50 protein-coding genes, 1 tRNA gene and 2 pseudogenes (1 of these 53 running past the window's edge) are annotated in these 57671 nt (G+C 35.0%); 5 read left to right on the top strand and 48 right to left on the bottom strand.

The genetic code is table 11. The annotated features are described in order from the left end of the window. The 5 genes from F5ESL0259_RS00275 to F5ESL0259_RS00255 all read right to left on the bottom strand — a co-directional run. Window positions 1–1284: the 5' portion of a DUF4874 domain-containing protein gene (locus F5ESL0259_RS00275; RefSeq protein ID WP_122037073.1), read on the bottom strand. Its footprint begins 147 nt before the window's first position; 1284 of the gene's 1431 nt are visible here — the first part of the coding sequence; it begins with the start codon at window positions 1282–1284; the stop codon falls past the left edge of the window. 12 nt (window positions 1285–1296) lie between these two features. Then, window positions 1297–2307 carry a substrate-binding domain-containing protein gene (locus F5ESL0259_RS00270; RefSeq protein ID WP_122037072.1) on the bottom strand — a complete coding sequence of 337 codons (1011 nt, stop codon included), beginning with the start codon at window positions 2305–2307 and terminating at the stop codon, window positions 1297–1299. Between the two features lie 282 nt (window positions 2308–2589). Then, window positions 2590–3423 carry a PTS system mannose/fructose/sorbose family transporter subunit IID gene (locus F5ESL0259_RS00265; RefSeq protein ID WP_110445352.1) on the bottom strand — a complete coding sequence of 278 codons (834 nt, stop codon included), beginning with the start codon at window positions 3421–3423 and terminating at the stop codon, window positions 2590–2592. Beyond that, window positions 3413–4246, bottom strand: coding sequence for a PTS sugar transporter subunit IIC (locus tag F5ESL0259_RS00260; protein WP_046324038.1), 834 nt, complete (start codon window positions 4244–4246; stop codon window positions 3413–3415). Before F5ESL0259_RS00260 ends, F5ESL0259_RS00265 begins: the two co-directional genes overlap by 11 nt. 1 nt (window position 4247) lies before the next feature. Beyond that, window positions 4248–4739 carry a PTS sugar transporter subunit IIB gene (locus F5ESL0259_RS00255; protein ID WP_046324037.1) on the bottom strand — a complete coding sequence of 164 codons (492 nt, stop codon included), beginning with the start codon at window positions 4737–4739 and terminating at the stop codon, window positions 4248–4250. 166 nt (window positions 4740–4905) lie between these two features. Here F5ESL0259_RS00255 and F5ESL0259_RS00250 point away from each other — a divergent pair, with 166 nt between their 5' ends. Further along, a complete protein-coding gene (locus F5ESL0259_RS00250; RefSeq protein ID WP_122025434.1) occupies window positions 4906–5298 on the top strand; it encodes a hypothetical protein in 393 nt (130 codons plus the stop codon). A gap of 151 nt (window positions 5299–5449) precedes the next feature. Here F5ESL0259_RS00250 and F5ESL0259_RS00245 read toward each other — a convergent pair whose 3' ends face one another. The 11 genes from F5ESL0259_RS00245 to F5ESL0259_RS00195 all read right to left on the bottom strand — a co-directional run bounded on the left by F5ESL0259_RS00245 (window position 5450) and on the right by F5ESL0259_RS00195 (window position 16506). Then, window positions 5450–6937, bottom strand: coding sequence for a glycoside hydrolase family 1 protein (locus F5ESL0259_RS00245; protein WP_122025433.1), 1488 nt, complete (start codon window positions 6935–6937; stop codon window positions 5450–5452). A 65-nt stretch (window positions 6938–7002) separates the two neighbouring features. Further along, window positions 7003–7713 carry an SDR family NAD(P)-dependent oxidoreductase gene (locus F5ESL0259_RS00240; protein WP_122025432.1) on the bottom strand — a complete coding sequence of 237 codons (711 nt, stop codon included), beginning with the start codon at window positions 7711–7713 and terminating at the stop codon, window positions 7003–7005. 179 nt (window positions 7714–7892) lie between these two features. After that, window positions 7893–9473, bottom strand: coding sequence for an ABC transporter ATP-binding protein (locus F5ESL0259_RS00235; RefSeq protein ID WP_122037071.1), 1581 nt, complete (start codon window positions 9471–9473; stop codon window positions 7893–7895). 186 nt (window positions 9474–9659) lie between these two features. Beyond that, window positions 9660–10118 carry a hypothetical protein gene (locus F5ESL0259_RS00230; RefSeq protein WP_122037070.1) on the bottom strand — a complete coding sequence of 153 codons (459 nt, stop codon included), beginning with the start codon at window positions 10116–10118 and terminating at the stop codon, window positions 9660–9662. Continuing rightward, window positions 10105–10320 carry a helix-turn-helix transcriptional regulator gene (locus F5ESL0259_RS00225; RefSeq protein WP_122037069.1) on the bottom strand — a complete coding sequence of 72 codons (216 nt, stop codon included), beginning with the start codon at window positions 10318–10320 and terminating at the stop codon, window positions 10105–10107. Before F5ESL0259_RS00225 ends, F5ESL0259_RS00230 begins: the two co-directional genes overlap by 14 nt. 114 nt (window positions 10321–10434) lie before the next feature. Then, window positions 10435–11388 carry an NAD(P)-dependent oxidoreductase gene (locus tag F5ESL0259_RS00220; RefSeq protein WP_122037068.1) on the bottom strand — a complete coding sequence of 318 codons (954 nt, stop codon included), beginning with the start codon at window positions 11386–11388 and terminating at the stop codon, window positions 10435–10437. A gap of 16 nt (window positions 11389–11404) precedes the next feature. Further along, on the bottom strand, window positions 11405–12373 hold the full coding sequence (locus tag F5ESL0259_RS00215) for an amidohydrolase family protein (RefSeq protein WP_110445344.1): 969 nt from the start codon (window positions 12371–12373) through the stop codon (window positions 11405–11407). 399 nt (window positions 12374–12772) lie between these two features. Then, window positions 12773–12988 (bottom strand): hypothetical protein, encoded by a 216-nt coding sequence (locus F5ESL0259_RS00210; protein WP_046324024.1) that lies wholly within the window; start codon window positions 12986–12988, stop codon window positions 12773–12775. Window positions 12989–13116: 128 nt separating this feature from the next. Beyond that, window positions 13117–15063 (bottom strand): M13-type metalloendopeptidase, encoded by a 1947-nt coding sequence (locus F5ESL0259_RS00205; protein WP_122037067.1) that lies wholly within the window; start codon window positions 15061–15063, stop codon window positions 13117–13119. Window positions 15064–15304: 241 nt separating this feature from the next. Next, window positions 15305–16030 (bottom strand): GntR family transcriptional regulator, encoded by a 726-nt coding sequence (locus tag F5ESL0259_RS00200; RefSeq protein ID WP_046324022.1) that lies wholly within the window; start codon window positions 16028–16030, stop codon window positions 15305–15307. Window positions 16031–16032: 2 nt separating this feature from the next. Then, a complete protein-coding gene (locus tag F5ESL0259_RS00195; protein WP_122037066.1) occupies window positions 16033–16506 on the bottom strand; it encodes a hypothetical protein in 474 nt (157 codons plus the stop codon). Between the two features lie 359 nt (window positions 16507–16865). Between F5ESL0259_RS00195 and F5ESL0259_RS00190 the strand changes: the two genes are divergently transcribed. After that, window positions 16866–17939, top strand: coding sequence for an SIS domain-containing protein (locus F5ESL0259_RS00190; protein WP_122037065.1), 1074 nt, complete (start codon window positions 16866–16868; stop codon window positions 17937–17939). Window positions 17940–18256: 317 nt separating this feature from the next. Here the strand turns inward: F5ESL0259_RS00190 and F5ESL0259_RS00185 are convergent, their stop codons facing one another. The 15 genes and pseudogenes from F5ESL0259_RS00185 to F5ESL0259_RS00120 form a co-directional block, all read right to left on the bottom strand. After that, window positions 18257–19027 (bottom strand): hypothetical protein, encoded by a 771-nt coding sequence (locus tag F5ESL0259_RS00185; RefSeq protein WP_122037064.1) that lies wholly within the window; start codon window positions 19025–19027, stop codon window positions 18257–18259. A gap of 1 nt (window position 19028) precedes the next feature. Then, on the bottom strand, window positions 19029–19856 hold the full coding sequence (locus F5ESL0259_RS00180) for a PTS system mannose/fructose/sorbose family transporter subunit IID (protein ID WP_110445339.1): 828 nt from the start codon (window positions 19854–19856) through the stop codon (window positions 19029–19031). Further along, on the bottom strand, window positions 19843–20625 hold the full coding sequence (locus tag F5ESL0259_RS00175) for a PTS sugar transporter subunit IIC (RefSeq protein WP_046324017.1): 783 nt from the start codon (window positions 20623–20625) through the stop codon (window positions 19843–19845). The genes F5ESL0259_RS00180 and F5ESL0259_RS00175 overlap by 14 nt, the downstream gene beginning before the upstream one ends. Window positions 20626–20640: 15 nt before the next feature. Beyond that, window positions 20641–21111, bottom strand: coding sequence for a PTS sugar transporter subunit IIB (locus F5ESL0259_RS00170; protein WP_122037063.1), 471 nt, complete (start codon window positions 21109–21111; stop codon window positions 20641–20643). A gap of 15 nt (window positions 21112–21126) precedes the next feature. Then, entirely contained in the window at window positions 21127–21543 is a 417-nt protein-coding gene (locus F5ESL0259_RS00165; protein WP_052724603.1) for a PTS sugar transporter subunit IIA, read from the bottom strand. A 273-nt stretch (window positions 21544–21816) separates the two neighbouring features. Beyond that, window positions 21817–23307 (bottom strand): family 1 glycosylhydrolase, encoded by a 1491-nt coding sequence (locus tag F5ESL0259_RS00160; protein WP_122037062.1) that lies wholly within the window; start codon window positions 23305–23307, stop codon window positions 21817–21819. A gap of 454 nt (window positions 23308–23761) precedes the next feature. After that, complete coding sequence (locus F5ESL0259_RS00155; protein ID WP_122037061.1) at window positions 23762–24604, bottom strand: helix-turn-helix domain-containing protein; 843 nt, start codon at window positions 24602–24604, stop codon at window positions 23762–23764. 200 nt (window positions 24605–24804) lie between these two features. Then, window positions 24805–25143: pseudogene (locus F5ESL0259_RS00150) on the bottom strand (IS30 family transposase); the annotation flags it as partial. A 480-nt stretch (window positions 25144–25623) separates the two neighbouring features. Next, the gene (locus tag F5ESL0259_RS08995) at window positions 25624–25896 is read right to left on the bottom strand and encodes a hypothetical protein (protein ID WP_122037060.1); all 273 of its coding nucleotides are present in this window, start codon (window positions 25894–25896) and stop codon (window positions 25624–25626) included. An 86-nt stretch (window positions 25897–25982) separates the two neighbouring features. Beyond that, window positions 25983–26114: a hypothetical protein gene (locus tag F5ESL0259_RS09025; RefSeq protein WP_255409574.1), complete on the bottom strand. Its 132-nt coding sequence runs from the start codon at window positions 26112–26114 to the stop codon at window positions 25983–25985. Window positions 26115–26746: 632 nt separating this feature from the next. Then, window positions 26747–27973: an MFS transporter gene (locus F5ESL0259_RS00135; protein ID WP_122037059.1), complete on the bottom strand. Its 1227-nt coding sequence runs from the start codon at window positions 27971–27973 to the stop codon at window positions 26747–26749. Between the two features lie 103 nt (window positions 27974–28076). Continuing rightward, window positions 28077–28922 carry a helix-turn-helix domain-containing protein gene (locus F5ESL0259_RS00130; RefSeq protein ID WP_122037058.1) on the bottom strand — a complete coding sequence of 282 codons (846 nt, stop codon included), beginning with the start codon at window positions 28920–28922 and terminating at the stop codon, window positions 28077–28079. Window positions 28923–28942: 20 nt separating this feature from the next. Next, a pseudogene (locus tag F5ESL0259_RS09050) lies at window positions 28943–29218 on the bottom strand (hypothetical protein); the annotation flags it as partial. 126 nt (window positions 29219–29344) lie between these two features. Continuing rightward, on the bottom strand, window positions 29345–29596 hold the full coding sequence (locus tag F5ESL0259_RS00125; protein ID WP_122037057.1) for a hypothetical protein: 252 nt from the start codon (window positions 29594–29596) through the stop codon (window positions 29345–29347). Window positions 29597–29991: 395 nt separating this feature from the next. Then, window positions 29992–31044, bottom strand: coding sequence for a Fic family protein (locus tag F5ESL0259_RS00120; RefSeq protein ID WP_233558029.1), 1053 nt, complete (start codon window positions 31042–31044; stop codon window positions 29992–29994). Window positions 31045–32437: 1393 nt separating this feature from the next. Between F5ESL0259_RS00120 and F5ESL0259_RS00110 the strand changes: the two genes are divergently transcribed. Beyond that, a complete protein-coding gene (locus F5ESL0259_RS00110) occupies window positions 32438–33718 on the top strand; it encodes a HEPN domain-containing protein (RefSeq protein WP_122037056.1) in 1281 nt (426 codons plus the stop codon). 909 nt (window positions 33719–34627) lie between these two features. On the opposite strand, the gene F5ESL0259_RS00095 is transcribed toward F5ESL0259_RS00110, so the two are convergent. From F5ESL0259_RS00095 to F5ESL0259_RS00080, 4 genes are all read right to left on the bottom strand, one after another. Then, window positions 34628–35881, bottom strand: coding sequence for a restriction endonuclease subunit S (locus F5ESL0259_RS00095; protein ID WP_122037053.1), 1254 nt, complete (start codon window positions 35879–35881; stop codon window positions 34628–34630). Next, window positions 35859–37478 carry a class I SAM-dependent DNA methyltransferase gene (locus F5ESL0259_RS00090; protein ID WP_122037112.1) on the bottom strand — a complete coding sequence of 540 codons (1620 nt, stop codon included), beginning with the start codon at window positions 37476–37478 and terminating at the stop codon, window positions 35859–35861. The genes F5ESL0259_RS00095 and F5ESL0259_RS00090 overlap by 23 nt, the downstream gene beginning before the upstream one ends. A gap of 5 nt (window positions 37479–37483) precedes the next feature. Beyond that, the gene (locus tag F5ESL0259_RS00085; protein WP_122037052.1) at window positions 37484–40552 is read right to left on the bottom strand and encodes a type I restriction endonuclease; all 3069 of its coding nucleotides are present in this window, start codon (window positions 40550–40552) and stop codon (window positions 37484–37486) included. 250 nt (window positions 40553–40802) lie between these two features. After that, window positions 40803–40875, bottom strand: a tRNA-Thr gene (locus F5ESL0259_RS00080). A gap of 152 nt (window positions 40876–41027) precedes the next feature. Between F5ESL0259_RS00080 and F5ESL0259_RS00075 the strand changes: the two genes are divergently transcribed. After that, entirely contained in the window at window positions 41028–41729 is a 702-nt protein-coding gene (locus F5ESL0259_RS00075) for an MgtC/SapB family protein (RefSeq protein WP_046323985.1), read from the top strand. Window positions 41730–41845: 116 nt separating this feature from the next. Then, window positions 41846–43045, top strand: coding sequence for a DUF2974 domain-containing protein (locus F5ESL0259_RS00070; RefSeq protein WP_110445324.1), 1200 nt, complete (start codon window positions 41846–41848; stop codon window positions 43043–43045). A gap of 81 nt (window positions 43046–43126) precedes the next feature. Here the strand turns inward: F5ESL0259_RS00070 and F5ESL0259_RS00065 are convergent, their stop codons facing one another. From F5ESL0259_RS00065 to dnaA, 13 genes are all read right to left on the bottom strand, one after another. Continuing rightward, complete coding sequence (locus tag F5ESL0259_RS00065) at window positions 43127–43285, bottom strand: CsbD family protein (RefSeq protein ID WP_110445323.1); 159 nt, start codon at window positions 43283–43285, stop codon at window positions 43127–43129. Between the two features lie 168 nt (window positions 43286–43453). Continuing rightward, window positions 43454–44833 carry a replicative DNA helicase gene (dnaB, locus tag F5ESL0259_RS00060; RefSeq protein WP_046323983.1) on the bottom strand — a complete coding sequence of 460 codons (1380 nt, stop codon included), beginning with the start codon at window positions 44831–44833 and terminating at the stop codon, window positions 43454–43456. 36 nt (window positions 44834–44869) lie between these two features. Further along, entirely contained in the window at window positions 44870–45325 is a 456-nt protein-coding gene (gene rplI, locus F5ESL0259_RS00055) for a 50S ribosomal protein L9 (protein ID WP_122037051.1), read from the bottom strand. A 12-nt stretch (window positions 45326–45337) separates the two neighbouring features. After that, a complete protein-coding gene (locus tag F5ESL0259_RS00050; protein ID WP_122037050.1) occupies window positions 45338–47359 on the bottom strand; it encodes a DHH family phosphoesterase in 2022 nt (673 codons plus the stop codon). Between the two features lie 268 nt (window positions 47360–47627). Next, window positions 47628–47870 carry a 30S ribosomal protein S18 gene (rpsR, locus tag F5ESL0259_RS00045; protein ID WP_034978630.1) on the bottom strand — a complete coding sequence of 81 codons (243 nt, stop codon included), beginning with the start codon at window positions 47868–47870 and terminating at the stop codon, window positions 47628–47630. 22 nt (window positions 47871–47892) lie between these two features. Beyond that, window positions 47893–48414, bottom strand: a complete 522-nt coding sequence (gene ssb / locus F5ESL0259_RS00040) for a single-stranded DNA-binding protein (RefSeq protein ID WP_046323980.1) — start codon at window positions 48412–48414, stop codon at window positions 47893–47895. A 54-nt stretch (window positions 48415–48468) separates the two neighbouring features. Then, entirely contained in the window at window positions 48469–48762 is a 294-nt protein-coding gene (gene rpsF / locus F5ESL0259_RS00035) for a 30S ribosomal protein S6 (RefSeq protein WP_046323979.1), read from the bottom strand. A 206-nt stretch (window positions 48763–48968) separates the two neighbouring features. Next, window positions 48969–51455 carry a DNA gyrase subunit A gene (gyrA, locus tag F5ESL0259_RS00030; protein ID WP_122037049.1) on the bottom strand — a complete coding sequence of 829 codons (2487 nt, stop codon included), beginning with the start codon at window positions 51453–51455 and terminating at the stop codon, window positions 48969–48971. Between the two features lie 9 nt (window positions 51456–51464). Next, window positions 51465–53429 carry a DNA topoisomerase (ATP-hydrolyzing) subunit B gene (gene gyrB / locus F5ESL0259_RS00025; RefSeq protein WP_046323977.1) on the bottom strand — a complete coding sequence of 655 codons (1965 nt, stop codon included), beginning with the start codon at window positions 53427–53429 and terminating at the stop codon, window positions 51465–51467. Then, on the bottom strand, window positions 53419–54558 hold the full coding sequence (gene recF, locus F5ESL0259_RS00020; protein WP_110445321.1) for a DNA replication/repair protein RecF: 1140 nt from the start codon (window positions 54556–54558) through the stop codon (window positions 53419–53421). Before recF ends, gyrB begins: the two co-directional genes overlap by 11 nt. Before the next feature lie 6 nt (window positions 54559–54564). Further along, a complete protein-coding gene (gene yaaA, locus F5ESL0259_RS00015) occupies window positions 54565–54774 on the bottom strand; it encodes a S4 domain-containing protein YaaA (protein WP_122037048.1) in 210 nt (69 codons plus the stop codon). A 225-nt stretch (window positions 54775–54999) separates the two neighbouring features. Further along, complete coding sequence (gene dnaN / locus F5ESL0259_RS00010; RefSeq protein ID WP_122037047.1) at window positions 55000–56130, bottom strand: DNA polymerase III subunit beta; 1131 nt, start codon at window positions 56128–56130, stop codon at window positions 55000–55002. A 173-nt stretch (window positions 56131–56303) separates the two neighbouring features. Next, window positions 56304–57671: chromosomal replication initiator protein DnaA (gene dnaA, locus F5ESL0259_RS00005; RefSeq protein ID WP_233558028.1), on the bottom strand; the 1368-nt coding region annotated here is incomplete at its 5' end.

Here is a 57671-nt window from a genome sequence, read left to right as displayed (position 1 = left end):
AGTTTGTAAAGTGCTTTTTTCTACTAAAGCTTTACCAATAACATCCTGCTGCTTATTCACAGCCAGCAATTCTATTTTCGCCAAAGCTAAAGGTGCAGCAAAACCTGTATTTTTCAGTGTAAGGTAAACTGCAGCATTTAAAGCAGAATTATAGCTAATTTGTGTAGTCTCTAGGCGATAGCCTAAATAATCACGTAAATATTCAAAATAATTTCGTTTAATTGGCTGCTTTTTCTGATCCCAAAACCATGAAGATTGATATGGCCAATGCTTTTCATCTAATAAATCCGGTGTAACAGGAACATGCTTCCAATATTCAAATGAACCTGTTTGAGGGAATTTAAGCCCTTCTGGTTTGCCAGTTCTCTTTAATTCATTTTCTAGCGTCACGTTAAAATATGAATTAGTTTCTATTTCATGGTAATTATGCGCAATACTCAAAGTAGTGAAATGATTCTCAACCATTCTTTGCGTCATCAATTCAGGAGCGACATATTTTGTTTCTAAATACATAGGATTGGCAAATAACCAAATGCTTTCCCCATCAACAACTGTATTTTTTGATTCTCTTAATAGTTGCTGGTATTCATTAGATTCATGATTTTTACCAGCCGTATTCCATTCGTGGTCAATTCCAATTAGAAAATCATCATGAAAGCCAATTCGCTGTTCATTCCATTTTTCAGTGACATTTATATTACGGTTTTTAATATTTAAGTAGCGTACTTGAACCGTCAAATCTTGGGGAGAATTTAACAACAAACTATGAAGAATAGTTGATTCATCAGTAGTATCACGAGCATGTTGCGACCATTCACCCCAAGGGCCAATGATTCCTGCTTGTAAAGCGTGAATCTGCCTGCGGTGTTCCTGCAGCCAACCTGATAACTGCTCCAAATGCTGCTGTACCCTGTGCACACTGGGGGCTTGTCTATAAGGCATTTTATCTTCAGAAATATATGCAAAACGCAGCAGTGCCTTTAAGTTTAACTTAGCCAGTTCGTCAAAAAAGGCATTCATGTGGTTAAAAGCCTGTGCATCCAGCGGTTTATGTTGATAACCTGTTAAGTAAAAATAAACCTGCACTATTCGCGGCTGATCATCGGTATACAGTGATGCTTCTCTTTTCAAAGCAGCGATAGCATCTTGATCAGCATATTCATAAATGCTCTTACCTGTTTTTACATCTAAATAAACTTCAAAGCGAAAGCCACGATCAGGATTTATTAATAAAGTCTTAGTCTGATCTCCACTTAACTGCTTGGGATAATAATTTGACATCATTGGCCTCCAATATTAATTGCCAGTACTTTCTCGCAAAATTAGTTTAACTTCTAATAACGTTGTAGCGGCGCGCGTCTTTTTTTCTATTATGTCTTCTCTAATTAAATGGACAGCAGTTATACCCAGGTCTTTTTCCGGAACAGAAACTGATGACAATCTGGGAATATAATATTGCGCCATTTGAATATTATCGAACCCAATAATATGGTAATCGGCAGGAGCATGAAAACCTTTTGTATGCAATTCCTGCATTATTCCAATTGCCAATTGATCATTTCCAGCTAAAATTCCTTTGGGTAAAGTAGGTAATTGTGCAATTTCTTTACCCGCCTGGACGCCATCTTCAATGCTCCAACCCGGAGTAAGAATTGAACACTCATCTTGATCATGCAACTTCATCCACTCCCGGTAGCAATTTAAACGAACCTCACCTTTTGCTTGAGTTTTTTCTCCTTGCAAATTAGTCATATAACGGGGGCCACCAACATATACGATATTGGTTTGAGCAAATTTTTCTAGTTGTGTTAAAGCTTCTTTTACTCCGGCAGTTAAATTAGCATTAACCAGCTTGACGGAATTATTTTTATATCTTGCTTCAATAATGACGATATTAGAGTTCAATTTTTTTAGTTCGCTAATGGCTGATTCGGACAAGCTGCCGATAACAATCACGCCGTCCCAATAATACAGTCCATCCCAAAATGAACTATCCAAAGAGTTATTTAAATAATAGATAGAACTCAATGTCATTTTTTCTCTTTTGAGTTCTTCAATGATTCCCTGTTTTATTTGTTGGTAATACGTATATTCTGCTACTTGATCTAAGTCTATAGTTGTTAATACGCCAACAACTGGACATTTTTTGCTTTTACTTTTGATATGATAATTTAATTTTTTTGTAGCCGCTAAAACTTTGATCCGTGTTTGATCAGTAACATTCAAAGAAGTGTCTTCATTTAATATTCGTGAGACTGTACTTGCTGAAACACCTGCTAACTTAGCTACCTGTCTGATATTAGCCATCTTATCTTCTCGTCTTTCATATTTGGGTGTTATAACAGGTGCTATTAATATAAATTTCTTAAAAATATAAACTTTTAGAACCTGATATTCTACACATAATTGTTGCTATTACGGCATTTTTGCAATTATGATAACAAATATTTTTTGCAGTTCAAAGAAAAGACGGTTGTATTATTATTGAAAAATACATCCGTTTTTTCTTACTTTACCTGCTTAAATTTAGTAATATGCTTTTTCTCAGCAGATAATCTGATTACTTATTAATTTCTATATTTCATGCTATTAGGCAACAACTTTCAAGTTGAACAAAACAATAGCCAAGATTAGAACAAACCAAGTTGCTCTAGTTGAGTTCATATGTTTGCGATCCAGTAGCCAATAAATAAAGGCAACTAGTAAAACTGGCATAAGCGATGGCATAATCTGATTAAAGATATCCTGCAATTTCATCGAAACTTTCCCAGCTCTAAAGATGAACGGAATCTTTAACGTAATAACAGTTGGAATCAAAGCTCCTACAACCGTTACCCCTAGCAAAGTTGCTGAGTCAGTCAGTGCATTAAGCTTAGAACTCATTGAAGTAACTAAGTTGACACCTTGCTTGTAAGCAAACGGCATCCAAGTATACGCCCAAATGTAGAGAACGCCTAGTGCAACCATCCATAAAATAGCACCAAACGGATTACCTTTAAGGGCCATGTATGATGCAATGGCACCAAAAATAGTGGATTGAACGGTACCTAATAAAGTATCACCTACGGCAGCAAATGGTCCCATAAGACCAGTTTTAATACCTCTTACACCGTCAACTGACTTAATCCCCTCTTTTTCTTCAAGAGCAATATCGACACCTTGGATAATAGAACCCATATGCGGACTAGTGTTAAAGTATTCAGACTGCACCCGCATCATTTTCTTCATATCTTCAGGCTTGTCACCATACAACTTACGTAAGATTGGCATTTGTGAACCAACATAACCTGGAGCCATCATAGTTTCGTAGTTCCAGCTTAATGCAGAGGTAAAAATCCAGCGTAAGTTAGCACTACGAATATCTTTTTTAGTTAACTTATGACTTTGCTCCGTCGTAGTCTTTTCTGTAGTATTATTCTTCATCACCGGTAATTACTCCTTTATCATCAATACCCATTTCAGCAGCTTTTTGTGTATCTAAGCCATTACTGTCGCCACCAGATTGGTTCTTATTATGAATGATAGAATTATAATGATTAATGGCAAAGCCTACTCCGATCAGCGCTACACCAAGCATTGGCACATTTAAGTAAGCAGCAGCTACAAAGCCAAAAATCATGTACGCACCAAATTTCTTAATAGGCAGATAATGCATTAAGATGGCAATACCAACAGCTGGTAACATAGTTCCGGCAGATTTTAATCCACCCATTAACCATTGTGGCATGTAATTCAGCACATTTTTGACAAATGCTTCACCAAAAATTAGCACCAATAATACGGGCACTGACCGTGAAAGCCCCCACGGAATAGCCCCATAAAGACTATTTCGTACAACAGCTTTATCATCGTTACGATCGATTGCCTTATCAATTCTGTGTGCAAAGTAGGTATTAGCAAAACGAGCCAAAATATCAAGTTGCACCATCAATAGGCCAACAGGAATAGCAACACCAATACCGTAGTTAATTCCTTTTCCTGAAATATGTGCAATTGCAGTACCTATGATTGCTCCAGTGGCATAATCAGGAATCGAAGCACCACCAAAAGTACCGACTCCCAATATCATTAACTGTAATGTTGCTCCTACGGCCAAACCTAATTTCATATCGCCGACAATTAGTCCTGCAATTAATCCAGCATTAACTGGGTTACCAAAACCAATACCAACTGTGATAATTTCATTGATTTGGAAGAAAGCGAACAAAGACAGCAAAATTATTTGAACTACACTCAATGAATTCATATTATTTCTCCATCCGTTTATTTAATTCAGACATAAAGTCTTCTCTAGAATCGTTCGGGACCATCTGGTGGTAAAGCTTTACTCCCCGAGCATCAAGTTCTTTAAAAGCCTTTATTTCTTCGTCATTTACTCCCACGCTCTTGAACAGTTGCAGTCTGCCTTCACCACTTGGCAAGTTACCAACGTTAACTTCTTTAATTGGTACTCCTGCATCAACCATCTGAACCAGAGCTTCCGGTTCACGTGTAATAATAAATATTTTTTGGTCGGCATAGCGGCCCTGAACAATATTGTTACTTGCACGATCCGGTGGCAAAATACTTAAAGCTGCCTGGGTAGGACGAGCTAATTTCAAAGCAGTTTTTTCCAAGTCATCTTTAGATACTTTATCGCCAACAACCATTAGTCGTTCTGCTCCTAATTGCCCAGTCCACACACGAGCTACTTGACCATGAATTAGACGGCTATCAACTCTGACATTTACTAACTGCACAATTCATTACCTCCTTCTTGTTATCGCTTACATCAACTTACACTAAAATTATAGTTTATATATTTTGTTTTGTAAACATAATTTTTTTTAGTAAACAACATTGACATTGATTTGTTTTATTAATAAGCTAATCTTAAACAACTATTATTAAAGAAAGCGTGCCGGTATGATTACAGTTCAACGATCAAAAAATAATATTTCAATGGGTAAACCTACAACTGTAATAGTCAATGGTTTAAGGGTAGGCAGTATCGCTGCAGGTTATGCTTTAAAACTAAACTTAAAAAAAGGAGACACACTGCAACTCACCCAAGGCGGATTAAATCGCTCGCCCAAAATGATTATTAATAAGACTGACGCTCATTATAAAGTAATTCCTAATCCCAAGTCCTCTGTCTTAATAGCCGTCATGGTCGCAGCCTTATTATTAATCCCGCCTATGATTAAAAGCTATGTTCCTTTTTCACAAAATGTTTCAGCAATTATTATTTTTTTAATCTTTTTACTTATTGAATTAGTTTTCAATTTCCGCTGTGGTTTACTTATCGAAGAAATTTAATAAAAGTGCAGCAAATGTTGCAGTTTTAACTTTTATATGCAAAAAAGCTGATAATTGTCGCTTTACCCGACATTTATCAGCTTTCTTACATTAGTATTGGTAAACAAAACAATTAAGAGCTAACACAAAACTAATTTTCCTGAATTAAATTTTATTTAAGTGATTGGCCATTCGTTTCTATTACATTTTTATACCAATATGCCGATTTTTTAAGCATCCGTTTATATGTTCCTTTTCCATCATTATGCTTATCTACATAAATTAAGCCATATCGCTTATCCATTTCACCAGTACCTGCAGAAACTAGGTCTATACAACCCCACATTGTATAACCCATTAAATCAACACCATCTTTTTCAACTGCGTCAAGCATCGATTTTAAGTTCATTTTTAAATATTTAATTCTATAATCATCTTCAATTTTTCCATTTTCATTTATTTTATCAATAGCACCTAAACCATTTTCAACAATCCATAATGGTTTATGGTACCTATCATATAATGTATTTAAAGCTATTCTGAGCGAGTTGGGATCTAAAGCCCAGCCCCAGTCATTTGTTTCAAGATATGGATTTTTCACACCAGCTTGTAAATTAGCTGAAAAGTCTGTCTCTCCATTATGAGTAGTAACTGTATTTGAAGTGTAACAAGAAAAGCTTAAGAAATCGGCTCTAAAATGATTAATTAACTCGTAATCTTTAGGAGTATCATTTAATTTAATATGCTCTCTCTTATATTCTTGAAGCTTATAATCAGAGTAAAAGCCTCCAGTTTGGACATCAGCATAGAACAATGTATCTTGCATCATTTTCATTGCTGCTAACTGGTCGTTAGGATCTGAAGTTAATGCATATACTGGACTATATGCTACCATTTCTCCGACCTTCAATTCTGGATCAATTTCATGAGCCATTTTGACAGTCATAGCACTAGCAACAAATTGATTATGTGCAGCTTGAGCTCTTTTCTCTTTTGAACCATCAATTAATCCACCTGCTAAGAATGGATTTACATCCATACAATTAATTTCGTTGAATGTTAGCCAATATTTGACTCTATCATGATATCTATTAATTACTAACTCAGCATATCTCATAAATAGTTCAATTAGCTTTCTACTTTCCCAACCATTATATTTAATTGCTAAGTGTAATGGTGTTTCATAATGAGAAAGAGTTACCAAAGGCTCTATATTATATTTTTTTAGTTCATTAAATACTTTATCATAAAATTCAAGTCCTTTTTGATTCGGCTTTTTTTCCTCTCCGGTAGGAAATATTCTTGACCAATTGATACTCATGCGGAAAGTTTTAAAACCTATTTCAGCAAAAAGCTTTATATCTTCCTGGTAGTGATGATAAAAGTCTGATGCTTCATGACTTGGATAGTAATATTTTTGATCAATAACAGCTGGTACTGTTCCCTCAGGTACAACTCTTTGTCCTGAACCAAATAAGAAGTCTTTAGCGCCTGTTGCACCTGTTTTCAAATTTTTCCAAGTTACCTTTCTAGGCTTTCCATAAGAGCCATTAGTCATTACATCCGCAGTACTTAAACCTTTACCATCTTCTAAATATGCTCCTTCATATTGGTTGGCAGCCGTTGCACCACCCCATAAAAAGTTTTGATTAAATCCCATAATAGTCTCCTTAATTATTAAGAATTAAATAAAGTATTATTTTTTATAGTAACACTTTTTGAAAGCTAGATTTTTAGTTTAGTTATTTGATACATCTTTGCTAAAAACTTATTTTGTAAGTCAATATTATCAACTCTAGCGTCATAATTAGTTTCTTTTAAATGATAAAAGTACTTGCCTGAAACCGCATTATTATCTAATGTTGCCAAATATACTTGCGTTGAATAACCCTGAATTAAGCTGTCCGTTGCTTGTGATCCTCCCATTCTTGTTGGTACCCAACCCGGATCTACAGTAGTCACAATGGTATTTTTATAAAGCCTTGCTATGCTTTTAGCTAGCAAAAGTACCTGCAGCTTAGAAGAAGAGTAGTCCGTATCCTTCTCTATTTGATCAATTTCCAAGCTCGCACCTAAATGCATGTTAGATGAAGTAAATATTATTTTCTTAGGAATTCTGATTAATGAGGACATTATATAAGGTGCTAAAACATTCACTTTAAAAATGAGCTCATTATTCGAACTATATACACCTGCATTATGAATAATAGTATCCAGTTGACCCAATTTATTTATTTCTTTTGAAAGTCTAATAACTTCTGACCTTTTTCCTAAATCACCTATTAAAACATTTTTTGCTTGTGGTAATTTGTTTTTTACATAAATTGCTTTTTCTTTATTTCGAGCATGTAAATAAACTTCATTACCATTTTCAATCAATTTTTTAGCTGCTAAAAAACCTAACCCAGTAGTAGAACCTGTTACAAAAATTTTCATATTGTAAACTCTTTTTATATAAAAAAGGAAGTATCACCTCTAAAAGACTATATAACTAGGTCTTTTACAAGGTTATACTTCCGAAGAATAATGATCTTTTATTTACACAGATTATAAGATAATTTATCTATTTCTGCAATTTAAATTACAAAAATATTTTTCTATAGTAGTTTTATAGTTTAATGATTGCCAATATAATCATTAAAATCAATTACAGCATCATAACGCTTTAGTTCAGCCGGTTCATAATGGTGAATAACCTCAATGAAAGTAAAATCCGAATCAAACAAGTAGTCATGAATTGCTTGAGAGGTTGCCTTATCTAATGAGGCATTAACCTCATCCAGTAATAAAATTGGTCGTTTGGCTAAGATAGCCCTTGCCAGTTCAATTCGGGCTAATTGCCCACCCGATAATTGATCAGCATTATCACCTAACTGGTAGTCAAAGCCTTTTTCTTTAACCAGCTGCCCCAGTTCCAAATGTTCGCAAACCTCTGTTACCTTTTCTCGTGGGATGTCCGCACCTAAGGTAAGATTAAACCATAATGAATCGGCAAAGATGACCGCGCTTTGGCTTGAATATGCAAACAGATTAGTAAAAGAGCCCGGTTGTACTGCTTTTTGATTAAGCAACTCTTCTTGTGCTTGGCCGTAATCGCCATACATTAAATATTGGAGCATGGTAGATTTACCAGAACCAGACGGTCCAATGACCGCAACTTTTTGTCCTTTGGCAACTGCAAAATTAATTTGACTAGCTAATTCTTTACCCTGCCGCTTTAACGTTAGATCTTTTATTTCTAGTTGCTTAAAGTCGTCAGTAGCAACACCGTTTTGCGGCTTTTGTTCCCCTTTAGCAACAAACTGCTTAATCTTGTTAACGATACCCTTCGTGGTAGATAAATTGTTTCGTTCATTTAAAATTTGCAGGATAGGGTTAACAAATGAGTTAGAAAGCTGGGTAATGGCAAATAAAGCTCCCAAAGTTATTTGACCATTGACTACCAATAATGTCCCAAAAGCAAATGGTAGTAAAAAGGCACTGGCAATCGCAATAACATTAAGATAGGTATTAGTATTATTATTCAGCACATTCATTTTGGCCAGTTTTTCTTCCAAGCGATCAACGACACGCTTATTCTGCTTAACAGCATTGTCTTGCTTGCCGTATAAGTTAAAAGTTCCGGTACCAGCTAAAATATTTTTAGTTTGACTGACATATTTATCGTTGGCCTTAGTCCAATCACCTGATGCCTTTTGAATTGGTTTTTGAAAAAAGTTGGAGACGATTGTAGGGATTGCTGAGCCCACGAAATAAATTAAGGTAACAAACCAGTTTAAATATAAAGCATAACCCAGCGCCAAAATAACGGTATAGGCATAGATCAGAATTTCAATTTCAGCTTCATAACGATTAGTTTCTAATAACTTAAAGTCGTTAGTTAAAAAACCTAAATCAGAGCTGTCTTCTTCTTTATTTAGCAGCATTCCTTTCAGTACTTTAGATCTCAACTTAGTGTTAATTTGCTTAACTGCATCGGTTTTTAAGTAATTAAATATTAATCCTGAAATTAAGATTATAGTCAGCGCTACTATGATCTGCGTTACTAAAGAAGGTAAAGCTGAAAATTGTCTCTTAGTTGCCATATTGATCAAATTACTAAGCATATAAGCAGCAAAGATATTTAAAGTACTGTATATCAAACCGAAAACATTAAGCCAAAAGAATTTTAAATGTGAATAGTTATGGTAAATCATTATTTTTCTCCCTCAGTTTTGTTAATAATTTTTTCATTCTTAAAAGATGATAAATTAATTAAACTTGAGAAAGACTTTGATTACAATACTATTTGACTAAGAGGTCACTATCAGGAATGTAAGTGGGACAAATTTTATACTAAAATGCAAAACCAGTTTTATAACCCTGTAAATATTTAGACCTCACTAATTTCTAAGTTCATTAGTAATACCCATAATTACCTCAATTAATAATAATAAGTTCCATAAAACACTTAAAGTAGCGGCAATGGTTATCAATATTATGACCAGTGTCGTAAACCCTTGAGCTTCATACATGAACGCCGCCCCAATCAGAAAGACCAGGCTCAGAATATAAATTAACCAGTTAGCTATTTTATACATTTGGTGATCAGTTTTCACTGCAATAAACTCATCACGCTCATCTTCATCATCTTTATCTGTGCCCACAGTTTTAGCCTTATAAAAAAGATAAACAGCAACACTAATAGCAAAAACTGCATAAATAATATTTTTCGGTATATCGGTTTGCCTGCGGTGCTGCAGAATTTCTAAACTGATCAGCGCCAACTCAAGAAGTGCTAATAATGTAAAAAAGCATGCTGAGAAATAATATTTGAGCTTTCTTTTCTTATTCTTTTTCATTTTCTAAGTACTCCTCTAAACAAAACAAGGTTTCAATATCGGTCCTAAAAACTTGCGCTAGTTTATACGCCAAGATGAGTGAGGGCTTGTATTTACCCTTTTCTACTGAGATAATCGTTCTTTCAGTGACACCCACTTTAGCGGCAAGCTCACGCTGCGTTAAGTGCAGCTTTTTTCTATTTTCCTTAACTAAATTTTTGATAATCTCACCTTCTCATTAACATGAAGTATATTTCATGTAGTTAGCTTCATATTATATTGAAGTAAAAGAAAAAAATCAAGCAAAAACTTGGTTTTTATTCATACTTATTTTGTGCTAATTAACTTGGTTTAATGGCTTGTGATCCCTTAAATATGAAATGAGATTTTGTGAAGCCTCAGTAGTAATATTTGTGCGAGCAGCAAGCGTCCCTGAACCCGCGTGAGGTGACAAAATTACATTGTCTAATTTGCAGAGTGCTTGTGGCACCTTGGGTTCAGTTTCATAAACATCTAAACCTGCTCCCGCAATATCACCGTTTTGCAATGCGGCAATTAAATCATTTTGTTTAATCAATTTACCCCGAGCGACATTGATAATATAAGCTGTCTTTTTCATTTGCTTAAAAACTTGAGCGTTGAAAACGCCTGCTGTAGTAGGAGTTGCAGGAGCATGCAGAGTAATTACATCCGCTGTTTTAACTAAAGTAGCAAAATCCACGTAATGAACATTCTTCTTTGCTTCTTCTTGAGAACTTAAACGATGTCTATTATGGTAAATAACTTTCATACCAAAAACTTGGGCATACTTTGCTACCTGAGAACCAATGCGGCCCATACCATAAATACCGAGCGTTTTTCCCTTGAGCCCTGTTCCCATATTTTCCGGCTGAGAAACATTAACCCATTTTCTTTCACGAATGGTTTTATCATAAAAATGCAGGCGTCTTACAGTCGCTAACATTAAGGCAAATGTCATTTCAGCGGTGGGAATAAGAACGCTTTTAGGACAATTGGCCACAACAATTCCTTTTTGCTTTGCATAATCAATATCAATGTGATCAAAGCCAACGCCATTAGCAGTAATAATTTTTAAATTAGTGCCGGCATCTATCAGTTCCCGATCGCCTTTCATTCCAGTGAGTATCACCCCATCGTATTCAGCTAAATGAGCTAAAACCCACGCTCTACCCGCTGTTTCTGGTTTACAAGTTACTGTGAAATTCTTTTTTAACTTCGTTAGACCTGCATCTGGAACAATTCCAGTTACCAAAACTTTTGTCTCTTTCATTTCCTAGGGCCTCTTATCATTTTTTTAAAACAGGATCTGCGCTATCACGCATTGCCTGCACATTTTGTGGCTTAAAATAAATGCGGTTAGCATTATTATACATGACATCTTCTAATTCTGCCTCAGTGAAAATATTAGTAGCTGCCAGCCAAGTTGCTAAATTATGGTACGAATTAAAAGTTGATGACAACGGGGAATCTGTGCCCCAAAAAATCCTTTTAGCCCCCAGAATCTTTTTGGCTAGTGCAACATCTTTTTGGCAACGAGGAAACGGAAAATCAGTTTCATTTTCAATATCTTGAATCGCTGAAATTTCCGTAGTGATATTAGGATACGGTTGCCATTGTTCTAAAGCATTTTCCAAGCGATTCAAATGGTCGGCATTGGGAAAAGACAGATGGCAAACAACAAAATCCAGTTTGGGATATCGTTTTGCCAAGTTAACAATTGCTTCTGGTTCATAGCTAATTTGCCTATAATTACCATAATCAACAGCGATCACAAATCCAGGATAATCCGCAAAAAAGTGAAAAAGTTTGCCTAATTCAGGTGCAGTATCCAAACGAAATGGTTGATGGTAGCCTTGTAAGCCACCGCCCTGACTAATTTCAAATTTAATTGCTCTGAAACCCAAGTCTTCCACATGACGCCTAACAATTTTCATTGCATCATCTGCAAATGGGTCTACTGAAAATGCCGCAATAAATTTCTCAGGGTACTTTTTAACCGCTTGATAAGAATAGTAATTTTGAAAGCCATACAAACTGCCTTGCAGTAAAACTGCTTTTTCTACTTCATTTTCCTGCATTACTTTTAAAGCGGATTCCGCTGTAAAGTCATGATCACCCCAGCCATTAGGGATTAGCTTGAGAAAAGTACCATTATCCCATATTGCCTTGCCATTTCCCAAAGGTGTCATTCGCCCTTGACCGGATAAGCCTGCAATTGAGCGCACCAGGTGAAAATGCCCGTCAATTTTTTTCATTTGTAATTATCTCCTTACAGTTATTCTTTAACGCAATAAATTTAAATAATGTAATTATCTAAATGCCAAAGACGCAACATAATATTAATATAAGAAACCATTATACTTCATCTATATTAAGCGAGCAAAAATACCTGACACTATTTAATACATATCAGGTATCTGTCTTATCTATTGTCTGTCATTTTGCTTATTGCAGCGTCAACTTCTTAAGGGTTGTTTCCGTTTAATATAATGAAATATTCCAAAGAAATAACTTGTGAACATTTATTCTGAGAAAAATACTCTTTTGTGCGCTAAGTTTCTATGAGCTGGTTCAAAAATAAAACCAGCAGCTTTCCTTTTCTGGTCGCATATTTATTTAGGGCAATTTTAATGGCACAACATTCCCTTTTTATCTTACTTATCCCTTGTCAGTTTTAAAATTACACTGACCGCTGTTGCCGCAATAGCAGCTACAATCAGCCAGCCAAGAGCGTTTTGCGGTCGGTTATATGCAATAACCGGAGCCATACTCCACAACTGATTGTTAGAGATAGCAACTGCAACAATGCCAATCACAACAAGCCACAAAACAATTGCTAATATAGTAGTTAGTCTTTGAATATTTTTCATTATTATTTTCTCCTGCCTAAAAAATTATTTTTACTATTTTTCTAGCATCACGTGCTGGACTTATATCTGTTTTAGCACAAAGCAGGAATTAATTTTCTTAAAAAATACTTAATTTATAGTATCAAATTTTACCAGACTTGTACTCGTTTATCTGGATCAAGCCACATACCATCTCCTTCTTTAACATTGAAAGCCTGATAGAATTCCTCTTGACATTGAACCTGCACATTTGCTCGAGCCTGAGAAAGTGCATGAACATCAGACGCGGCGATTAATTGCCAAAATTCAGGCTTAGCGTTTGTTGCCCAAATTCGCGCATAGTTTTCAAACAAAGTTTTGGCGTCTCCACCTTCTTGCTTATTAGCTGCAACAGCTACTGTCAAGCCACCCTGATCACCAATGTTTTCTGAAACTGTTAATTTACCGTTGATTTTGCTCGTACCAACTTCAACGCCATCAAACAGCTTAATTTCAGCTTTGACCCTTTTATTAAACTCGGCATAATCTTCATCAGTCCACCAGTTTTTCATATTACCTAATTCATCAAATTGAGCACCGTTGTTGTCAAACGCATGCGAAATTTCATGACCTACCACTGCACCAAAACCACCGTAATTAGCTGCTCGATCTTGCTGTAAATCATAAAAAGGCTTTTGGAGTAAAAGTGCTGGGAAAGTAATGTCATTACTTGGCGGATTATAACAAGCATTTGGTTCTACCGCTGACATTATCCAAAGTGATTGATCAACCGGTCTGTTAATATCTGCAAAGTTATCCTTAAGTTTAATTTGATTATTTATTTTAACATTACTATATAGGCTGCCTCCCTCTAGAGCTGGTGTTATCTTGAATTTGTCATAGAACCCTTGAACATGCTCTGGATAGCCGATTTTTAAGACTAAAGTATCTAGCTTCTTTAATGCCTTTTTCTTAGTGGTATCTGACAGCCAAGTATTCTTTTTTAAATGATCTTGGTAAACCGCAATCATATTCTTAACGATTTTAGTAGCATCAGCTTTGGCCTCAGCACCCAAGTATTTTTCACCATAATATTGACCAATGACATCGCCAAATAATCTGACCGTTTCATCATAAGCAAAGCGCTCGTCTGTAACTAAAGAATCTATGCCGTACATTGCTTTTCTTAGTGGCAGTATTGCCTTTCTAAATTTACGTGATAAATATCCAGCTGCTTGATTAATAAAATATCCGATTAGCCAACCCTTTAATTCAGAGAAATGTTGTTCATTAAACAATTCATCAAATTTAGCTAAATAGCCTGGCTCAGTAACATTAATTTTTTTAGCAGTTTCAAGTCCATTTTCTTTCATCAAATCAGCTAAATGAATATTTTTACTCTGGTTTGCAAATTCTGTCATACCCATTGGATGATAGATATTTTCAATTTTAGAATTATACTCTGCTGATTGGTAAACCTGCGCCAAACGCTGATCCAATTTAACTGCTCCTGTGGCGTATTGTTCAGCTTCATCCTGCTTAATACCACTCATTACCAACAAGTTAATGGTTTGCTTTTGCCAAACATCAAGCAAGTCGGCAGTTTTTTCATTACCATAATAACTGGTATCGGCCAAAATCAAATTTTGCCGGTAAAAAGTGACAATATTTAGTTGTGCATCCTTAAAATCTGGTTCCACTTCAAACTTAAATGGCAAGTTGTCGGCTAGCAACAAATTCGTTAAGTTCTTGTTGACATCAGCTAAATTATTGAGACCGGTTAAAAAAGTCAAGTCTTCCTTAATTGGAGCGGCACCGTCAGCGGCTCTTTTTTCTTCGTCTTCAGCTATCCGGTAAAATTCAACTGCTTTGTTAAAGTTCTTAACTTGGGGAACTGGTTTTTTACCAGCAATAAAAGCAGAAAAATCTTTTAAAAGGTGTTTACGCGTTTGTTTATCTGCTATATCAAAACTACTAATCCACGGCTCACCCGCAGGGACAGGATTGTCCTTTAGCCATTTTGAATTTACAGCCAAGTAAAGGTTATCTTGTTCACGGGCATTTACATCTGGCTTAGTAGTATCGCCAAAGCCACCACGAATATTAAATTTAGTCATTTGTTTTTCTCCTTGTTTTTAATTTTTTTATTATCATAATGGTACATTAACAAAGCAAGGCCAATAAAAAATGTCGTATTCGAAATTTTAAGTTTTTTATTAAAAAGTATAAAATTCGGGGTACGTGTAAAATTACATACAAAAAAGCCCTATTTTTGCAAAATAGAGCTTTTTAATGTAACTGTAACTAATAGCTTACTAAAGAGATGGTTCTAATTTTTTTAGTAAGAATTACTAACATTTATTTAGGAGAGTATGGGATTTCGACTTTGAAATCAACCTGATTGGAATCAAAGTAAGATTGAGTATACTCAACCAAACAATCGGGTTTTGTATAACCCAAGTATTCCACACTTAAAACTAATTTACTTGGTCCCACGCTAAAATTTTTAAAAAGCGGGTCACTAGTCACAGGACAAGTTTTAATTTTTCTATGGAAAAGAGCAGGACGCATATTTTTGTAGCTCATATAATCATATAATGATATTTTACTAAAATCATAACGGTGAGCATCTTCAAATAGCCTAAAAGGTATATATGCTTTCTGAATCGAAAAAACGATATCATCAAATTTTCTAATTCTAATCAGCTCATAAAATTCTGTGAAATCAGGAAATATTTTAGTTAACATCGGGACATCGTAAACTAATTTAAATGATTTTATTTCACTGTTAGGGACTCCACCTTTTATTTTTATAGTCTGAGTTAATGACCAGGGAGCATCATCACCAGCATCAATTCTTCCTGAATGTTTGCCATGTAAAAGATAAGTGCCGTCTCCGGGATGACGAATTAAAACGTGATCATCAACTAAACTATTCAGTGCTTTTTTAATTGTCATTCGTGTAAACCCTAATTTTTGAGCCAAAGCTCTTTCAGAAGGTAATCTTTGATCCATAGAAATCTCATTACTTTCAATTAAAGAGATGATTTTTTCTTTAGCTGCAGTATATAAAAAACTAGTCATTTTTAATCTTCATACTCAATTTTATCTGGAATAATAATTTCTTCTTCATACCTAATAATATTTTTATCACACAAAATATAATTCTTCTCAACAAAAACCTGTGATTCCTGCTTTAATAACAAAAGCCGACATTCTTCTGAAGTAGGCCAAGTTAAAAGAATATTTTTCTTAATTCTATCCGCCTTATTGATACAGTCTATATCTAATTCCAGATTCTGCTTAGATATATCATTACTTTGTTTAGGCTTATTTCTAACAAGCTTTTGCGGGATAAAGGATTTAATCAGAGAAAATGGATCGTTTTGATACTTTAACAAAAAAAGCCGTTGCCATATTGAACCCACTTCATTCATAAAAAGATCATCCCAGAAATTACTTTGTTCAATCACTTCTGAACTAATTAACTGAATTTGCCATTCTGAACTTATTTCTCGTTCCTGAGGTGTTAAATAATTTTTTAATTTATTAGTAATCAATTTTTATCACCACTTATCTCGGATAAATATAAATAAGCATCTTAGGCTTTTTTGAAATTGGTTTGCATTATTGTTAAATTCTTAATGTTGCACGGTAAACTTAAATTTATTCTAACACTCAAGAAATTATTTATCTCTATTAATATATAAGTTAACTAATTTTATTTAATTGGTTCCAAAATTGGTTTACATTTTGGTGGTATTTTCAAATGCGGTCTATTTTTGATTGTTTACTTCAAAAATCAAATATAAAATCTAGTTAATTAAGAAATATTCAATATTTACAGCTTGTTTCTTCTATCACTTTTTTGAACTAAATATTTCTTAATTTTATAGTACAAATTAAAAGAGGTTTTAAAATGAAAATTATTGACAATATTTATAACCAACCTGAAAGGCTACAAAAAATTCTGGATACTGAGGGAACCATTGCTGATAGTCTGATTAAGCTCGTACAACAGAAGGACATTAAAAAAGTATATTTCACCGGTTCAGGTACTAGCTTTCATGCTTCTACTTTAATTTCAATGTATTTTAACAAGTTTACTACTTTGGATACACAAGCAGTTATACCTGATAACTTTACTCACTATTTTGTACCTTCGTTATACTTCAAGCCGGATGAAACCTTATTAATAGGAATTTCTCAATCTGGTACATCAAGTTCCACACTGGATGCAATACGAAAGGCAAACAGTCTTAATTTTAATACTGTTGCTATTTCAGAAGAAACTAAAAGTAAAATAGCTCAAGAAGCAGATAACGTTATTTACTTAAATACAGGTGATGAAGGTATTCCCGTAGAGACTCGGGGGTATACTTCTACAATTATGTTGGGGTTAATCTTAGCTTTACGACTGGGATTGGCACAAAACAAACTCAATGAAGCAAAATACCAGGACTTTTTAACTCAAACTAAAGAAGATATTACTAAACTACCTACAACTCTGGACACTGCAGAAGAATTCTATCAACAACATAAAAATGAATTAGTTACTATGAGAAAGGGAGCTATTGCGGGATATGGTTATAATTACGCAACAGCAATGGAAGCCTATTTGAAATTATATGAAACTTTCCATGCCCCTTTAAGCGTACATGAATTCGGAGAACTGATACACGGTTATGAGATGGCCTTTGATGCAGATCAATATATCTTTTTAATTATTGCTAACGGACCAGAAAAGTCCTTAGCAAATAAATATATTGAATTTCTTAAACAAATAACTAAACATATCTTTATTATCACTGACCAAAATATTGCCTTTGATTCTGGTGCTAAAATTCTTAAAGTCCCTTCATTACATAATGATGAACTATCACCATTTAATCTCATTATACCGTTCCAAATTATTGCCTCACGCAACTGTGAAGCAATTGACTATGATACTTCTAAGTATCCGTTAAAGGCACATAGTTTTGCTCATTTTTAAATAATTAAAAGTCTTACATTTTATTTTAGGTACGGCTATTATAATTATTGTTTTTAAATATAGACCTGTTTCTTACGTTTGAGAAACAGGTCTTTTTTACTTTAAAATACTACTTAAAAATTCTTTTACATAGCTAGTTCTTTAATCCTTTTTTATAAACCTTACAGTTTTATTACTTATACACTTTATTGAGCTTCTTCAAATGATCATCTCCAGACTCTATCTATGTTTTTATGTGTCACAATCTACAAAAAATGCTGCTAATTAAACTTCAAAGCCTAATTAGCAGCATCTAAGATTTAAAAACTTATTTCTATCTAAATCATTATTTCTTTAGATAGCCGTTCCAACTGCTGTAAAGAAACTATTAATGATTTGGGAACTACTTCATTCCCGTAACGATTAACATTTCTAACCACAAATTGGTTATCCTGGGTCTTATCCGCAGTAAAAATCATTTCTTCAATGCTATTATCAACTTTACTTTTAGTTAACAGTACCTGCTCTCCATTGTAAATATCTCTTAGCCACACAATTTTACTATATCTATTAGCAATTAACTTATGTGGCAATTCTGCCATCTCTCCTTTTAAGAAGAGCAAGTCTATTTGACTATTTTTCGCCATCATAATCGCAGTAGTCAGTGTTGCTATATGTGAAAAACACTTAGTTTGCGGCAGACCAATCGCAATTATAGATAAAATTCCACAGATAAATAAACTGATACATAATTGAAGCAACTGTCCACTGTACCAAAGATAGCTGCTTATGAAGATAAAAATTATTACCAACAATAAAGATAAGAATTGCATTATTGTCATAATTTTTGGCATTTTCAGCCAATGATTGATCTTAAAACTTCTTTTTCCAATAAAAGACTTCGTTGGTGCTGAACAATTAACAATCAATAATTTTTTGTTTTCAGCTTTGGTTAAGTAAAAACCTTTTTGCTTCTTTTCATAATCCGCAAAGAATTGTTGTGATATCCAGTTAACTAATTTAGATTGTTGTTTACGATAGTATGCAAAACGAAAATGAATTAGCAAAATCTCAAAGAGCCTTTTTTCTAATTTAGGGCGTTCGGGCATGTTAAACTCCTAAAAAGCCAAACATTGCACCTAAAATACTTACAACTAGAATTATTAATAAAAGATATAATACATTTACCTTCTTCTTTAGAAGATGAGCAATAAAGAATGTCAGAAGTAGTGGCAATAATGCAGGCAAAATAGAATCAAGAATGGATTGGACAGTTGGTGCACCTTTACCACTAGAAATTTTTAAAGGTATCTTAATGACAACCATTGATGCAACCATACTGCCAATAACAGTATTACCTAAAATATTAATTGCATAAGTAATGTTGTCCATCAAATCTGACTTCATTCTATCAACCAGTGATACACCTAACTTGTAGCCCCACATTGTACCAAAGTATCGCACTAACATGTTCGGAATGTTATAAATTAAAATAAATAAAATAGGACCTAATACACTACCCTGTTTTGCTAAAGAAACTCCGATACCAGCCGCAATTATTCTTAAGCTGCCCCAGAAAATTGAATCACCAATTCCTGAAAGTGGTCCCATTAAACCTGCTTTCATGGAATTGATTGATGAGACATCAAAGCTAGGGTCGTTAGCCTTCTTTTCTTCCATTGACGCAGCGACACCAACGATAAACGGTGACATTGCCGAAGTACAATTAAAAAATTCCAAATGTCTTTTCATTGCAGCTTTTTGGTCTTCCGGATCAGAATATAATTTTTTAATTACTCCCGTCATTGAATAGGCGAAAGCCGCACTCATCATTCGTTCATAGTTAAACGAAGCTTCCATTGGAAGAGTTCGCCAAAAAATACCCCTCAAATCTTTTTTACTCAGCTTTTTGCCTTCACTTTGATTAAAAGTCGTCATAAATTTCATCCCCTTTAGCTGCTGTTTCTTCACTATTGTTTCTGACTTTATCAAAGATGATGTACATTATTGCTGCACAGATTGCACCAATAATAGCTGTAGCAATAGTATTTAATTTTAAATAGGCAGCACAGACAAATCCTAAAAAGAAGAATGGAGCTACATTTTTAGAATATGTCATATTAATTAACATCCCAAATCCAATAGCTGGAAGAATATATGTTGCAATGGTTAAGCCATCAGTCACTGCTTTGGGAATCATTTTTATTAAATTGCCTACAGCATCACTCCCGACTGCAAAAGCAAAAGTAGTTACTATTGTTAACACGGCAATTTGCAAAAAACACATCCATAAATGCATATTTCCGGCTCTAGTTATTTTCCCTTCATCAGCCAAATGATCTGCACGATGCGTCATTGCTGGAAAAACCAAAACATATAGTATATTTTTAACGATTAAACTTAAAGATGCTATTGGCAATACTAAAGTTATTGCGGCACTGACACCTAAACCGTTTTTTAAAGCAAAAGCTGTACCTAAAATACCGCCAATAACTTCATCTGGAGGAACACTTGCTCCAATTCCCATCAATCCCATAAAGATCAATTCAGAAGCTGCTCCCATTAACAAACCTTCTTTGAGGTTCCCAAATAATAATCCGACAAACATCCCAGTTACAATCGGCCTGCCAATAAAGCTGGTACCAAGAAAGTACTGCGAATTAGCGACTAAAGAAATAAAGAATATTCCTATTACTTGTCCTACCATTTGTCATCACTCCTTTTAAACTAGTGAAGAGAATTGAACATCACGATCAGTAGGCGCTTGTTTAACTACAACTTCAACACCTTTATTTTCTAATTCAGTCAATTGCTGTATTTCTTTTTCATTAACATAAACGGATTTGGCAATGTTTTTAGTATTTTCACGATCGGCCACCAACCCAATATCAATTAACTTAATTTCATCTGTCCCTTCCGCCATTACGTATGCATCTTGAACGTTCTCTACCACAATAAAGACTTTGTATTTTTCGGTAACTCCACTTTTAATTGCTTTAAGAGAATCTGCAATACTTTTAAAAATTAATTTGACACCATTAGGCTTGGCTAAATTTAACACTCGTTTACGAAAATCATCTTTAGCAACATCATCGTTTGCCAACAAAATCGCATCTGCTGATAAAAAATTAGTCCAGGCAAAGGCAACTTGACCATGAACTAAACGATAATCAACACGTAACATTTTTATCATTTAAATACCACCTCTTTAGAAATCTTCTGCTTCTTGGGCAGCTACACGGACAACCTTAAGTTCCTTACGTGCCTCTTCACAAAACTCCTCTAATTTGTTAGCTACTTGGTCAGAAGAACAGTTGTCCATCTTAGCGGTTAAAACCGTTAATACTAAAGGTAAATTCATACCCGTTACTAAAAACATGTTTTCCTTATCATCAATCATTTGTGCAATTGTAGTATTGACGCTTCCACCAATAATGTCGGTAAGAAAAAGATACTTTTCATTAGAATTCGACGTTATTTGGTCAGCAATCTGCTTTTTTAATGATTCTTGCTCATCATCGTAAGCGGCAATTGCATGTAAATTAGACTGTTTACCCATGATCAATTCAACGGTTTGCTTTAAACCCTTGGCCATTTGAGAATGACTTGCTAAAATTATTTGCAATAATAATCTCCCCCTTTTATCAGCTTTTCCTTCTATCAACCAAATTCTATTATTGAAAACGCTTTATATCAATAAGAAATGTAACCAATTTAGTAAATCGGTCTTAAAATAGAACCAATTTTTAAACCAATTAATATCATGATAGCTACTTATTTTTTCTACAATTACATACAAAAAAGCCCTATTTTTTTAAAAATAGAGCTTTTTAATGTAGCTGTAACTAATTTTCAACCTAAAATTTGCTGAATCAATTGCTTTCTTACAAGAGTACGATTAATTAGCTAAATCTTCACCGTTAGAAGCGATGACCTTTTTATACCAGTAAAAAGAATCCTTTGGGGTACGCTTCAAACTACCATTTCCTTGATCATCCCGGTCTACGTAAACGAATCCATATCTTTTAGACATCTCACCCGTGCCAGCAGAAACCAAGTCAATACAGCCCCACATTTCATAACCCATAAGGTCAATTCCATCTATATCAACGGCTTCTTTCATAGATTTAATATTACTTTGTAAGTATTCAATGCGATACGGATCATGAATCTTGCCATCTTCAGTGACTTGATCACGCGCTCCCAAGCCGTTTTCAACAATCCAAAGCGGTTTATGATAACGGTCCCACAATACATTAAGAGCATAGCGCAATACGTAAGGGTCGGTTTGCCAGCCCCACTCACTACTCTTTAAGTAGGGATTTTTAACACCTGCTACAAAATTACCACCGGTTGTCGCCGCTTGATCCTTATGAACCGTAGTTGTAGATGAGGAATAGCAGGAAAAGCTTAAAAAGTCGGCTGAATATTCTTTCAGTAAATCGTAGTCTTCTGGACAATCATCAAGCTTTATACCATTTCTCTTATATTCTGCAATCTTATATTCAGGATACCTGCCACCAGTTTGCACGTCAGAATAAAACAGAGAGCTGTGCATATCATTCATAACTTTTATCTGGTCTGCAGGATCACAAGTATACGGATACTCTGCTGTAAATGCGAGCATTTGACCAACTTGATTATAAGGATCTATTTCATGACCAGTCTTTACAGTTAAGGCACTTGCTACAAACTGGTTATGAGCGGCTTGAGCAATATCTTGAGAAGTGGGATTTAAAATTCCACCTGCCATATAACCTGAAAAATTTAAAGCATTTATTTCATTAAACGTCAACCAATATTTAACTAGACCTTTATAACGCTTCATTACCGTTTCAGCATATCTAGTAAACAGGTATATTAATTTTCTATTCTTCCAACCGCCATATTTAATCGTTAAATTCAGTGGCATTTCATAGTGTGACAAAGTTACCAGCGGCTCAATATGGTACTTTTGCAGCTCTTCAAAAACAGACTGGTAGAATTTTAGGCCCTTTTCATTAGGCTCTTCATCATCGCCATTAGGAAAAATTCTGGTCCAGTTGATAGACATTCTAAAGCATTTAAAGCCCATTTCAGCCATTAACTTGATATCTTCTCGATAATGATGATAAAAATCAGTTGCTTTATGACTAGGATAGTAATACCCATCAAGGACAGCCGGCACAGCATTCTCAGGAAAGTTCATCTGATCAACATCCATGCTTAAAGGTACATAACCTGTTTCCCCAGTTTTAGGGTTTTTCCATGTAATTTTTCTAGGATTTTCATAAGAACCCTGTGTTACCACATCTGCAGCACTAAGGCCCTTACCGTCAACATCAAAGGCTCCTTCGTATTGGTTAGCAGCAGTCGCGCCGCCCCATAAAAAATCTTTCTTAAAACTCATTTTTATACCTCATTTCTAAATTTAATTTTGAGAAACACTTTGTTCTTTTTCATACAATTGCTTGTCATAGGCTTTAAAGAAGGGATACCAATACCCGTAAAATCAAGCCAATAATAATTATTCCAGCGTAGAATTTAATACTTAATTTCTGCTTCAAGCTTGCCATTACTATTTCTGAATTATACTAACTTCTCGCACCACTTTAATTATAATGAAAATTATGCAAAAAATGGCAATGTTACTAAAAATACTTGAGTACTGATGATGTGAACCCTAAAATTAGGTAGTTTATAGCTGTTAGCTAATGACTAATTCTTACTATTTCGAATAAATTGTTTCCACTGACATATACCACACTAAGAGTTTTTGTTTAGACAATTTAATCATAAAAAAGCCCCAAAAGTTGTTTAACTTTTGGGACTTACATCAGTTTTTATGTTAAATATGATATCTTTTATTTTTGTTTTTCAAAAAATCTAGTTATTTCCTTGCCATATTCAGGCATCCCTAATAAAGAAAAGTTTTCAATTGCCTTATGACAAATCTGTAAATACTTATCCTTAGCGTCATAGTGGTACATAATCATGTTTTCAAGTAATACTATGGCATTTTTATAGAAAAATAATTCTGGTTTAGTTGATATTTGATTTGCTGCCTTAATTAGGAATTTGGTTTCATCATACTTTTTTTCTTCAATGCACTGGATTAATAAATTACCAATAACAGTTAAAATCATTTCTAAAATTTTTACATCATTTGATCCTTGAAATTGTTTAATTATCCCTCTAGAAATTATCACATTACTTTTTACATCATAAAACATCATAAAATTACAATAAAGGACTAACGTAGATTTATCAAAATTGGGTCTACTAAAGATCTTATCTTTTAAAGCTTGCTTTTCTTTATCATTTAAATCCTCGTTATTTACATTCGCAATATAAGCATCTAGATAAAGTAAATCATCTTCTTTATTAGGTAAATCACTTTCTTTAACAATCTCTTTCAATTTTACCAATTCATTTTTGGCATTGCGATAATAAGCATCACATATTACATCCATTAACTCCTGCTCTTGATTATAACCCTTCTGCTTAGAATTATTTAATTCGCTAAAAAAATCAATTAAAGAAACAGAATTATAATTTAACAAACTTATTAAGTCTTCTGCAGATATACGATGGATTCCCTTCTCTACTTTAGAATAATAAGAAGGGCTTACAATATTTCCTATCCATTCTCGTTGCGTTTTTTCTTTATTTAAGCGATATTTTTTTAACAAGTTACCAATAGTCATGTACTCCTCCTCTTATTTCCAATATAACATTCCCATTTGACAAAAAATTTCGAATACGAAACTTTTATATTTTTTATTATAGTCAAAATATACTGTAAATATCATTACGAAGAAATAATATTTGATGAAGGAGAAACAGAAGTCATGGGTATCTTTTTAAAAAATAAAAATTCGAAAATTGCAATTTTAAGTTGAACACCCTACTTGATCTGATAGATGCAATCTAATCTTCTTTCATATAATTCATCGGGTGTGTGATAGGCTAAGATCTTGCGGGGCAGGTTATTGCACCATTCCTCAATGCCATAGATTTGCCTTAAGTCATAATCCTTGATGCACTTGCCTTTAGGAATGAAGCTCCGGATTAGTCGGTTGTGCCGCTCAACCCCGCCCTTCTCACAAGAAGTATAGGGGTGCGCGTAGTAGACCAGCGTCTGCGCAGCTTCTTCTAACTGGGCTAAATCCGCAAACTCAGAACCATTATCCGTGGTAATGGTCTTAAAGACTTCGTGCCAGTGTTCCTGGTATTGGCTGCGTAAAACTTGAATAATTACGCGGTCTTGCAAAGCAAGATGTTGACCCTTTTGGTGAGTAGATATGGTAGAATTAAGCGAGTTCATTGGAAACTTCTTTCTAGAATTGATTGGGTTAATTACATTCTATCAGAGAAGTCCAATGGACTTTTTTTGTTTTCTAATCAGGGCAAGTGTTCAACTTCATTTTACAATTTACCGTTAATTTAAATATCTAATCAATCAGTTCAGTATTATATAAACTGATTTTTCTTTTTCTCAAATAACGTTCTTATTACTATTTGTGAAGCATCTGTAAATATAATTACAACTATATTTCTATTTTTAAATACAATTTGCAATATTTACCTATATTCACAATAATGCATTTGATATGCTTACTATTGATATTACTAAGGACAGCTATATCAAATTCTTGAATAACAAAAGGCAGTTAGTTCAATGAACTACCTGCCTTCAACTTGCTATATTTGTAATCAATGCTACTTAACAAGAAGCATCATTTTTTCTTTTCTTTAAAAAACGAGTTATTGCTGTATATATAGTAATGACTATAACTATAGATACATAAGCTGTACCTAACATGATTTCTGTGAACCAAAAATCCTTTATTGCGCTCGCCTCATGGACTCCAAAAATCATAGTGCCAAAACTATAATATGCGGAAAAAAGTGTGATTAAAACCAGTCCGACCACTATAATCAGTAATAAACTTGTTAGCCAATCTAAAAACTTTTTAATAGAATTCAAACTTGTCACACTTTCCATTGCGCTATAGTAAACAGCAAATACTTACTTAAAATAGTTTAATTGTAGCAAAAAGCGCTTTTTAGACCAACCCAAATTTAGATATAAGTATCCTTTTGCAAATTATACATATTACGATAATCAGCATTACGTATGATTAATTTTTCGTGTGTATCAAAGCCGAGAATTTTACCATTTTGTAAAAAGAGAATCTTATCTGCATATTTCACCGCAGACAAGCGCTGAGTTACAAAAATAATCGTTTTGCCTTTGTTTTCTTTCGGTAAATTGTAAAACAGAGTTTGAATTTTATGACTGGCCTGAATTCAAGAATTTTTTAGATAAAATGTCTAACTTTTTAGTTGCACTTCAATTGGACCTAAGTCCATCTGAAGGGTTTTACTATGGTCAATTTCCCATTGAAAAAAAATTACAGGCACTCAGCTTACATGAGGAGGGCCACAGCACTGTTCTGTGGCTCAAACAATTGACACTGATTCACATCAACTAATTGATACCTAGACGAATACTTACAATTTCAAACTTGACTAAAAGCCCTGGCATCCACCAGTCCATACCACGCAAAGGCAACGGACTGATGGTAGGCTTTCTTTGGCACCTTAAAGTGGAATATGTTCTACGGCTTTGAACAGGCCTTCAAGAACTTACCTTCACCGGAACAAGCAAGCTGAAAGGACTAACCCCGATTTAATATCGGAAGTTAGTCCTTAACCAGAAATTATTAAACTACTTTAATTTCAAGGGGCATATCTATTTTTAGTCTGAATGCTCAATCAAAACATCGCCAAACTATAGCAACAGAATCTGATGAATAATCATGTTAATGCCATGCGGATTCTTTTTACTTCTTGGCCTTATGCCTGACCACGCCGAGGTAGTAGACCGCCGCGAGCAGCAGCGTAACACCGTAAATGTACTGCGTGCTGATTGCGCCCAGCCGGTCAACCACCAGTCCACCCGCCATCGTCCCGAGCGGGATCATGACGGACAGGATGCTGTCGTTGATGGTCTCGATGCGCCCCAGCACCGCAGATGAGAAGCTGACTTGCACCAGGGCCTCAAAGTCCGTGTTCATCATGGTGAGCCACAAAGAGGAGACGGCCGAGTTCAGCAGGATGAGCAGGACGCTCAGGCCCGCCGTCAGCGGAACCAGGAGGCGGAAGACGCCAGCACCCACAAAGCAAATTGCGATAAACAATTCCATGCTCTTCTTGCCCAGCTTGAAGTGCTGCACCAGGAAGGCACCGGCGATGCCGCCCAGAGACGAGGCCATCAGAAGGCCACCGTAGCCGATTGCCGAGTCATGAACGTAGCTCTGCCCAAAATACGGCAGGCCCACGTCGAAAATGCCGTAGAAGAAGTTGACAACGCACAGCGGCAGAATCAGTTTCAGGATGTTCTTTTCATCCTTCAGCGTCTGCCAGCCGACGCGCAGGTCCTTCCAGTAGGAGCCGGTGAAGTACTCCTCGCTCTCCAAGACGTCCTTGGCCAGGGCGTTAATCTGCAGGCGCCCGTAGGTCAGCAGGGCCAGCGCAAAAACCACGCCGGAGATGACCACGGTCATGCTGATTGACGTTGTCGCAATCAGAAAGGTGGCAAAACCGTCCAGAACTAAGTCCAAAACGCCGTAGGTCACCTGGAACAGGCCGTTGAAGTGGAGCATATCCTTTTCCGCGACAAACAGCGGCAGCAGTTTGGTTTCGGCCGGGTAAATAATGGTTGAAAGAACCGTGGAGACCGTGTAAAGAATTAAGACCACGGTGTCAGCCCCGATGCCGCCTTGGCCCAGCTGCAACACCCCCACCACCGCGGCGCTGATTGCGGCCTGGATGATGGTGGAATAGTTCAGCAGCTTCTTCATTGAGATGCGATCAATCAGAGGGCCCAGGCCGAACGAGACCATGTCAACCCCGGAAGTAACGGTCAACAAGACCGCTACCATGAAAGGTGAGTGCCCGGTCTCCTTGAAGTACCAGAGCACCGCCATGTAGAACAGGCTGTCGGCGATGTTGGTCGTAACTCGGCCAACTAGCAGCTTATAAACGTTTGCATATTTTTTACATAACATAATACACTTTTTTAATTATAATCCTTTTCTTATTTTTAATAATACTCATAATCGGTTGACTATAAATCCATAATAAATTTCTATTTTTAAATAAACAAAAATTTCACAGTGGCCAATTTTTAACAACTAATGTACACCCCATATCAAGCAGATTCTCTTTAATCTGCTTAGCACGAGTTAAATTACCAGAAAACAATGCCGAATAATATTTAGCTGATATTATATAAATGATAAAATGAGTGGTTGACTCTAAGCTTTGAAGATAATTTATAGCATTCACTACATTAGCTCCAATTATCCCTATTTTTCCATTCAATCCTATTGTTTGAGAATATTTCCAATGTAAATAGTTAACACAAACGATGGCAAATCTTTCTTTCATAATTTCTGAAATGTTTTTAGATCGTGATATTTTATTAAAGAAAAAGACCATCTTTTTTTCAACAAATTCAGTTGGTAAAATTTCAAATGATGTAGCAAACAAAAGTAAAGCTTGAATATTAAAAATCCAGTTACTCTCTTTATTTAAATCATCTATAATGGATTTCTTAAACTTATTATCTAAATCATCTGTAGTTTTTGTCAAAAAAGCAACAGCTATCTGTACTCTTTTTTTAAAATGAATACTAACATTAGCCTTTTTAATCTGCTCGAATGTTGTAACTGCTGCTACAATATCATGATTATTAAATGCAAGTCCAAATTGAGAGGATAATTTTTGTTCTAACCTATTGGAGGGAGGCATGTAAGTATCAGATACTTTATCAAAGAAATAAGATAAGTCTATATTGTGTTTTAGTAGTAATTTTATTAATAAATCACTGCTTATTCTTCTAGTACCATGGATCACACGTGAATACGTACCAGTTGTAATAATGCCAGCAGCCATTTCTTTTCCGGTTAGTCCAAGCTCTTTCTGCATTTCTTTCAGGGCTTCACCAATTGTCATAACTAATCTACCTTTTATGGTTATTCTTCATCAAGCTCTATTTTATGTTGATAGCTATTTGACCAGTTCCTTTCTCTAGGAAGGAAAGGAAATCTACCACTAGGATCAGCAATAGTTATCTTTTCTAAGAGATGTCCTACATAGAATCCAGTAATCTGTGCAGAATAAATAGCTTCTGGGACTCCAGATATTGGCATTGTTACACTTCCTATAGCAAACAAACCTGGTATTTTTGTTCTACCAAATGAATCTGTAACTATAAATCCATTTGATTGCAAAATCTTCAAATTTTTTAAAAAATTAGTAGAACTATTATTTAATTTATACGAGTTATAATCAAATAATAAACTGTCATACCTTTTTTATACTAATATCAACACCGTCAAATCCGGTAGCCGAAACAATTTTATTATTAAACCGAGCTATTTTTTATATTCTTGTAAAGATGAAACACTAAAGCCGGCCACAAATCTTGATAAAAGCGAAATTACTTTTGAGTTATAACAAGCTTTTATAGAATAAAGTAATTTTGTCTCATTAGTTTTTACTTCCGATAATTGTTTTAACGCTTCATCTATATTAAATCTAATAGCATCTTTTAAATAAATAACTGACGATGTATCAATTTTTTCACTATTTTTTATACCTTTTATTATTATATCGTTAATTTTCATAGCTTTGCCTTATCTATTCAGCGTTATTCTTTAATTTTAATTTTAGCATAAACTCATATTATGTTTGCCTATTTTTCCTATAGGAAACTAAAACTTCTGTCCTGACATCGGTCCATGCGCAGATATCCTGGGGGTGTCCGGGCATCTGCGCTTAACTCCTTCCATGTTCAGATAATACGCGCTAACAAAAAATAAAATGGTAAATTGTAAAATAAAGTTGAACACTTGCCCTGATTAAAAAATAAAAAAAGTCCATTGGACTTCTCTGATAGAATGTAATTAACCACAAAATTCTAGAAAGAAGTTACCAATGAACTCCCTTAATTCGCCCGTTACTATAGTTATCGGTGCAAAATAACTAAATTTTGCACCGATAATTTATTTACTGCCCTGCTTTAGTTATTTGCAATATAGCGACTTGCTTTTCCTTTGCCTACTAAACCTATTTTTCCTTCTTTGCGCAACCTAGCTAAAGCATGTTTAATAGTACTTTCACCATATTGCGGTACCAAATTCATTAGTTCTTGTCTAGATAGCGGTTTTAAACTATTAGTAATTTTACTCAATAGCAATGATTCCGGATCCTTTTCCGTACCATTAGTGAAATCAATTCGTGAATCTAATTCACGGTAAGCTTGCAATACGATACTCAAAAAGTAGTCAACATATGGTCCATAATCGTTTTCATTATTATTCCATGCCTTTCCTGAACTTTCTAACAAAGTCCGGTAATATTGCGCCTTAGTTTTTTCAATTAAACGTTCCAAACTAATATACTTACCAACTCCGAAACCTAATTGTTGTAATTCAAGTAACATTAACAAGCGTGACATTCTGCCATTACCATCTCTAAATGGGTGAATTGATACAAAATCCAACATAAATGCTGCCGCTAGTATTAATGGTGGGAGGGAATTATCACAAATTGCATTATTATAAGTTTCACATAAACTTTGGACTAATTCAGGTGTGATATATGCTGGTGGTGGAGTAAAGCGAGTTTCTTTATGACCATCTGCAAAGGTAGTAATAATTGCATTATCAATGTCCTTAAATTGACCGCCCCAGCTGCTTTCAGTAAAATTAAATAATTGCTTATGTAATGTTAATATATTATTAGGAGAGATCTTGACATATTTATAATTGTCATGGATTATAGCTAAAACATCACGATAGCCAGAAATTTCTTCTTCACTGCGATTTTTCGGAGTCGTTTTTTGATCCATTAATTTCTTAAGTCGTGCATCACTTGTTGTAATTCCTTCAATTCGATTGGATGAGTCTGTACTCTCAATCTTTGCGACTACCAACAGCTTATCCATTATGTCTTTCGCACTTAAGGAGATATGATCCGTTTTACCTTTTAGCTCACAGATCAGATTGAGTTTTTCAATCATCTTCGTAGTTAATTTCAAACCATTTAAAGTTTGGTAATCAAAAACTTTCAAAGTATTACGTCTCCTTTATAAACTAGTTTCTTCTTACATATTATACCAAGTATCAGTGCATTTAAAAGATTACCGGTGCAAAATTCAATTATTTTACACCGTAAATTTGTTTATTACACCGAAAAATATTTATTACTACATAACTACATAAAAAATCAGCCTTAACTTATCTGCGTAAAATGCTAATAAGTCAAGGCTAATCAGATCAAATGATTCTTCTGAATAAGACTATTATTCAAGCTCACATTGCCATATAGTCATCTGGTTTTTATCTTTTTAAAGAAATGAAAAGCAGACATAAAAAATAAGATAAATACCAAATACGAAATTAATATTCCCCATGTTAATGAAAAATTAATGTTTAAGGAATGCTCATTCATATTCGTAATTATTTTTAGTCCTAATGCGGTAGTCTTGATACCTGAACTGTTAATACTAAACAGCTCTATAATATAATCAATCATAAATGCAACCAGATATATACTACTTCCAGCATCAAAGGCTTTATAATAATTCATGATTTTTCACACCCCTTTTTTAAAACAAAGATTAAAATAATTAATAAAAAGACTGTTTATGTACAGTAATCTGATTTTTGCTATAAACAATGTCAGAAGAACTATCACATTTGCTATAAGCTAAAAAATATAGTTTCATCACACTACCATAAGCTTTCGGTACAAAAATCCTAAAATAAATAAAATGAAAGCCCATTGGCATTATTAACCCATATAACACGTTACTAGTTATAAAATTTGTACCAACTATTATTTATAAATTTATATTTATTTAATAATAGCATTAAACAAGTCTTAAATCAACAAAATAAAATTAACAATAATACTATTAATTTAGCTAGTGACAGCAGTTTTTATTAATATAATTTTCAAACTGAATTACCTTGTTAAACATCGTATTTTCCTCAAGAGTAAGATGATGTGCTAATTCAGTAACTGTTCCAGGATATTCCCGCAAAGGGTATTATGAATTTTCCTAGAAAGTACAGGATTAAGTGAAGCTGTTGCTTCATCTGCTAACACAACTGGATGCCTAAAGAATAAGACTCTAGCAATCTTTATACTGAACTCAAAGAATTCCTTGGTATACAGTGTTTTTACCGCACACCGTATATCTTTAATGAACAAAAAATAACCTTAATTTATCAACAGAGAACATTGATATTTCAAGGTTATTTGACTAATTTTATTCTTCTAAATGCGACTAGAAGCATGTAGGTTTGTAATTAATTCTATTATCATACTTGCATTTATCAGTCGTATTATTCAATCTATTTGGCTTTTATTGTGTCTTAATCAATGGTATACCATAATTGTAATTGTTCTTTTTGGAAAACGCATAGTATTAAAAATAAAGAGAAGGAAGAATAGCTAAAGTGAAAAAAAATTGCATATACAATGATCTGAAAAATTACATAAACGAGTATACCCATAAAAACACTTGTGACCCTTATATTCGACATAATATAACGTATACCAATAAAGGAGATACTATCTATTTTGACACTGAGAAACTATTTAACTTAGTAACTGAAATTATTGAAGATAGTAACTATGGAAAAAATTTCTCAGGTCGTGCCGAAAATTTTTTAGAAGATAAACTTATGAACATGATCAACGAGCATATATATATCAAAGGAGAAAATACGGAAGATACAGTCCAAAAGATTATTGAAATGCTAAAAACCAAAAAAGTACCTTATACTTTTTTTATACCTACTTATGGAATCAGTGTAAATTCCATCTTTCCTCAAAACTTTAAAAATATAGCTCTATGCTCTAAAAAATATAAAAATAAGATAATTGATCCCTTAACTGATACAAACGATGACAATATAGACCTTAATGACACTGAGAATAATAATGAAGAAAAATCATTTATAATGATTAAAGTATACGCGAATAATGATGAAACTGCTGAACAACTTAGTCTAAGTTACTCAAATGATCTAATATTAGCTCTTCATAGTGTATACAGCGATATGGACAATGCATATATTATTGGCATCGGGGATATAAAAGATACTAATTATTTATTTCGTATTTCATATATAATAAATGATAGTAAAATCGGAAGAAAGTATTTAAGACAAAATAATAAAATAATTCCTCTTCAGATTGATTTATCGCTTAAGAATAATGAAAATATAGTTTTTAAAGCATTTGTAAACATACTAAATAAAAAGATTGTTAACGATAAACGGAAAAACAAAAATGACGATGATGACAAACTTTATGATATAGAAAACAGACTTTATGTTGCACTTAAGAGTATCGGTAAAGCTACTATTGATAATAATGAAGATCAATCATTGTTAAACTTAATGACAGCTATTGAAGCCCTCGTTGAAGGAAAAGATTATTATCAAAGTGTAACAGATCAAATATGCGAAAGATGTGCAGAATTACTTTGCACAGATCCACAAGAAAAGCTTAAAATATATACCGACCTACAGAATTTATATGACAAAAGATCTAAAATAACTCATGGTGAAAAAAGTCCAAAAGTAACTGCTAATGATTTATATTTTTTACGCCAAACAGGACTTGAATTATGCTTATATTTTCTTGAAAATATAGATCGATTCAAACATTTCACAGAAAATAAAAATTGGAAAGATTACTTTTTAAATTTAAGATTTAAACAGATGCTTTAACCAGATTCAGAAGCCTAAGGAGGCAGGACTTCATTAATTAACTTTCAAATACTATTATCCGTTTTCATCACTGTCTCGTTAGTCCATAAAAAAGCTCTAAAAGTCGAAAAATAATATACTTTTAGAACTAGAGTTTTTAATAAATATTATGTATGATTTCTTGCGTTTTTGAGAAAAGCAGATAAATAAAATAGATCATCGTACACTTGAATTACATGGATGAAAATAAGAAAAGACTACGAACAGAGCTGCCCATTATTGAACGTTGAAAACAAAAAATAATTATGAAAATGTAATCACTTATTTTCTTACAAATTCTAAAAAATCATACACACAGCTTGCCCAGGATATCGAACATGCGCTCAAATTTATGACTCCTATAGATGTGACAACAAAAAGAGTAAAAGACTGGGCTCATAGTGCTTTATCATATGGGCCAGAGCTCAAAGCAATTTCCTTAATTACATACGGAAATCAAGACAAGTGACGAGAATTATACTTTCCACTGAATGTTTTTACTTTACAATTTCTCAAATATATTTCTACTCAGCAAATTAATAAAGTGCTCACCTTCAACAAAATTATCTCCTTTGTAAAAAATAGAAATTTATCTACTATTTATACTGGATTAAGTGATGAGGATGCTAATTTAAACACTTTAACTTCGATCTTAATAACGAAAATTTACTACTTACTATGTAATAAAGATTTAATGACTTCAGCCAAAGAAGAAGATTACAATTTTAAAAGGTATCAAGATAAAATTTTACCTTACATTCAACACCAATTAGATAATTTATCCCCAAATTGTATCTTTATAGAACATGCAACTACAGTTTTGAGAAATACATTAACGAATGATGGTACTAATATACGGCGTAAAGCAATAATTCAGTTAATCAATATTATCTAACCCTTAATTTTTACTTGTCCATTCATCAACAATGGTAAAAGAAAATCACGTAGAGATTTTAGTTGCTGATTTTCTTTTTCACACAACTTGATCTTTTCAAAATATGAATCGACCCTATCGTAGAACTTTTTTACTATATATTCATTATATATGACCGAAATACTTGAGAATTCTTGTTTATTCATATTTGCAAAAGTATTGCCACTTTTAGTCCCCTTAGTATTTTTAAAATATTCACTGATATTAAAATACAGAAAATACTTGTTAATCTTATTATCAAACACAATACTATTAATTTGTTGATTTGTTTGTGAAATATAATTACAGAATCCCACTAATCCTGGTGTAGCAATACATGAAACACATAAGGAATCTTTCTGAAGATATTTATTCTTCTGGGACTCAGCACCTTTTTTACTAAGTGATAATTGTGTATTTTCAATAAAACAATGTCTTCTAATATCACCTATACATATAAATGGAACATCTTTTCCAAAATTATCCTTAGACTTTGTGGAAGGAGTCTTGCCAGTAATTATATTTGATTCAATTTGTGATAATTTCTTAACTTCCCATCCCTCAGGAATCTCCTGCTTAAGTTGATCATTCCAAATCATCTTGCCACCATTAGACTTATATGGCTTACCATCTTTATCAGGAAATTCGAACTGCAAGAACCAATAGTCATAGATAGTTTTAGCCATTGATGCTAGTTCTTTAGAAATTGCATTATTATTAGTTATTTTGGAATCAATTTTTTTTAAAAGCTTCACAATAATTTCTTGTTTTTTTAAATCTATAATTGGAATTTTTAGTTTTCTAAGGTCTTTAATATTTAAGTTACTTACTATAGAGCCAGTTTTATTTATCTGTGAAATTTGTTTTTGAACTAAAAAAGATTGAAAAGCATACAAAAAATAATATGGATCAACCTTCTCCTTATCTAGTTTTAGCAACACTACTCTTTGACCGAGACAACAATTAAAATTAGGTGGGATCATTCCCGCTGCTCCCATAGGAGCTTCACGAGAAATAACAATGTCTCCTTGTTCTGGCTTAGCTCTTTTTATTCTCTCTAAATATGTTTTTTTATCTACATAAGATAGATTCTGAGTATTAACATGTCCATTAACAAGATTATAGTTACGGATAATTGGAATGCCTTTTTCTAACCAATTAGGAGTAGAATGCGGGCAATCAATTATTTTTGTACAAATATTTTCTAAATTAACTAATTCTGGCTTCTTCATATTTTAATTTACCTAATTCTTTTTTTATACATTTTTCTAAATATTCATCATCATTAAAATATTGGTTTAATTTTTTTTGATATTCTAATATCTTATCCTGAAATTCTTTCTGGGTAAGTTCCACATATTCAATTTTTACAGGGAAATACTGTCCAGCACTAAATGAATAATTTTTATTCTTTATATCTTTTAAACCAACAGTAATAGAAAAGTCGTCTGCATCTTTTCTTTCAACTGCTGTATTAACTATCCTTGTAATATCATCTTGTGAAAGTTCTGTTCTTTGTTTGCCATTTTCTTTAATATTATGACCTAATTTAGAAGCATCAATCAATTGAACTTGATCATCTTGCTTGGATTTATTAAAGAAAATAACACTGACATTAGTGCCAGTTTCCGCAAATACATTGGATGGCATCGAAACAACAGTATCAATCATCTTACTATCTACTAAATACTTACGAATCTTTTTATCGATACCTGATTGTGCTGTTAAGAATCCTGTTGGTACAACTACACCGGCTTTACCATTATCACTTAAAGAATTAATAATCAACTGAACAAATAGTTCATAAATTGCCATAGAGTTCTTTTTCTTAGCAGGGACTTTAGGAACTCCAGCAAAATAAACTTCATTTGCATTTGGGAGACTATCAACTTGATCTCGCCAACTAGAAAAATCCAATTTGAACGGCGGATTAGAAACAATATAATCCATTTTCTCAGAATGTTTATTATTTAAAATAGTATTACCCTGAACTATATTATGAATTGAATGACTTAAATTGTTTAAAATCAGATTTAATCTAAGCAAGTTAGAAGACTTTTGCGAAATATCTTGGCTATAAACAGTACATTTGTCGACACCAATTCTATTTGCAACATTCATTAATAATGTACCCGACCCAGCAGCAGGATCATATACTTTTACATTTTCAGGATTTTCTTTTCCTACCAAAATGTCCGCAATAATTTTCGCAATGGTGCGTGGTGTGTAATACTCTGCATAATTACCACCACCATTTTTATTATAATCTTTAATCATATATTCAAAGATTGTGGAGAAAAAGTCGAATCCTTCAGCATAAATTGTATTATCAAATTTTGTAGAGGATAATAATTTTATTAGCTCTCTTGCAACATTATCTCTTTGAGATCCATCTTGAATATTATCTGCAATTAAATGAGCATCAAATAATCTTACTTGCGTATTTCCTGTTGTTTCAACAGAGAATAAACTATTATTATCAATAGCAATATCATTTAATGCAGTATCAATTATCTCACTAAAATTATCTTCATTCTGTTTATTGTAAATTGTTTCAATTAGATCTTGACGTTTAATTTCAGCAGAGTCGGTACCTAAACTAAGCTGAAGCATTTCATAATCATCATCATTTAAAGACATAATATATTTATAATCAATTTTTTTATCAAATTTTCTAGCTTCATAAAGAAACTTGTCATTCAAAAATTTATATAAAAATGATTGGGTAACTAGTTTATATTCACCAGCTTCACCGCCAAGTCCCGCATTGTTTAAAATACCTTTAATACTATCAATTAAATTTTCTACTGTTTCTACATAATTTGTCATTTCCACTACCTAATTCCTATATATTCATCATGATACTCTTGAGTTAATAATTTAGATATTTCTTTAATTTCTGGAACTGAAATTTCACCATTTGTTTTTTTACTATTTTGCAATAAAATTTGAATAGCTTTTTTATCGAAGTAAGATTCATTATTTAAGACAGCACTATTTTTAGCTACTTCATCATCTAGCTTATCTTTTGAATCTTTCATCACAAAATAAATTGCTGGATTTTCTCTGACACTAGGCTTTTTACTGCCACCAAGGTCATAGATTACCTTTTTAAAACTACGGGCATACTTAGTATCCCCATTAAACGCATTAGCTAGTTTTTCATTTTCTGCATTTAATGTATTCATTTTAAAAATTATTTCTTTAATTTTAGCAGTATTAGCTTTTGTTTCATCAACATTAATTTCTTTGACGTGTTGATTTTTCATAATACGTCTAAATTCGTCAAAAATATTAACCCATTCTGGATCTTTCTGATCCCAATTACGATTGATAATTTGTCTAGCCTTCTCCTCCTCCTTTCGATAATCATCAGCAACAAGTTTTAATTCCTCACTACCAGTTTTTTCAAATTCAAATTGCCAATTATTCATTACAACACCAAGAATATCTTTACTGCTTTCTAAGTTGGCATCCTGAATTAAATTCAATGTTCTTATTCTATCTTGAACAATACTCAATAATTTAGAAACATCTTTCGCTTTTATTTTATTAACTAGATCATCATAAGATAATAAACGTGCGACATTGTAATCTTCTTTTAGTTCTCGTAATGTTTTAGCTAATTCGATTAATTCTCCCTTTTTAGGAGTATTATCAATTTGTCTAGAAAAATTTTCCAAATTGTTAGTATCATACTCAGCTAATACTAATCCTGCTTTGTCGAGATTCTTTTCAATCTCTTCTACTGGTACAAATAAAGAACCATAAATTTTATCAAAGTCTTCGCCTGAATCTTTGTATTCACGATTTAACTCTTCAAAATAAGCGTTATTAGTCTTATCAAATTCCTTTGAGATGTTAGCAAAATCAACAATATACCCTATATCAAAGTTATGATATGGACGATTAACCCTTGTTAAAGCTTGTAATAAGTTATGCGCTTTAATTACTCTACCAAGATATATTTTCTTTAATCTAGGAGCATTAAAACCTGTAAGGAGCATATTATAGACAATCAGAAAATCAGTTTTTCCATCTTTAAAAGCTTTAACTTCTTTTTCTCGGGTCTCTTTATCACCTTCATCTGAAAGAATCAAAGAAGCAGTTAGCGTGGTCTCCTTATTTGCTTGTTTTTCTTCAAATAATTTATAAAGCTCTCTAGCTTGATTGGATGAATCAGATACAATCATGCCACCAATCGTATCATCACCAAAAGCTACTTTAGAATTTTGAAAATCATTTACAATATAATCTAACAGTGGTGCACAATAATTAGGATGAGCAAAAATCTCTTTTTTGTTTAGTTGACCCTTCTTAACTTCTTCCTGTAGATTACTTACAATATTGCTAAATTTTTTCTTATACTCAGTAGTTACTTCTTCACGAATCAAACGTAAAGTAAAGCCATCTTGAATTGATTGATCATAATAATATTTGTTTAAATAATCACCAAATATTTCTCTAGTAGTCTTTCTAATCTTCTTTTTCCCTTTACTATCAACATTAATTAATGGAGTTCCTGTTAGAGCAATTTTGATAGAATTTTTATCTGCATTATATAAGTTAGGTAAATATGAACCTTTAGCATTATAAGAACGGTGTGCTTCATCGATAAAATAAATATTTTGTTTATTTAAATTTTCATAACCGGATGTATCTGTTAAATTAGTATCTTCGTTTACTTTTTGAATATTTACAACCGCTACATTTTCAGTAAAAGGATTATTTAACTCTCTTTTTGAATTGATTCTTTTGACTTTTAACCCTCTATTAATAAAGGCATTCTCCGCTTGATCAGCAAGGTCTAAACGATCAACAATAAAATAAAATTGTGGAATAATATTTTTCTTTTGTAAAACATATTTTAAGTATTCAATATTATAGTAAGCCAAGGCTGTTTTACCAGAACCTTGGGTATGCCAAATAACACCTTTTTTAACACCATTATTAATTGCATCTGCAATAGCTCTTGTAGCAAAGTATTGTGGATAGCGCATAATTTGCTTTTGAAAAGTTAGAGTCCCATCATCATTTCTAATTTGATCATAAGCTAATCCAAAATGTAAAAAGAAACTAATTCTTTCCATAGAAAACATAGAAGTTAAAAATGAATTTGCTGGTGTATTTGGATCACAATTTGTTTTAAATTCATTACTATCTTTAATAGCTATTTTGTTAGCGTCTTTTAGTACTTCTTCAATCTGACCTTCTGAGATAGTACCCACTTCTTTGGTTAAATCTTCGGATCTTTCTTCATGCATTGAATTAAAGAATGCTTGTTCATAACTAGAAGTACAATAATAAGAACCTGTAGTATGCTTACCAAAATCCTCAGTATAGTCCTTATTATCAGTAAATCCTATTATTTGAGTAACATTATTAAAGACTCTAAATTTTTTATTTTGAAATCTTTTTTCCATTCTAGTGAATTCTGACTGCATACCAGTTTCACCATTGCGAATAGCATTAGGCTTCTTAAATTCAATATAAACTAAAGGTAATCCGTTAATAAAAATTGTAACATCTGGTCTAAATTCATCATCACCATTTTTACAAGGAATTTCGTATGAAACAAGTAAGCTATTACGATCCCAATTATTCCAATCAATAAATTTAAAACGAGAATTGCTTTTATTTTGAAGTCTATTAAAGAATTCTCTTCCCAAATCATTATTTGTTAATTCGGTTTTGATATCCTTATATTCATCATCAAAATCCTTTTCACTCGCTAAAGGATTTAATTTTAAAAATTGTTTTTTAAAGATGGGCGTTAAAATATTATTCTCTTCATCTTTTATTTTTTGTACCTTTTTATTTGAAATAAACGTATAACCAAGTTTTATTAAATGGAGGATGGCTGGAAATTGTACTCTAGTCATCTCATTAAATTCTTTAACCATAAACTACTCCACAAAACTAAATTTATTCAATCATCCTAATTATATAATATTTTAACATTTTAAAAACACAAAAAAAGGACTCGAAAGTCCTTTATATCGCTATATTTGATACTCCGTGCTTTTATTTCAATAAATTTGCTTTTATTTCAAAGAATGTAATTCTAGTTCAAAGCAACAAAAAAAGCCTGTCATTCTAAGTTCTCCTGAACCTGAATCACAGACCTAAAAATTCTTAAGTTGTTTAACTGAATGCTGACTAGAGGATTCGAACCTCCGACCTCATCATTACTAATGACGTGCTCTGCCAACTGAGCTAAGTCAGCATTGTCATATCTCGACAACGATATTAATTAAAACATATTCTACTAGTTTACGCAAGCATTTTTTGACTTTTTCTCAGTTTTTGTTATAACTAAGCTTTGGTAAACTTTTTAAGAGTATAATATGAAGATAGATTCAGAATGGAGTGGATGTAATGGCAAATTTAGCCTCGATTAGCGCCGAGTTCCCCTGGGTACTACGAATTTTAGTTGCCTCCTTGTGTGGCGCACTGATCGGTTATGAACGCGCAATTCAAAGAAAAAGTGCTGGAGTGCGGACACATATTGTAGTTGCCTTCTCGTCTGCGCTATTTATGATAGTTTCAAAATACGGCTTTGGCGATTTACTAAAAATGTCTGATGTTGCTCTGGACCCTTCCAGAATTGCTGCGCAGATAGTTTCAGGCATTTCATTTATCGGTGCCGGCACAATTTTAATCAAAAAGCAACAGATCTCCGGCTTAACCACAGCTGCGGGTATCTGGGCTACGGCAGCCATCGGAATGGCAATTGGTTCTGGCCTTTATTTTATCGGAATTTTAGCTACTGCCTTCCTTTTCGTCATTCAGATGATGTTTCACGATGATACTATCATTGACAAAATCATCATGCATATCAGGTTTAATATTCAAATAGAAGCTGTAAATAAACCTAATATCTTGCATATCATCGAACAGGAACTGCAAACAAATCATGTTGAAAATGTTTCTGTCAAGATTCTTTTTGTCAGTGATGAAAGAATTATCTTTTTTGTAGACGGCATCATCAATAATAATATTAATGAAAATGATATTATCATGGCTCTGCGCAAATATCCTGACATCAAGCGGATCAGTATTGCTAGTATAGATAAATAAAGTTATATTTTTTAAGCAATAGTTAATTCTATTGTTTTTTTTGCATTATTTTTATCTAAATTGCACAAACTTACTACAATATTAATATCAACTTTTATTACGAAAGGAGAATTTATATGGCCGGACCCTTGGATTATTTACGCTGGCGCGGCGACTTAAGCTTTAAAGAAAAGCCATTTAATAGTGTTGATGCTTCACTGCTGTCATCTATTGCCTATTTGCCGGCCGATAGTTCTGCTACCAACCATACTCTAGGAGAAGTAGCGGAAAAATTGCGGAACTTGTCTTCTTTTCAACATCAAATGTATGCCGAAACTGCAACTGAAGTTATGTTGTTACCGGAAAGTCCTAGAATCGGCAACATCAAGATTCTAGATTGGACAGACAGACTGGAAAAGGAGCCTCACCCGTTACAATTTACTGCTGCCACCTTTCTTATTGACACAAAAACCATTGCTGTCGTCTTTCGCGGAACTGACGGCACTATGATTGGCTTAAATGAAGATATGGGTATGAATTACCTGCCTGAGATTTATGGTCAGGAAGTGGCAGCTAAATATTTAACAGAAATAGCACATAAATTTAGTGATCAACAAATTTACCTTTTAGGCCATTCAAAAGGAGGGAACTTTGCTCAGTTTGCTTTATGTGCAGTTGAGCCTGAAATTCAAAAGCGGGTAATCAAGGCGATTAGTTTTGACGGGCCGGGCTTTTTCCATAAGGTATACACGAGTCCTGGTTTCACTTCTTCTATGTCTAAAATGAAAACCTACATTCCCCAGAATTCAATCTTTGGTGCAATGCTTGACCATCCGGAACAAACTCTGGTTGTCAAAAGTACCGTACCAATGCGCAACCAGCATGACCCTCGCCGCTGGTCAGTAGGTCGCGACAGTTTTACTCTAGCCGATGGTCTTTCTTCCAGTAGCCGCGTGATCAGACATGCTCTAATTAATTTCAATAATTCGATTCCCGATCAAGAAAGAAACGATGCCTTTTCTGATCTTTTCGAGGCTTTTGAGAATTATGACATTGATGAATTAAACCAACTAACTAGTAATAAAATAGTAGGAACCTACCGCTTTGGTCGTGCCTTTTTATCCCTTGAACCCCAAGAACGAAAGTTGTTAACTCAAGTATTAAGCAATATCTGGAATTCCTACAAAAAGAATATGACTTTGCCCTTAATGGCCAGCAACTACGACCTTTATCCTAAAAGTAATGATTCTAATAAGGCCCCAGTGTTCTATGAATTTTATGATCCTGATCGGCCGAATCTAAAATTGCCAGAGAGTATTCGCCGTAAATTGCGATAAATTGTTTCATGTGTAACCCAAAAAAGAGATTGAGCAAACCGTTGGTCTTCTCAATCTCCTTTTTATTTATTAATTAAAAAATTAATTCTTCATTTTATCCTTAACGTCATCGACTTTGTCTTTGACGTTTTCAGTAGCTTCTTGTGCCTTATCTTTAACGTCGCCAGCAGCTTGTTGAACTTTGCCTTTGACTTCTTTAGCTTTGCCAGCTACTTTATCTTTAAAACCTTTATCAGCCATCTTAATCGATCCTTTCCCAAAAAATTAGCGAAAAATTTCTATTCACACCTTAATAGTACAATTTTGTATAATTATTGTCATTAAAAACGCCCTATTTTTTGTTAAAAGATATAGAAAAGCAAAAAGCCATAGCTTTTTACTATAAATCACCATGGCTTTTATTCTTTCTTATTCGTTAGGCTGATCATGACTATAATCGAGATTAGAAAAGCGATTATAAGGTTTAGAAAACATTAATTTTACTGTTCCCCTGCTACCTGAACGGTTCTTTTCAATAATAACCTCAACTTCGCCATTATCATCTTCAGCCGATACTTCCTTATTTTCCTCGCCCTCTTCTTCATCGCGATAGTAATCATCACGGTAAAGAAAAGAGACAATGTCGGCATCTTGCTCAATTGAGCCGGATTCACGAATATCAGATAAGACAGGTCTCTTGTCCTGCCTTTGCTCAACTGACCGCGACAATTGCGACAAAGCAATAACAGGTACATGAAGCTCCTTGGCTAATTTCTTCAATTGCCGTGAAATAGCTGAAACCTCCTGCTGACGTGATTCACTGTGCGGACCTTCAATTAACTGCAGGTAATCAATTACAATTAGGCCTAAATTGCCTTTTTCTTTAGCCAAACGGCGAGACTGTGCCCTAATCTGACTCATCTTAATTCCCGGTGTGTCATCGATATAAATATTGGCTGTTGCCAAGGATCCGGATGCAGTGACTAATTTAGGCCACTCGTCTTCATCCAGTTGACCAGTACGCAAGTGTTGCGAATTGATTAGACCTTCAGAAGCCAGCATTCTCTGCACTAACTGCTCCCCACTCATTTCCAAGGAAAACATTGCCACAGTTTTATCGGTATGCAAGCCGACATACTGGGCAACATTAAGCGCAAAGGAAGTCTTGCCCACTCCGGGACGTGCCGCCACAATTATTAGTTCATCATCATGAAAACCGGTAGTCATCTTATCGAGTTCCACAAATCCGGTTGGCAGACCCGTAACCATATTGCCGTCTTCAGGAATGTTGTTAATTTCATCAATAGTAGAGTTAACGATATCCTTGATATTACGAAAACCATTGGCATTATTTTCCGACGAAACATTCATGATCTCACTTTCGGCATTATCTAAAATGTCGGTGACATCATCGGAATCCTGCATTGCATTCGTAATGATTTTTTGACTGGCAGAAATCAGGCGCCGCAATAAAGCTTTACGGTGAACAATTTTAGCATAATAAGTGACGTGAGCAGCCGTCGGCGTGGCCATAGCCAGCTCGGAAACATAAGCTATACCACCAATATCATCAAGCTGATTTTTCTTAGTCAGTTCATCCTGCAGCGTTAACGGATCAATTGCATCCTCACGGTCAGATAAATCAAGCATAGCCTGGAAAACCAACTGATTTGCTCTTTTATAAAAATCTTCTGGCTGAACCTCTGCACTGGCATCAGCTATGGCAGCAGGATCAATAAAAATTGCACCTAGAACGGCTTTTTCCGCTTCATCATCATGCGGTATCTGCTGTGAGACAATATTATCCATTACTTACGCCCACTTTTTTCAGAATTCAACTACAGTTTAATCCTGTTCGGTAACATGAACGCGAATTTTACCTTCTACGCCCTTAAATAACTTAACCGGCACATTCGTGTATCCTAAGGATTTAATTGGTTCAGGCAGGTTTAATTTGCGCTTATCTATCTTAATACCAAACTGTTTTTCTAAGCCTTCAACGATCTTTTTACCAGAAATTGAACCAAACAGTCTGGAATCTGAACCGGCTTTAGACTTGAAGTTAACTACTGTTTCATCCTTTTCCAGTTCAGACTTAATCTTTTCTGCTTCAGCCTTTTCTGTTTCATATGCCGCCTTTTCGTTAGCAGCCACTCTTGCCAAAGTATGCATATTTGCTTTAGTTGCAGCTTTGGCTAGACCTCTTTTAAATAAAAAGTTTTGGGCATAACCATCAGGAACGTTTTTAACATCACCGCGTTTGCCATGGCCTTTAACATCTTCAGTAAAAATAACTTTCATTGTGCTCTCCTTTTATTCATTTTCTTGTTCATAAGTATCCACTGCATCCATCAATTTAGCAAGTGCCTCCTTAACAGATATCCCTTTAATTTGGGTAGCAGCATTAGACAAATGTCCGCCGCCGCCAAGCTTTTCCATAATAAGCTGAACGTTGATATCACCCATTGAACGAGCAGATATACCAATTGTATCCTTATTCCGTCTGGTAATTGCAAAACTGGCTTCGACATTTTCTAAATCAAGCGCCGTATCTGCAGCTTGGGCAGTAATAATAGGGTCAATTTCCTTATCATCGGGTCCACATAAGACCGCCATTTTAGGCTTGATCATCTTCAAGCTGCTGACCAGCCGGGTGCGCTGCAAGAAACTAGCAATATCTTCTTTTAGCAACTCGCTGACACCCATTGTACTTGCACCAATTGACCGCAAGTAACTGGCAGCATCAAATGTCCGAGTGCCGGTACGCAGCGAAAACTCCTTGGAATCAACTGTAATTCCCGCTAGCATCGCTGTAGCGTCAAGGTCGGTTAAAACCCGCTTACCTGAACTTGGCTGTTGGTACTCTACCATTTCAGTTACCAACTCACAGGCAGATGAGGCATAAGGTTCAACGTATGTCAGCATTGGATTCTCAGGGAATTCTTCACCGCGACGGTGATGATCGATGACAATAATTCTATTTCTTAATTGCTCATATAATTCTTTGGAATAAGTAATAGAATATTTTGAATGGTCAACCATAACCAACATAGACTTGTCAGTCAGTGCTTCTAACGCATCCCCAGGTGCGATAAAAATATCATTATCTCCCTTTACTTTTTCCATTTTAGCAACTAAGCGGCTGACATCATAATTGGTCTTATTGACATCTAAGACAAAATTTGCCTTTACATGATGCAAACGGGCAATTTTAACAACGCCAATACCGCTACCGACCGAATCCATGTCAGGGCTGGCATGACCAACTACAAAAACGCGGTCTGCTTCTTTGAACAGCTCACTAATCGCCTGTGAAACCATCCTTGCTCTAACTCTGGTTCTCTTTTCCATCGGATTCGATTTACCACCATAGAAACGAGCTGCTTTACCGGGTTGACTAAGAACAACTTGGTCCCCGCCTCTGCCTAACGCCAAGTCAAGGTTAGACTGCGCTTGGTCAGCTAATTCAGTAATTAAGCTGCTGCCAAAAGCAATTCCAATTGACAAAGTTAACGGTGTATTGTTACGACTTGTTTCTAAACGCATTTTATCCAAAACAGAAAACTTATCTTTTTCCATTTTAGCTAAATCTTGCATATGGAGTAATAATAAAAAGTGATCTTCATCAATGCGTTTAAGGTAAGCGTTAAAGTTTTTAGCATAATCACTCAGAGTATTCTGAACATATGCACTAGTAGCAGTCAATTCCTGGTCATGCATGGTTTCACTCAACTCATCGTAATTATCAATAAAAATCTGTCCAATAGCTAATAATTCGTTTTTATATCGTTTTTCTATTTTAGCGTAACGCGTAATATCCAGTAAATAAACCACGCCCAGGTTGTCTTGGATAACCATCTCAAATTGATGACCATCCCAATTAACTACATGGTTTTCAGCAGTTTTAGCCTTTAAGGATTCATTAATTAACTTATCCAGTTCAGGATCAACGGATGCAATTGTATGTCCAATCAGGTCTTCATTTTTTAAATAAAGCTGCAGGTACGGATTGGCCCATTGAATTTGATGATCCTTATCGTAAAGTAAAATGCCCAGGGGCATCTTAATCATTGCTTCTTGCTCGCTACGCTTAATCCGATAAGATAAACTAACAGCAAAATTGTTTGCATTACCAGCTAAGATATATGCACCATAACCGACGCATGCCACAGTTAAAATAAAGATTAAGACCATAGCCAAGCCAAATAATGGGTTCATGATCATCGCAACGATGCTGCCCAAAAGCGATAGCGCTAAGATAATAATGACTGAAGCCGTCAGCCTAGAATCTTTAATAAAAGCAGGAAATTCAAGCTTACGTAAAAAATCTTTCATGTAAGGTCCTTCCTAAAATAATGTATAATACATCATTATTATTATACATTGTATTCACTAGATAAGAAACTCCACAAGGTTCAGGTTTGAACTATCATTACTTTTTTGGTTCTTTTTACTCTCTTTAACTGTCAAAATTTAACCAGTTACTTTTATTCTTGCTTAGATAATTTATGCATAATAAAAAACCTCAAAATTATCGTAATTTCAAGGTCTTTATCAATAATTCCGCTCACTGCTTTTCAAGCATTAACAGAGTTTTTGTTTTTTAGTCTTCAGTAACAAATGGCAACAAGCCCATAATGCGAGCTCTTTCAATTGCCTTAGCTACTTTACGTTGATTCTTAGCGCTGGTGCCAGTGACACGACGTGGTAAGATTTTACCTCTCTCAGAGATAAAACGTTTCAACAAATCAACGTCCTTATAGTCAACGTAATCAATATGGTTGGCAGCAATGTAGTCAACCTTACGACGACGATGAGCGCCGCCGCTTCTTCTTTGTTGAGCCATATCCTAGGTCCTTTCTGTTAATTTAGAATGGTAAATCATCATCAGAAATATCAATGGTATCGCCTGAACCTGCAAATGGATCTTGAGTATTATCCGGACCATTATTAGCAGTGTTATTCTGATTTGAAGCCCCCATATTAGGAGTATTATTGGTATTCTGATTACCAAAATTGCCATTGTTATTTGGTGTGTAACCACCATTTTGACCACGGGCTTCACGATCTTTACGTGATTCAAGCAATGCAAAGTTGTCAACGACAACTTCTGTTACATATACTCTTTGCCCGTCTTTATTATCGTAACTTCTGGTTTGAATTCGGCCATCTATACCAACAAGTGAGCCTTTAGACGTAAAATTACAGAAATTTTCTGCAGATTTGCGCCAAATGACACAACTGATAAAATCTGCACCTCTCTCGCCTTGAGCGTTTGTATATTGACGATCTACAGCAAGAGTAAACGTAGCAACCGAGATTCCACTCCCAGTAGTACGTAATTCAGGATCACGTGTTAAACGGCCAACAAGTACAACTCGATTAATCATACTTTAGGTCCTCCCTTTCCTAAATCACGAAAACGATAACGTTTTTGTTCTTAATTATCCAACTTTGACGGTCATTGAACGTAGAACGGCAGTATCAATCTTGGACAAACGGTCAAATTCGTTAACTGCATCAGCGTTATCAGCAGTGAAAGTCATAACGTGATATAAACCCTCACGATATTTATTAATTTCATATGCGAAATGACGCTTTTCCCAGTCTTTTGACTCAACCATCGTACCACCGTTATCGGTAATAACCTTATCATAGCTTTCAACCAATGCTTTCTTTGATTCTTCATCAATATCAGGCTTGATAATATAAGTTATTTCATACTTAGTAGTTGTCATACTAGTGCACCTCCTTCTGGACTAAATGGTTCTTGCTAAAAATCAAGAACAAGGAGTAATGAAGTTTATTACTCGCAATCTCTAATTCTAGCACATAAACAAAAAATTACCAAACTATCTTTACGTGATCCAATAAGAAATTTTCATTCCTTACTTAATATGTACGTAAAATAATCTGATAATTTTTAAATATTTTTGTTTCTTAATTAGTCTTGCTCTTCTGCATTTTCTGTAGAAGCAGCTACTTCCTGGTCCTCTTCAGCCGGAACAATTGCCAGACTGGCAACTTTATTGTTGTCATTAATCTTGATCAAGCGCACGCCGAGAGTGCTGCGCCCAGTTTGAGAAACATCCTTTGTCTTAAAGCGGATCATGATACCATCATCTGTGATAACCATGATATCCTGACTGCCATCGATCACAGTCACGCCTGAAAGTGGACCATTTTTCTGGGTAATGTTTGCAGTTTTAATCCCTTTACCGCCACGACCCTTTGTCGGATATTCAGCAGCTGCTGTTCTCTTACCGTAGCCCTTTTCGGAAATCACTAAGACTTCATCATTATTTTTAACGACACCAGAACCAACAACATAGTCATTTTCACGTAAATTAATTCCCCGAACACCTGCAGCTGTCCGTCCCATTGACCGAACAGTTTGCTCATTAAAGCGCACAGCATAACCTAAGTGGGTACCGATCAGGATATCTTGCTTGCCGTCTGTAGCCAAGACATTATTCAGCTCATCACCATCGCGCAGGGTTAATGCGATTAAGCCACTGTTGCGGATATTGCCAAATTCACTGACATGAGTACGTTTAACGGTCCCCATTTTCGTAATGAAGAATAAGTACTGGTCATCCGCATCTTCAGGAATATTAACGATAGTCTGAATCTTCTCGCCTTTTTCCAGTTGCAGTAAGTTGACTATTGGGAGACCCTTAGCAGTACGACCAAATTCTGGAATTTCATAGGCTTTCTTTGAATAAACCTTGCCCTTGTTGGTAAAGAACAGCAACATATCATGAGTACTTGAATAAATCAGGTTGGCAATAAAGTCGCCTTCTTTAACGCCCATGCCTTTGATACCTTTACCACCACGATTTTGAGTCTTAAATTCGGTAATAGGCATCCGCTTAATGTAGCCGCTGTGAGTTAATGTCAGTAAAACGTCTTGCTTTTCAATTAAATCTTCATCTTCAATTGAGACAACTTCGCTAGCGCCAATCTTAGTTCGGCGAGCATCGCCAAAACGTTTTTGAATATCCAGCAGCTCATTATAGATTATTTCATTAATGCGCTCTGGTTTTGCCAAAATGTCTTTATAATCAGCAATCTTGGCTTGTAACTCTTTATATTCGGCTTCAACTTTGTCACGCTCAAGACCGGTTAACCGTACCAGCCGCATGTCTAAGATCGCTTGTGATTGCTTATCATCAAGACCAAAACGACTGATTAAAGCAGCCTTAGCAATATCACTTGACTGACTCTGACGAATGATATGGACAATCTCATCAATGTGGTCAAGGGCGATTTGCAGACCTTCGAGAATGTGTGCTCTAGCTTCGGCTTTGGCTAATTCAAATTTAGTTCTACGGGTAACAACATCTTCTTGGTGTTCCAAGTAATATTGCAGCATCTGCTTGAGACTGAGAAAATGCGGTGCGCCATCAACGATTGCCACCATGTTCATACCAAAGTTGGCCTGCATCTGCGTCAATTTAAATAAATTATTTAACACAACACTGGCACTGGCATCACGGCGAATATCAATTGTGACTCTCATCCCTGTTTGATCTGATTCATCACGCACACCAGTAATACCATCAATAGTCTTAGCTCGCGCTAGGTCTGCAATTTTCTTAACCAGCTCAGCTTTATTAACCAAGTATGGCAACTCAGTAACGACTATTCTTTCACGACCGCTTTTTTCGGTTTCAATATTAGTATTAGCGCGAACAACAATATTGCCGCGCCCAGTTTCATAGGCCCGATAAATGCCACCGCGACCCATGATAGTACCACCTGTAGGAAAATCTGGACCCGGAATTGCCTTCATCAATTCTTTAGTAGTGACATCAGGGTTGTTCATCAACATGTGCAGACCCTTAATCACCTCTGACAAGTTATGAGGCGGTATGTTGGTCGTCATACCAACGGCAATACCACTTGTACCATTAACTAATAAGTTAGGTATTCTGGCAGGCAATACTACTGGCTCATTTTCAGAATCATCGTAATTACGCTGCCAATCAACAGTATTTTTATTGATATCGCGCAACATTTCGACGGCAATTTTGCTCATGCGCGCCTCAGTATAACGCATTGCGGCCGGCTCATCGCCATCAACAGATCCGAAATTACCGTGGCCGTCAACTAACATATAGCGGTAACTGAAATCTTGTGCCATATGGGCCATCGCCAAATAAATTGAGGAATCACCGTGAGGGTGGAACTTACCCATAACTTCTCCCACGATTCTGGCTGACTTTTTATATGGTTTATCTGGTGTAACACCTAGTTCACTCATGCCATAAAGAATCCGGCGCTGAACCGGCTTCAAGCCATCGCGCACATCGGGTAAAGCCCGCGCCACGATAACAGACATGGCATAATCTAAGAATGAACTATTCATTACGCTGGTCAGATCAACGTTTCTTATTCTATGATCCTGACCTTGATTGTCGTTATCCATTTAAACCTCCTATGCATCCAAATTTTCAACGTATTTAGCGTTAGTCTCGATAAAATTACGCCGCGGACCTACTTCATTTCCCATCAGTAATTCAAAGACCTCATCGGCATTTTTAGCGTATTCCGGACTGACACGGTCGAGTCTCCTATTTTCAGGATTCATGGTTGTATCCCATAATTGTTCTGGGTCCATTTCGCCCAGTCCCTTATACCGTTGTACCAAAGGTTTAGGACTTGGCTGCAGACTACCTAAATAGTCATGCAGTTCTTCATCAGTATCTAAGTATCTGACCACTTTTCCCTGGCGTACTTGGTATAGAGGTGGACGTGCAATATAAACGTAGCCCTTTTCAATCATCGGACGCATGTAATTGTAAAAGAGGGTTAAAAGCAGTGTCCGAATGTGGGCGCCATCGACATCGGCATCTGTCATAATGATTAATTTGTGGTAGCGAGCCTTAGAAACATCAAAATCTGCACCAAAGCCGGTTCCCAAAGCCGTAAAAAGTGAACGAATTTCTTGGTTAGCCAAAATACGATCCATTGACGCTTTTTCAACGTTCAGAATTTTACCACGAATTGGCAAGATAGCTTGAGTCAGCCTTGAGCGTCCCTGCTTGGCAGAGCCGCCAGCAGAATTACCCTCAACTATGAATAATTCAGAAATGCTGGGGTCATTACTGGTGTTGTCAGCTAATTTACCCGGCAAGTTAGCAATTTCCAGACCTGATTTTTTACGAGTTACCTCACGCGCACGTTTAGCAGCTGTCCGAGCACGTTCAGCCAGTTGGGCTTTTTCAACAATTTTCCGACCAACTTGCGGATTTTCCATTAAGAAGCGATTGAAAGTTTCAGAAAAAGCACGATCTACAGCTGTCCGAGCATCAGAGTTGCCTAATTTAGTCTTAGTCTGACCTTCAAATTGCGGGTTAGGGTGCTTTACTGATACGACAGCTGTCATCCCTTCCCGAATATCTTCTCCGGAAAGATTATCATCACTATCTTTTAACAGCTTAGTCTTATGAGCATAATCATTAACTACCCGTGTTAAGGCTGTCTTGAACCCTGCTTCGTGCATCCCACCTTCATAGGTATGGATATTGTTAGCAAAAGTCATTAATGTTGTTTTATAGCCTTTTGTATATTGCAAAGATACTTCAACGTTAATATCGTTGTCATTACCTTCTACATAGATCGGCTCATCAAATAATACTTCTGTATCGCGGTTTAAGAACGAAACATATTCCTGAATACCACCTTCATAGTGATAAACATCTGTTTCCGCGCTGTCTTTGCGTTTATCAGTAAATGTTAATTTCAAGCCCTTATTTAAAAAGGCCAGTTCACGAATACGGTTTTTGAGGATCTTGTCATCAAAAGAAGTGGTTTCAGTAAAGATATCTGGATCTGGGAAAAAGTGTACTATGGTACCATGTTCAGATAAAGGCACAGTCCCCGTTACTTTCATTTCATCAACTACACGGCCACGGCTAAAATCAATAAAATACTTTTTACCGTCACGCATTGTTGTGACATCTAGCTTAGTTGATAAAGCATTCACGACAGAAGCACCGACTCCGTGCAAACCGCCAGATACCTTATAGCCGCCACCACCAAATTTACCACCAGCGTGTAAGACAGTAAAAACAGTTTCAAGAGCTGGTCGACCCGTCTTTTTTTCAATATCGACCGGAATACCACGCCCATCGTCTTGAACAGTTACACTGCCATCCTCATTAATTGTAACTTCAATCTTGCTGGCAAAACCGGCTAAGCTTTCGTCGATACCATTATCAATTATTTCCCACACTAAGTGGTGCAACCCCTGAGAACTGGTAGAACCAATATACATTCCTGGACGCTTACGAACTGCTTCAAGTCCGCCTAAGACCTGAATCTGACTGGCATTATATTTATCGGCTTCTTTTTCATATTGCTTAATTTGCTTAAGATTTTCTTTGTTACTATCTGCCATGCAATTTCCCCTCTTCTAAATAAATTTGTCCAGATTTAATGCGGTATATTTTCGGCTTCTTAATTATTTCCCAGGAAATACCCTCAAGATCTGTCGTCGTAATAAATGTTTGTGTTTTACCGTGAATGTAATTGAGTAAGGCACTTTGGCGGTTATGGTCAAGCTCACTCATGACATCATCAAGTAATAATAACGGATATTCATCAGTTAACTGGTGCACAAGCTGAATCTCAGCCAGTTTAATACTAAGCGCGATTGTCCTCTGCTGTCCTTGAGAGCCATATAAATGAGCGTTTTTACCATCAAGTTCAAACTCAATGTCATCCCTGTGAGGACCGCTTAAGGTCGTGCCTTTGAGAATTTCAATTCTTTGATTTTTTTGAAAATTGTCTAACACTTTATGATAAACTTCTTCGACGCTATCTCTTGCAGTTATTTCTTTTACCGATGGTCGATAAGTTACTTCCAGCTTTTCAGCGCTGGTACTGATGTGAGCGTAAGCATCTTGAGCATATTGATCTAAATAATTTAAAAATTGAAAGCGGCGGACTATTACTTCTGCCGCAACACCGGCTAGTTGATCCGACAAAACTTCCAAAAACATGGTGTCATGCGCTTCACCCTTGGCCAATTGTTTCAAATAATTATTCTTTTGTTGCAATACCTGCTTATACTTGCCTGCAAAATAAAGGTATTCGGCACTAATTTGACCAAACTCCTGATCCATGAATCGCCGCCTTAAGTTGGGTGCCCCTTTAATCAGGTCTAAATCTTCCGGAGAAAATAAAATAGCGTTTAATTGTCCCACATATTTGGATAATTTCGCTTGTTCAACCCGATTAACCCAAACTTTCTTGCCTTTAGTGGTAATTAAAACCCGCAAAGATAGATCAATTTGACTTTTATAAATGTGACCAGAAACATTGGCATAGTCCTTACCAAAAGCGATTAGTTCTTTATCATTACTGGTTCTATGAGAACGAGTTAGGGCCAAAAAATAGATCGCTTCAAGTAAATTAGTTTTGCCTTGCGCGTTCTGACCTATAAAAATATTGACATTGGGATCAAAGTCAACTTCAAATTGCTGCAAATTGCGGTAATTTTGTGCAATAAAGTGCTTGAGATACATCCACAGCTACCGCAATTCATAAGTTTCGTGAGCAATTTCTAGCATATCGCCAGGGTGTAATTTTTTACCACGCCGATTTTCTTTGATCCCATTCAGTAAAACTGGGTTTTCTCGCAGATACCATTTAGCCTGTCCACCTGAAGAAACAATACTTTCTTCTTTTAAAAACTGACCCAGAGTAATATATTCGCTTGTTACTTTAAATTCTTTGATCATAACCACCTTCACACCATTAACTACCTATAATAAGTATATTCGTTTCACAAGCAAAAAACAACTAAAAGCCCATATAAAGCCATATAAACGGATTTTTTTAAAATAAACATTTCATAGTGAATGACACTAAAAATAAACCAGCATGCTTTTTTGTTCGATTATAAAAATTTGGTCAGAAAAAAAGCCATCAGTTGATGACTTTTTCTTTTTATTAAGAATGATAACTTAAAAAGTTCTCACCGGTGTAATTAACTGAACAAAATTAATGTCGGCTTTATCTGGATTTACAGTAAACGGCCGCAATGGTTGCGTGAAATCCATAATAACGGAATCAGTCACCGAAGCTTTTAACGCATCACGCAAATAATCAGGATTAAAGGAAATCTTTAAATTCTCACCTTCAAGTTTCTTAAAACTAACATCTTCTTCAACATTCCCAATTTCTGCTGATTCACCAGATAATTTGGCACTTTGTTTTTTAGTGTCCAGTGTCAAATCAACTACGTTATTGCGTCCTGCATGTGTCAGTAAACTTGCCCGATCAAGCGCACTTGAAAGCTCCAGTAAGTCAAATTCTACAGTTGTTGTGCTGTCAGTGGGTATCAAGCGTTCAGTATCAGGATAGCTGCCTTCAAGTAGACGTGAATAAAACAGAATGTTGCCAATTTCAAAGAGTACCTGATTTTCACCCGGACAAACTTTAATCTCCGGATCAGTTTCTCCGATAATACGTGCAAGTTCCAGTAAACTCTTTCCCGGAATGATTAAGTCTGTTTTTGTTTGTGGTCCGTTTTCTAAAGTCAAAGCACGACTGGACAACCTGTGTGAATCTGTTGCTACTGCATGAATTTTGTCAGGGCTAAAGGTGAAGTGGACACCAGTCAGAACTAAGCGACTTTCTTGAGTTGCAACCGCAAATTGGGTTTCATTAATAATTTCCCGAAGAGTTTTTCCCGAAATAACAAAAGAGGACTCGTCTGGAATTTCCGGTAATCTTGGGTAGTTATTAGCATCTAAGCCGTTAATAGTGAACTCACTGTTTTCAGAAATAATTTGCGTTTGGAAACTTTCTTTAACTTCCAAAGAAAATTCTTTTCCCGGTAACCGTCTGATAATCTCGCTAAAAAATCTTGCCGGTAAAACGACTGATCCGGTTGAATCAACGGTCAGGTCTTCACTAACTGGTATTTTGATTTCAATTGAAATATCAGTATCACTCCCAGTGAGAAGTAATTCCGTTTCCGTTAAATTTAGCTTGATACCGCTAAGAATCGGTATAGTTGCTCTGGATGAAATGGCATGCATTACATTGTTTAAATTATCTAAAAAAAGATTCCTGTTAACTGTAAATTTCATTTGGTGCCTCCTGTTATTTTGTCTATTTCCTTTATATTAATTATATATTTAATTAGTAGTATTAGTAGGTCCTGTGATTTCTGTTGAAAAGATACAATAGCCTTAAAATAACGTAATTATTGCGGTTAAAAAGATGTGTACAAGTCCGTTATTTATCCACAGTTGATAACTTTTTAGCGGTCAAGCATTTGTTTTAAATCAAAAACAGCGGTCTTGATGTCAGAATTGGTCTTAATTTCACGACTAATTTTTTCATAAGCATGCATCACAGTTGTATGATCCTTACCGCCAAACTCCTGTCCAATTTTAGGAAGGCTGGAGTCAGTTAATTCACGGGATAAATACATAGCAATTTGTCTTGGAACGACAATCTGTCTGACCCGCTTTTTCCCTTTTAATTCGTAAGTTGAGGTTTGGAAATAATTGGCAACAACTTCTTGAATTTTAGAAATTTGCAGACCTTGGTTTTTTTGGACTAATTTGAGATCAGCCAATGCTTCACGAGCCAGATTGACATTGATATCTTCGTGTTCAATTGTTGCGTGTGCCTGTACTTTCACCAGAGCCCCTTCAAGTTCACGGATATTAGTGTCAACTTGAGAAGCAATATAATCGAGTGTATTATCATCAATTATTAAATTTTCGGCTTCGGCTTTTTTACGTAAGATTGCAATCCTTGTTTCCAGGTCTGGTGGGGTAATTTCTACTTGCAGACCCCAAGTAAATCTTGATACCAGCCTTTCTGACAAATCAGGAATTTCGGTAGGCAGCCGGTCACTTGTCATGACTATTTGTTTCTGGTCATTATAAAGGGTCTCAAAAGTATGGAAGAACTCCTCTTGAATACCTTCTTTTTTAGCAAAAAATTGAATATCATCAACTAGTAATAAGTCGCAGGTTCGATATTTAGCGCGAAATTGATCTTGCGTTTTGTTTTTGATTGAATTTATAAAATCATTAACGAAAGTTTCACTTTGGATGTAGACAACCTTGGCATTAGGCCGTTCTGCTAGCATTTGATGGCCGATAGCCTGCATCAAGTGTGTTTTACCTAAACCTACACCGCCAAAAATAAAAAGAGGGTTGTAAAAACTACCTGGACTGTCAGCCACTGCCAATGCTGCACCGGCTGCCAGCTTATTGCCTTCGCCTTGAACAAAATTATCAAAAGTATATTTTTCATTAAGCTTAAGGTTACGAACAAAGGCATTTTCCATTTGCGGCCGTGAATTTGCGGACATTGCCTCACTTTTTGGTTTAGGCGTTACAATGCGCTCAGTACTTTGATCGCCCTCAATTTGAAAGACAGGCATAACCTCAATATTAGCGTAGCCATATGCAGATTGAATTAATTGTGAAGCTAAATTCTTTTCCCAATATCCTTTAGTTACAGGATTTTGCACGGCAATTTTTAATTCATGAGTTTCTTTATTATAAGAAATTGGTCTGGTATTTTTAAACCAGGCATTATATGCAACTTCATTAAAATGTTCACGCATTTCTGTATTAAAATGTTGCCAAAATTTATTAATGTCAAACAA

The sequence above is a fragment of the Lactobacillus sp. ESL0259 genome, from assembly GCF_003693045.1.
Classification (GTDB): Bacteria; Bacillota; Bacilli; order Lactobacillales; family Lactobacillaceae; genus Lactobacillus; species Lactobacillus melliventris.
This window is presented reverse-complemented; position numbering and strand designations above follow the sequence as displayed.

What these genes read in the sequence shown, in the direction of transcription:
- F5ESL0259_RS00270 (WP_122037072.1), bottom strand. Translation starts at nt 2,307, where the DNA reads ATGGCTAATATCAGACAGGTAGCTAAGTTAGCAGGTGTTTCAGCAAGT.
- F5ESL0259_RS00265 (WP_110445352.1), bottom strand. Translation starts at nt 3,423, where the DNA reads ATGAAGAATAATACTACAGAAAAGACTACGACGGAGCAAAGTCATAAG.
- F5ESL0259_RS00260 (WP_046324038.1), bottom strand. Translation starts at nt 4,246, where the DNA reads ATGAATTCATTGAGTGTAGTTCAAATAATTTTGCTGTCTTTGTTCGCT.
- F5ESL0259_RS00250 (WP_122025434.1), top strand. Translation starts at nt 4,906, where the DNA reads ATGATTACAGTTCAACGATCAAAAAATAATATTTCAATGGGTAAACCT.
- F5ESL0259_RS00245 (WP_122025433.1), bottom strand. Translation starts at nt 6,937, where the DNA reads ATGGGATTTAATCAAAACTTTTTATGGGGTGGTGCAACGGCTGCCAAC.
- F5ESL0259_RS00240 (WP_122025432.1), bottom strand. Translation starts at nt 7,713, where the DNA reads ATGAAAATTTTTGTAACAGGTTCTACTACTGGGTTAGGTTTTTTAGCA.
- F5ESL0259_RS00235 (WP_122037071.1), bottom strand. Translation starts at nt 9,473, where the DNA reads ATGATTTACCATAACTATTCACATTTAAAATTCTTTTGGCTTAATGTT.
- F5ESL0259_RS00230 (WP_122037070.1), bottom strand. Translation starts at nt 10,118, where the DNA reads ATGAAAAAGAATAAGAAAAGAAAGCTCAAATATTATTTCTCAGCATGC.
- F5ESL0259_RS00220 (WP_122037068.1), bottom strand. Translation starts at nt 11,388, where the DNA reads ATGAAAGAGACAAAAGTTTTGGTAACTGGAATTGTTCCAGATGCAGGT.
- F5ESL0259_RS00215 (WP_110445344.1), bottom strand. Translation starts at nt 12,373, where the DNA reads ATGAAAAAAATTGACGGGCATTTTCACCTGGTGCGCTCAATTGCAGGC.
- F5ESL0259_RS00210 (WP_046324024.1), bottom strand. Translation starts at nt 12,988, where the DNA reads ATGAAAAATATTCAAAGACTAACTACTATATTAGCAATTGTTTTGTGG.
- F5ESL0259_RS00205 (WP_122037067.1), bottom strand. Translation starts at nt 15,063, where the DNA reads ATGACTAAATTTAATATTCGTGGTGGCTTTGGCGATACTACTAAGCCA.
- F5ESL0259_RS00200 (WP_046324022.1), bottom strand. Translation starts at nt 16,030, where the DNA reads ATGACTAGTTTTTTATATACTGCAGCTAAAGAAAAAATCATCTCTTTA.
- F5ESL0259_RS00190 (WP_122037065.1), top strand. Translation starts at nt 16,866, where the DNA reads ATGAAAATTATTGACAATATTTATAACCAACCTGAAAGGCTACAAAAA.
- F5ESL0259_RS00185 (WP_122037064.1), bottom strand. Translation starts at nt 19,027, where the DNA reads ATGCCCGAACGCCCTAAATTAGAAAAAAGGCTCTTTGAGATTTTGCTA.
- F5ESL0259_RS00180 (WP_110445339.1), bottom strand. Translation starts at nt 19,856, where the DNA reads ATGACGACTTTTAATCAAAGTGAAGGCAAAAAGCTGAGTAAAAAAGAT.
- F5ESL0259_RS00175 (WP_046324017.1), bottom strand. Translation starts at nt 20,625, where the DNA reads ATGGTAGGACAAGTAATAGGAATATTCTTTATTTCTTTAGTCGCTAAT.
- F5ESL0259_RS00170 (WP_122037063.1), bottom strand. Translation starts at nt 21,111, where the DNA reads ATGATAAAAATGTTACGTGTTGATTATCGTTTAGTTCATGGTCAAGTT.
- F5ESL0259_RS00160 (WP_122037062.1), bottom strand. Translation starts at nt 23,307, where the DNA reads ATGAGTTTTAAGAAAGATTTTTTATGGGGCGGCGCGACTGCTGCTAAC.
- F5ESL0259_RS00155 (WP_122037061.1), bottom strand. Translation starts at nt 24,604, where the DNA reads ATGACTATTGGTAACTTGTTAAAAAAATATCGCTTAAATAAAGAAAAA.
- F5ESL0259_RS00135 (WP_122037059.1), bottom strand. Translation starts at nt 27,973, where the DNA reads ATGTTATGTAAAAAATATGCAAACGTTTATAAGCTGCTAGTTGGCCGA.
- F5ESL0259_RS00130 (WP_122037058.1), bottom strand. Translation starts at nt 28,922, where the DNA reads ATGACAATTGGTGAAGCCCTGAAAGAAATGCAGAAAGAGCTTGGACTA.
- F5ESL0259_RS00125 (WP_122037057.1), bottom strand. Translation starts at nt 29,596, where the DNA reads ATGAAAATTAACGATATAATAATAAAAGGTATAAAAAATAGTGAAAAA.
- F5ESL0259_RS00095 (WP_122037053.1), bottom strand. Translation starts at nt 35,881, where the DNA reads ATGAAGAAGCCAGAATTAGTTAATTTAGAAAATATTTGTACAAAAATA.
- F5ESL0259_RS00090 (WP_122037112.1), bottom strand. Translation starts at nt 37,478, where the DNA reads ATGACAAATTATGTAGAAACAGTAGAAAATTTAATTGATAGTATTAAA.
- F5ESL0259_RS00085 (WP_122037052.1), bottom strand. Translation starts at nt 40,552, where the DNA reads ATGGTTAAAGAATTTAATGAGATGACTAGAGTACAATTTCCAGCCATC.
- F5ESL0259_RS00075 (WP_046323985.1), top strand. Translation starts at nt 41,028, where the DNA reads ATGGCAAATTTAGCCTCGATTAGCGCCGAGTTCCCCTGGGTACTACGA.
- F5ESL0259_RS00070 (WP_110445324.1), top strand. Translation starts at nt 41,846, where the DNA reads ATGGCCGGACCCTTGGATTATTTACGCTGGCGCGGCGACTTAAGCTTT.
- F5ESL0259_RS00065 (WP_110445323.1), bottom strand. Translation starts at nt 43,285, where the DNA reads ATGGCTGATAAAGGTTTTAAAGATAAAGTAGCTGGCAAAGCTAAAGAA.
- dnaB (WP_046323983.1), bottom strand. Translation starts at nt 44,833, where the DNA reads ATGGATAATATTGTCTCACAGCAGATACCGCATGATGATGAAGCGGAA.
- rplI (WP_122037051.1), bottom strand. Translation starts at nt 45,325, where the DNA reads ATGAAAGTTATTTTTACTGAAGATGTTAAAGGCCATGGCAAACGCGGT.
- F5ESL0259_RS00050 (WP_122037050.1), bottom strand. Translation starts at nt 47,359, where the DNA reads ATGAAAGATTTTTTACGTAAGCTTGAATTTCCTGCTTTTATTAAAGAT.
- rpsR (WP_034978630.1), bottom strand. Translation starts at nt 47,870, where the DNA reads ATGGCTCAACAAAGAAGAAGCGGCGGCGCTCATCGTCGTCGTAAGGTT.
- ssb (WP_046323980.1), bottom strand. Translation starts at nt 48,414, where the DNA reads ATGATTAATCGAGTTGTACTTGTTGGCCGTTTAACACGTGATCCTGAA.
- rpsF (WP_046323979.1), bottom strand. Translation starts at nt 48,762, where the DNA reads ATGACAACTACTAAGTATGAAATAACTTATATTATCAAGCCTGATATT.
- gyrA (WP_122037049.1), bottom strand. Translation starts at nt 51,455, where the DNA reads ATGGATAACGACAATCAAGGTCAGGATCATAGAATAAGAAACGTTGAT.
- gyrB (WP_046323977.1), bottom strand. Translation starts at nt 53,429, where the DNA reads ATGGCAGATAGTAACAAAGAAAATCTTAAGCAAATTAAGCAATATGAA.
- recF (WP_110445321.1), bottom strand. Translation starts at nt 54,558, where the DNA reads ATGTATCTCAAGCACTTTATTGCACAAAATTACCGCAATTTGCAGCAA.
- yaaA (WP_122037048.1), bottom strand. Translation starts at nt 54,774, where the DNA reads ATGATCAAAGAATTTAAAGTAACAAGCGAATATATTACTCTGGGTCAG.
- dnaN (WP_122037047.1), bottom strand. Translation starts at nt 56,130, where the DNA reads ATGAAATTTACAGTTAACAGGAATCTTTTTTTAGATAATTTAAACAAT.